At 56.6% G+C, this 45,931-nt stretch carries 53 protein-coding genes and 1 tRNA gene; 22 read left to right on the top strand and 32 right to left on the bottom strand.

Annotation, left to right across the window (positions count from 1 at the left end):
* Together AB7S84_RS06380 and AB7S84_RS06375 are read right to left on the bottom strand one after the other, a co-directional pair.
* The coding region (locus AB7S84_RS06380) for an NADH-quinone oxidoreductase subunit B (RefSeq protein WP_428153508.1) at positions 1 to 322 on the bottom strand (322 nt) is incomplete at its 3' end.
* Positions 301 to 705, bottom strand: coding sequence for an NADH-quinone oxidoreductase subunit A (locus AB7S84_RS06375; RefSeq protein WP_020876425.1), 405 nt, complete (start codon positions 703 to 705; stop codon positions 301 to 303). The genes AB7S84_RS06380 and AB7S84_RS06375, both read right to left, overlap by 22 nt.
* A 710-nt stretch (positions 706 to 1,415) precedes the next feature.
* Here AB7S84_RS06375 and AB7S84_RS06370 point away from each other — a divergent pair.
* The gene (locus tag AB7S84_RS06370; protein ID WP_020876426.1) at positions 1,416 to 1,787 is read left to right on the top strand and encodes a hypothetical protein; all 372 of its coding nucleotides are present in this window, start codon (positions 1,416 to 1,418) and stop codon (positions 1,785 to 1,787) included.
* A gap of 3 nt (positions 1,788 to 1,790) precedes the next feature.
* Entirely contained in the window at positions 1,791 to 2,033 is a 243-nt protein-coding gene (locus tag AB7S84_RS06365; protein WP_327078294.1) for a YwbE family protein, read from the top strand.
* Positions 2,034 to 2,076: 43 nt separating this feature from the next.
* Here AB7S84_RS06365 and AB7S84_RS06360 read toward each other — a convergent pair whose 3' ends face one another.
* Positions 2,077 to 3,810 (bottom strand): PAS domain-containing sensor histidine kinase, encoded by a 1,734-nt coding sequence (locus AB7S84_RS06360; RefSeq protein ID WP_159449701.1) that lies wholly within the window; start codon positions 3,808 to 3,810, stop codon positions 2,077 to 2,079.
* 63 nt (positions 3,811 to 3,873) lie between these two features.
* On the bottom strand, positions 3,874 to 4,326 hold the full coding sequence (locus tag AB7S84_RS06355) for a response regulator (RefSeq protein WP_428153504.1): 453 nt from the start codon (positions 4,324 to 4,326) through the stop codon (positions 3,874 to 3,876).
* A gap of 159 nt (positions 4,327 to 4,485) precedes the next feature.
* Between AB7S84_RS06355 and AB7S84_RS06350 the strand changes: the two genes are divergently transcribed.
* Positions 4,486 to 5,142 carry a response regulator gene (locus AB7S84_RS06350; RefSeq protein WP_020876430.1) on the top strand — a complete coding sequence of 219 codons (657 nt, stop codon included), beginning with the start codon at positions 4,486 to 4,488 and terminating at the stop codon, positions 5,140 to 5,142.
* A gap of 8 nt (positions 5,143 to 5,150) precedes the next feature.
* On the opposite strand, the gene AB7S84_RS06345 is transcribed toward AB7S84_RS06350, so the two are convergent.
* From AB7S84_RS06345 to AB7S84_RS06335, 3 genes are all read right to left on the bottom strand, one after another.
* The gene (locus tag AB7S84_RS06345; protein ID WP_144016408.1) at positions 5,151 to 5,444 is read right to left on the bottom strand and encodes a hypothetical protein; all 294 of its coding nucleotides are present in this window, start codon (positions 5,442 to 5,444) and stop codon (positions 5,151 to 5,153) included.
* A gap of 239 nt (positions 5,445 to 5,683) precedes the next feature.
* Entirely contained in the window at positions 5,684 to 6,520 is an 837-nt protein-coding gene (locus AB7S84_RS06340; RefSeq protein ID WP_428153501.1) for a universal stress protein, read from the bottom strand.
* Positions 6,520 to 8,970 (bottom strand): Lon protease family protein, encoded by a 2,451-nt coding sequence (locus AB7S84_RS06335; protein ID WP_428153499.1) that lies wholly within the window; start codon positions 8,968 to 8,970, stop codon positions 6,520 to 6,522. The genes AB7S84_RS06340 and AB7S84_RS06335 overlap by 1 nt, the downstream gene beginning before the upstream one ends.
* Before the next feature lie 439 nt (positions 8,971 to 9,409).
* On the opposite strand from AB7S84_RS06335, the gene AB7S84_RS06330 reads away from it, so the two are divergent.
* Positions 9,410 to 11,470, top strand: a complete 2,061-nt coding sequence (locus AB7S84_RS06330; protein ID WP_428153497.1) for an alpha amylase C-terminal domain-containing protein — start codon at positions 9,410 to 9,412, stop codon at positions 11,468 to 11,470.
* Between the two features lie 34 nt (positions 11,471 to 11,504).
* Here AB7S84_RS06330 and AB7S84_RS06325 read toward each other — a convergent pair whose 3' ends face one another.
* The 6 genes from AB7S84_RS06325 to AB7S84_RS06300 all read right to left on the bottom strand — a co-directional run bounded on the left by AB7S84_RS06325 (position 11,505) and on the right by AB7S84_RS06300 (position 14,945).
* Positions 11,505 to 11,828 (bottom strand): phasin family protein, encoded by a 324-nt coding sequence (locus AB7S84_RS06325; RefSeq protein WP_020876435.1) that lies wholly within the window; start codon positions 11,826 to 11,828, stop codon positions 11,505 to 11,507.
* A 28-nt stretch (positions 11,829 to 11,856) separates the two neighbouring features.
* Positions 11,857 to 12,474, bottom strand: a complete 618-nt coding sequence (locus AB7S84_RS06320; RefSeq protein ID WP_428153495.1) for a hypothetical protein — start codon at positions 12,472 to 12,474, stop codon at positions 11,857 to 11,859.
* Positions 12,461 to 13,003, bottom strand: a complete 543-nt coding sequence (locus AB7S84_RS06315; RefSeq protein ID WP_428153494.1) for a YeeE/YedE thiosulfate transporter family protein — start codon at positions 13,001 to 13,003, stop codon at positions 12,461 to 12,463. The genes AB7S84_RS06320 and AB7S84_RS06315 overlap by 14 nt, the downstream gene beginning before the upstream one ends.
* On the bottom strand, positions 13,003 to 13,530 hold the full coding sequence (locus AB7S84_RS06310) for a YeeE/YedE thiosulfate transporter family protein (RefSeq protein WP_020876438.1): 528 nt from the start codon (positions 13,528 to 13,530) through the stop codon (positions 13,003 to 13,005). The genes AB7S84_RS06315 and AB7S84_RS06310 overlap by 1 nt, the downstream gene beginning before the upstream one ends.
* 4 nt (positions 13,531 to 13,534) lie before the next feature.
* The gene (locus AB7S84_RS06305; protein ID WP_428153492.1) at positions 13,535 to 14,647 is read right to left on the bottom strand and encodes a sulfurtransferase; all 1,113 of its coding nucleotides are present in this window, start codon (positions 14,645 to 14,647) and stop codon (positions 13,535 to 13,537) included.
* A gap of 79 nt (positions 14,648 to 14,726) precedes the next feature.
* Complete coding sequence (locus AB7S84_RS06300; protein ID WP_020876440.1) at positions 14,727 to 14,945, bottom strand: hypothetical protein; 219 nt, start codon at positions 14,943 to 14,945, stop codon at positions 14,727 to 14,729.
* A gap of 501 nt (positions 14,946 to 15,446) precedes the next feature.
* On the opposite strand from AB7S84_RS06300, the gene AB7S84_RS06295 reads away from it, so the two are divergent.
* The 6 genes from AB7S84_RS06295 (at position 15,447) to AB7S84_RS06270 (ending at position 19,517) form a co-directional block, all read left to right on the top strand.
* On the top strand, positions 15,447 to 15,656 hold the full coding sequence (locus AB7S84_RS06295) for a hypothetical protein (protein ID WP_428153489.1): 210 nt from the start codon (positions 15,447 to 15,449) through the stop codon (positions 15,654 to 15,656).
* Between the two features lie 22 nt (positions 15,657 to 15,678).
* On the top strand, positions 15,679 to 16,419 hold the full coding sequence (locus AB7S84_RS06290) for an NYN domain-containing protein (RefSeq protein WP_020876442.1): 741 nt from the start codon (positions 15,679 to 15,681) through the stop codon (positions 16,417 to 16,419).
* Between the two features lie 72 nt (positions 16,420 to 16,491).
* On the top strand, positions 16,492 to 16,707 hold the full coding sequence (locus AB7S84_RS06285) for a 4Fe-4S dicluster domain-containing protein (RefSeq protein ID WP_020876443.1): 216 nt from the start codon (positions 16,492 to 16,494) through the stop codon (positions 16,705 to 16,707).
* Between the two features lie 132 nt (positions 16,708 to 16,839).
* On the top strand, positions 16,840 to 17,583 hold the full coding sequence (locus AB7S84_RS06280; protein ID WP_236610081.1) for a PaaI family thioesterase: 744 nt from the start codon (positions 16,840 to 16,842) through the stop codon (positions 17,581 to 17,583).
* 282 nt (positions 17,584 to 17,865) lie between these two features.
* Positions 17,866 to 18,522, top strand: coding sequence for a hypothetical protein (locus AB7S84_RS06275; RefSeq protein ID WP_428153484.1), 657 nt, complete (start codon positions 17,866 to 17,868; stop codon positions 18,520 to 18,522).
* A gap of 500 nt (positions 18,523 to 19,022) precedes the next feature.
* Positions 19,023 to 19,517, top strand: a complete 495-nt coding sequence (locus AB7S84_RS06270; RefSeq protein ID WP_428153482.1) for a hypothetical protein — start codon at positions 19,023 to 19,025, stop codon at positions 19,515 to 19,517.
* A 195-nt stretch (positions 19,518 to 19,712) separates the two neighbouring features.
* Here AB7S84_RS06270 and AB7S84_RS06265 read toward each other — a convergent pair.
* The 3 genes from AB7S84_RS06265 to AB7S84_RS06255 all read right to left on the bottom strand — a co-directional run bounded on the left by AB7S84_RS06265 (position 19,713) and on the right by AB7S84_RS06255 (position 20,976).
* Positions 19,713 to 19,788: transfer RNA gene (locus AB7S84_RS06265), tRNA-Glu, on the bottom strand.
* 70 nt (positions 19,789 to 19,858) lie between these two features.
* Positions 19,859 to 20,095 (bottom strand): PLD nuclease N-terminal domain-containing protein, encoded by a 237-nt coding sequence (locus AB7S84_RS06260; RefSeq protein ID WP_020875721.1) that lies wholly within the window; start codon positions 20,093 to 20,095, stop codon positions 19,859 to 19,861.
* 2 nt (positions 20,096 to 20,097) lie between these two features.
* On the bottom strand, positions 20,098 to 20,976 hold the full coding sequence (locus AB7S84_RS06255; protein ID WP_428153480.1) for a lytic murein transglycosylase: 879 nt from the start codon (positions 20,974 to 20,976) through the stop codon (positions 20,098 to 20,100).
* A gap of 280 nt (positions 20,977 to 21,256) precedes the next feature.
* Between AB7S84_RS06255 and radA the strand changes: the two genes are divergently transcribed.
* From radA to AB7S84_RS06240, 3 genes are read left to right on the top strand one after another with little or no spacing between them, the layout of a single operon-like run.
* On the top strand, positions 21,257 to 22,624 hold the full coding sequence (gene radA, locus AB7S84_RS06250) for a DNA repair protein RadA (protein ID WP_020875719.1): 1,368 nt from the start codon (positions 21,257 to 21,259) through the stop codon (positions 22,622 to 22,624).
* Positions 22,625 to 22,660: 36 nt separating this feature from the next.
* Entirely contained in the window at positions 22,661 to 23,269 is a 609-nt protein-coding gene (locus tag AB7S84_RS06245) for an RlmE family RNA methyltransferase (RefSeq protein ID WP_020875718.1), read from the top strand.
* Positions 23,270 to 23,280: 11 nt separating this feature from the next.
* Entirely contained in the window at positions 23,281 to 24,018 is a 738-nt protein-coding gene (locus tag AB7S84_RS06240) for a YebC/PmpR family DNA-binding transcriptional regulator (RefSeq protein ID WP_020875717.1), read from the top strand.
* Between the two features lie 124 nt (positions 24,019 to 24,142).
* Here the strand turns inward: AB7S84_RS06240 and AB7S84_RS06235 are convergent, their stop codons facing one another.
* The 3 genes from AB7S84_RS06235 to trxA form a co-directional block, all read right to left on the bottom strand.
* Positions 24,143 to 24,826 (bottom strand): LolA family protein, encoded by a 684-nt coding sequence (locus AB7S84_RS06235; RefSeq protein WP_020875716.1) that lies wholly within the window; start codon positions 24,824 to 24,826, stop codon positions 24,143 to 24,145.
* 101 nt (positions 24,827 to 24,927) lie between these two features.
* A complete protein-coding gene (locus AB7S84_RS06230; protein WP_428153475.1) occupies positions 24,928 to 25,809 on the bottom strand; it encodes a hypothetical protein in 882 nt (293 codons plus the stop codon).
* 46 nt (positions 25,810 to 25,855) lie between these two features.
* Positions 25,856 to 26,314, bottom strand: a complete 459-nt coding sequence (gene trxA, locus AB7S84_RS06225) for a thioredoxin (RefSeq protein ID WP_020875714.1) — start codon at positions 26,312 to 26,314, stop codon at positions 25,856 to 25,858.
* A 268-nt stretch (positions 26,315 to 26,582) separates the two neighbouring features.
* Here trxA and AB7S84_RS06220 point away from each other — a divergent pair, with 268 nt between their 5' ends.
* Positions 26,583 to 28,784, top strand: a complete 2,202-nt coding sequence (locus AB7S84_RS06220) for an acetate--CoA ligase family protein (protein ID WP_428153473.1) — start codon at positions 26,583 to 26,585, stop codon at positions 28,782 to 28,784.
* A gap of 160 nt (positions 28,785 to 28,944) precedes the next feature.
* Here the strand turns inward: AB7S84_RS06220 and AB7S84_RS06215 are convergent, their stop codons facing one another.
* Positions 28,945 to 29,343, bottom strand: coding sequence for a GatB/YqeY domain-containing protein (locus AB7S84_RS06215; protein ID WP_020875712.1), 399 nt, complete (start codon positions 29,341 to 29,343; stop codon positions 28,945 to 28,947).
* 493 nt (positions 29,344 to 29,836) lie between these two features.
* Between AB7S84_RS06215 and AB7S84_RS06210 the strand changes: the two genes are divergently transcribed.
* The 4 genes from AB7S84_RS06210 (at position 29,837) to AB7S84_RS06195 (ending at position 33,460) form a co-directional block, all read left to right on the top strand.
* Positions 29,837 to 30,841, top strand: a complete 1,005-nt coding sequence (locus tag AB7S84_RS06210; RefSeq protein WP_428153470.1) for a radical SAM protein — start codon at positions 29,837 to 29,839, stop codon at positions 30,839 to 30,841.
* Positions 30,842 to 30,918: 77 nt separating this feature from the next.
* Positions 30,919 to 31,869, top strand: a complete 951-nt coding sequence (locus AB7S84_RS06205) for an ABC transporter substrate-binding protein (protein WP_428153468.1) — start codon at positions 30,919 to 30,921, stop codon at positions 31,867 to 31,869.
* Positions 31,870 to 31,871: 2 nt separating this feature from the next.
* Positions 31,872 to 32,666, top strand: coding sequence for an ABC transporter permease (locus AB7S84_RS06200; RefSeq protein ID WP_428153466.1), 795 nt, complete (start codon positions 31,872 to 31,874; stop codon positions 32,664 to 32,666).
* The gene (locus AB7S84_RS06195) at positions 32,621 to 33,460 is read left to right on the top strand and encodes an ABC transporter ATP-binding protein (protein WP_428153464.1); all 840 of its coding nucleotides are present in this window, start codon (positions 32,621 to 32,623) and stop codon (positions 33,458 to 33,460) included. Before AB7S84_RS06200 ends, AB7S84_RS06195 begins: the two co-directional genes overlap by 46 nt.
* Positions 33,461 to 33,475: 15 nt before the next feature.
* Here the strand turns inward: AB7S84_RS06195 and fumC are convergent, their stop codons facing one another.
* Genes fumC through nudC form a run of 4 tightly spaced genes read right to left on the bottom strand, consistent with a single transcriptional unit; the run spans position 33,476 to position 36,834 of the window.
* Positions 33,476 to 34,876, bottom strand: a complete 1,401-nt coding sequence (gene fumC / locus AB7S84_RS06190) for a class II fumarate hydratase (RefSeq protein ID WP_428153460.1) — start codon at positions 34,874 to 34,876, stop codon at positions 33,476 to 33,478.
* Between the two features lie 52 nt (positions 34,877 to 34,928).
* Entirely contained in the window at positions 34,929 to 35,648 is a 720-nt protein-coding gene (locus tag AB7S84_RS06185) for a hypothetical protein (RefSeq protein ID WP_428153458.1), read from the bottom strand.
* Positions 35,648 to 35,935 carry an integration host factor subunit alpha gene (locus AB7S84_RS06180; protein ID WP_020875705.1) on the bottom strand — a complete coding sequence of 96 codons (288 nt, stop codon included), beginning with the start codon at positions 35,933 to 35,935 and terminating at the stop codon, positions 35,648 to 35,650. Before AB7S84_RS06180 ends, AB7S84_RS06185 begins: the two co-directional genes overlap by 1 nt.
* Positions 35,936 to 35,988: 53 nt before the next feature.
* The gene (nudC, locus tag AB7S84_RS06175) at positions 35,989 to 36,834 is read right to left on the bottom strand and encodes an NAD(+) diphosphatase (RefSeq protein WP_020875704.1); all 846 of its coding nucleotides are present in this window, start codon (positions 36,832 to 36,834) and stop codon (positions 35,989 to 35,991) included.
* Between the two features lie 260 nt (positions 36,835 to 37,094).
* On the opposite strand from nudC, the gene AB7S84_RS06170 reads away from it, so the two are divergent.
* Positions 37,095 to 37,376 (top strand): transcriptional regulator, encoded by a 282-nt coding sequence (locus tag AB7S84_RS06170; RefSeq protein ID WP_020875703.1) that lies wholly within the window; start codon positions 37,095 to 37,097, stop codon positions 37,374 to 37,376.
* A gap of 113 nt (positions 37,377 to 37,489) precedes the next feature.
* Here AB7S84_RS06170 and AB7S84_RS06165 read toward each other — a convergent pair whose 3' ends face one another.
* Positions 37,490 to 37,690, bottom strand: a complete 201-nt coding sequence (locus tag AB7S84_RS06165; protein WP_020875702.1) for an FmdB family zinc ribbon protein — start codon at positions 37,688 to 37,690, stop codon at positions 37,490 to 37,492.
* Between the two features lie 426 nt (positions 37,691 to 38,116).
* On the opposite strand from AB7S84_RS06165, the gene AB7S84_RS06160 reads away from it, so the two are divergent.
* Both AB7S84_RS06160 and AB7S84_RS06155 read left to right on the top strand, forming a co-directional pair.
* Positions 38,117 to 40,255: a M1 family aminopeptidase gene (locus AB7S84_RS06160; RefSeq protein WP_428153454.1), complete on the top strand. Its 2,139-nt coding sequence runs from the start codon at positions 38,117 to 38,119 to the stop codon at positions 40,253 to 40,255.
* 28 nt (positions 40,256 to 40,283) lie between these two features.
* Positions 40,284 to 41,129 carry a ChaN family lipoprotein gene (locus tag AB7S84_RS06155; RefSeq protein WP_020875700.1) on the top strand — a complete coding sequence of 282 codons (846 nt, stop codon included), beginning with the start codon at positions 40,284 to 40,286 and terminating at the stop codon, positions 41,127 to 41,129.
* A 24-nt stretch (positions 41,130 to 41,153) separates the two neighbouring features.
* Here AB7S84_RS06155 and AB7S84_RS06150 read toward each other — a convergent pair whose 3' ends face one another.
* On the bottom strand, positions 41,154 to 41,345 hold the full coding sequence (locus AB7S84_RS06150; protein ID WP_020875699.1) for a hypothetical protein: 192 nt from the start codon (positions 41,343 to 41,345) through the stop codon (positions 41,154 to 41,156).
* A 209-nt stretch (positions 41,346 to 41,554) separates the two neighbouring features.
* Between AB7S84_RS06150 and larB the strand changes: the two genes are divergently transcribed.
* A complete protein-coding gene (larB, locus tag AB7S84_RS06145) occupies positions 41,555 to 42,328 on the top strand; it encodes a nickel pincer cofactor biosynthesis protein LarB (protein ID WP_020875698.1) in 774 nt (257 codons plus the stop codon).
* A gap of 173 nt (positions 42,329 to 42,501) precedes the next feature.
* Here larB and AB7S84_RS06140 read toward each other — a convergent pair whose 3' ends face one another.
* The 6 genes from AB7S84_RS06140 to AB7S84_RS06115 all read right to left on the bottom strand — a co-directional run.
* Complete coding sequence (locus AB7S84_RS06140; protein WP_428153450.1) at positions 42,502 to 42,867, bottom strand: NifB/NifX family molybdenum-iron cluster-binding protein; 366 nt, start codon at positions 42,865 to 42,867, stop codon at positions 42,502 to 42,504.
* Between the two features lie 17 nt (positions 42,868 to 42,884).
* A complete protein-coding gene (locus AB7S84_RS06135) occupies positions 42,885 to 43,271 on the bottom strand; it encodes a NifB/NifX family molybdenum-iron cluster-binding protein (protein ID WP_020875696.1) in 387 nt (128 codons plus the stop codon).
* A 34-nt stretch (positions 43,272 to 43,305) separates the two neighbouring features.
* A complete protein-coding gene (locus AB7S84_RS06130; protein ID WP_020875695.1) occupies positions 43,306 to 44,196 on the bottom strand; it encodes an ATP-binding protein in 891 nt (296 codons plus the stop codon).
* Positions 44,193 to 45,044 carry an ATP-binding protein gene (locus AB7S84_RS06125; RefSeq protein WP_428153447.1) on the bottom strand — a complete coding sequence of 284 codons (852 nt, stop codon included), beginning with the start codon at positions 45,042 to 45,044 and terminating at the stop codon, positions 44,193 to 44,195. The genes AB7S84_RS06130 and AB7S84_RS06125 overlap by 4 nt, the downstream gene beginning before the upstream one ends.
* A gap of 3 nt (positions 45,045 to 45,047) precedes the next feature.
* Positions 45,048 to 45,434 carry a response regulator gene (locus AB7S84_RS06120; RefSeq protein WP_020875693.1) on the bottom strand — a complete coding sequence of 129 codons (387 nt, stop codon included), beginning with the start codon at positions 45,432 to 45,434 and terminating at the stop codon, positions 45,048 to 45,050.
* A gap of 119 nt (positions 45,435 to 45,553) precedes the next feature.
* The coding region (locus AB7S84_RS06115) for a helix-turn-helix domain-containing protein (RefSeq protein ID WP_428153444.1) at positions 45,554 to 45,931 on the bottom strand (378 nt) is incomplete at its 5' end.

Raw genomic sequence — 45,931 nt, 5'->3', positions numbered from 1 at the left:
CGGTGTTCGAACAGGATCCCATGGAGATGACCCATTTGGGCTCGGGCATCTGCTCATAGAGACGCAGCACCACGGGAGCGATCTTCTTGAAGACGGTGCCCGATACGATGAGAAGATCGGCCTGACGAGGCGAGGGGCGGAAGACCTCGGCGCCGAAACGGGCGATGTCGTAACGGGATGTGATGACCGTCGCCTCCTCTACGAAACAACAGGAAAGACCGAAAAACATGGGCCAGAGGCTTCTCGATCGCGCCCAGTTGATGACGGCATCCGCCGGTCGAAACAGCGGCTCCAGAGCGGCTAGTGTTTTTCCGGACCCCACTCCAGCCCTCCTTTCCGCCAGATATAGATCAGACCCAGCAGCAGAACGATGATGAAAAAGGACATCTGTATCCATCCCGCCCATCCGATGCTTTCACAGGCCGCCGCCCAGGAAAAGATGTAGGCACCCTCGACGTCGAAAATGAGAAAGAAGATCGCCACCAGAAAAAAGGGGACGGGATATCGCAGCCGTGCCGTACCCGTCGGAATGATCCCGCTTTCATAAGGTCTCAATTTTTCGGGGTTGGGACGTTTTTCGCCGAGCCAGGCGGAAATAAACAGCAGCACCGCCACCAGAACCAGAACAGCCGTGCTGAAACAGACAAGGCTGAAAACGCCCGGCGCCCAGGAAGACATCATATCGGAATCTAGAATGGGTTGCATGCGTCCTCCAATAGCCGCCGGACCGGCCGATGATCTTCAGCCGATCCCAAATCAACGAGGGATGGTGGTGCCATGCACGGCATGTATCGTGCGCCATCGCGGGGGACCGCTTCCGGCGACGGTTTTCAATCGGGAAACTTTCCTTAATGAGGTTAAACTTATAAACTGAGGGTCTGCCGATGTCAACCCCTTCTTTTTTCGGCTCAAGCCCCGTTTTCCAAGGCATTATAAGGCTTCAACTTTCGGAAGGCTGAAGAATAGGCTGAAGGCTGAAGGCTGAAGCGGTAAGCCTATGCCGAACTGGACGCTTATCCCCCCTTCAGCCTTCAGCCTACAAAAGCCGATGGGATGAACCTGTGCCGAACGACGCCCTTGTGCCCCTTCAGCCTTCAGTCTTCAGCCTTCAGCCTATATGTTGAATCTTAAATTTCAGGAAGTTGGGTGATATTCGAAAGTCGAGGCCAAAAATAGGTATGGCCAGTCGGCGGATTTGTGTGTATGATCCTTTCAGGCCTTACAGGATCCGGCCGGCGGCGACATCAGGATCCACGGCATCTGAAACGGACCGCTCCGACATCGCCCCCGTTGTCAAAAAACCGGGGACGGGCGTAGGGGTTCGTTGTTTTTTCGCCTCACTTGCGGCAAACCCGGTCATCCCCATGGACGCCGGACGCCGCTATATTTTTTGAAGAAGCACTGGAGATATTACAATGAGCACAACAGAAGCACACGGTATTGATTTTACGGTGGACACCCGGAACCTTTATCGGGAAGAGGCCATCACCGATTTCAAGGTGGCATCCATCCGGAGGCTGGTCCCCATTCACGCGGACGGCACTGAAGATCCCAGCCGCTCCCCAATCTTCATCGGGCATACGGAGCTGATGTCCCCTGAGGGGCCGGTCCCGCTTCAGGCCCGCCTTGAAGCCGACACCTTCAAACAGGCCATGGACGTTTTTCCGGATGCCATGAACCAGGCCCTGGCCGATATGGTCGAACACGTCAAACAGATGCAGCGAGAGCAAATGAACGAAAAGCGGGAAAATCGCATCATCGTTCCCGGCTTTTCGGACGGTCGATAGCGCATGCCGTCACGATCCCCGATGGTTGACGGACATCAGGCGTCCAACCCCGTGGACGGCACCCGCCGCGCCGATATCGCTCCGGGCCGATCGGTCCTGATCGTCCTGAAAAAGGATCAGCGATCCGGAAAACTGACCCGCGGCATCGTGAAGGCGATCCTGACACGATCGGCGACACACCCCCACGGCATCAAGGTGCGCCTCGAAAGCGGCGACGTCGGCAGGGTCAAGGAAATCCTGGATTGACACCATTCCCTAATGATTTTCGCGATATTCTCCCGTAATGACGTTATGGATCTCCTGAAGCTTCGGGCGGATCCAGAGTCCAGGCCGCCCGAATCCGGGTGCCGACACCGGGGGCGGACGACACCTCGAACATTCCCCCGGCATGCTCCGTTCGCTCTTTCATGCTTTCCAGCCCGAGCCCGCCGATGCCCAGATTCCGTTTCTGAATCTCCTGAAGATCAAACCCCCGACCGTTGTCCCGGACGACCAGATCAAGGGTGTTGTCATTCTGCCTCAGCTCAAGACGAACATGGTCGGCACCGCCGTGCTTGACGGCGTTGTTCAGGGACTCCTGAACGATTCGGTAGATCAGGAGTTTCAGGTAGCCGGGTACCGCAGATTCATCCATGTCGACAATCTGGTCGAGGGCGATATTTCTATAAAGCTTTTGAAACTGACGTCCATAGGCCCGTAAGGCCGCCTTGATGCCGAGATCTTCCAGGACCGACGGATGAAGATTTTTGGATATTCTGCGGACTTCGTCTGCGATGGTGTGGATCATCAGAAGGATATCCTCGAGGCAGGTTTTCTTTTCGCAGGGACGTCCATCCATCTCGCCGACTTTTCTCTCCATGGCAAACTGAACGGCGGTAAGAGCGGATCCAACACTGTCGTGAAGCTCCTTGGAGATTCGCTTCCGTTCAGATTCTCCGGCTTCCATCAGCTTAACGGAAAGCGCCCGGAGCTTTCGTTCCGACAGTCTCAGCTCCTCCTCGATTTTTTTCCGCGGCGTAATATCGAAGACCGATCCCAGGATACCATAACGCTTTCCGTGATAATCCTTCATTTTTATCCGGGAGGTCAATCCCCATAGCCGTTCGCCGTTTTTTTTCCGGTATTCCCGAATGACATTTTCGGAAACATCATCCCTTTCGATAAAATTCTTCAGTTCTTCCATCCGGGACAGCATATCGTCTTCCGGCCAGAAGGGATACGGCGGATAGATGTTGATGAGCTCATCCCGGGAGAAGCCCAGCATATCACACAGATGGCTGTTGGCGTGGATCAGACGACCGTTGGTATCGAAAACGCAGATTCCCACAGGTATGCTCTCTTCGATGATGGTGCGGAAATTGAGTTCCGAATCGAGCCGCTCCTCGGTCTGCTTGCGCCACTCGATCTCCTGTTCCAGTTGCATGTTCAGGGCGTTCAACTCCCGTGTGCGCCCGTCAATGCGATCCTCCATTTCCGCTTCGAAGCGCTTCCGGTAGGAGATGTCGATGACGAGGGTCTGGCATTGCGATTCACCCCCGCTGTCGTAACGCAGGCTGATAATCTGCCCGAAAAAGACGGTGCCGTCGGTCTTTCTCATCTCCAGTTCGCAGATCCGACGCCCGCCACCCCCAAATACCCGTTCCAGATGCAGGCGAAAGCGGCGACGATCCCCCGGTCGGATAAAGCGCTCAAACCGCCCCCCGGAAAGGGATCCCTTTTCAGCCTGCAGCAGATCGGCCGCAGCGTGGTTGGCTTCTATGAGTTCACCGTCGGCGGTGAGTGTCATTGCGGCGACGGGTGCATAATCAAACAGGGCGTGATAATGATCTTGAAGCCTTTCGAGCGTCTGATGACGCGCTGTAAGCTCGCTATTCCGGAGTTCCAACTCAATCTGACAAAGCAGGAGTTCACGCTGCACGGCGTCGGAATCCGTCCCTGAATTCCGGGAGGACCATGACAATCGGTCATTCAGGAGTTCTTCGGCGCGTGCTCTGAGCTGATGGGATCGGCTTTTTGAGGTCATCGGCATTTCGCTTCGGCGTGATACATTGGCGTTCTGGTACCTTAACCGACGTCGGCTGAATTATCAATCCAAAAATTCGCCGATAAGCCGGCAGAGTCGATTCAGTTGAATTTTCCCCTTGACAAGAAAAAGATCGGCGCCCAATGCTTCGGCGGCCTCCCGATATTCGGGCAGGGTGTATTGCGTGTGGATGATCACCGGAAGACAAGGATATTGCGCCTTGACTTTCTCCGTCAAAACGAGGCCGCTCTTCCCGGGCAGGTGAATGTCGGTAATAATGACATCCGGGACCGACCTGAAAATACGCGCTACAGCCTCTTCGCAACTCGACGCCGCCACGACGGCGACCCCCGACAGGTTTTCCGCCAGCACCTCGCAGAGCGTTTTTCGAAGCTGATCGTTATCCTCAACGACCAGGATGCATGAAACACCGCTTTCACGTGAAGTCGAACCGGACATCATTGCGCAGCCGCCCTTATGGGTTTTCTGGAATATCTGACTACAGTCTCTTTCCATCCGGCATCTTCAAAACCGAAATTCAACTTTCGACTTTCATGACGATGACCGGAAAGATACGGCCTCTGAAAGTCGAAAGTTGCGTTTTACTTTGCTCGCCGGATTTGCTAAAGCCTCTATATCGTTTTTCTCATTCAAACCGACCACGACGGACTCGAAATGGAAAAAAAGCGCATCATTATCGCTGAAGACAACACGCTTCTCAGAGAAGGCATTCGGCTCATGATTGAGTCCGACGACGCCCTGGAAATCGCCGGAGAGGCCGAAGACGGGCTCTCCGCCGTACGGTGTGTGTCCAAGTGCAGTCATGATCTTGTCCTGCTCGATCTGTCCATGCCGAAAATGAACGGCATCGCCGCCCTCAAAGAGATCAAGCGCCTTTCGCCGAAGACCAAGATACTGGCACTCACCATTCACGACTCGGAAGAATATATCCTCGAGGTCTTTCGCTCGGGGGCGGAAGGGTATTGTCTCAAGGATTCCACCCAGGAGGAACTCCTCAGGGCCATACACGTCGTGCTCTCAGGCAAAAATTTCATCAGCCCGGGTATCGCCGGCAAGGTCCTGGAAGGATACATCGAAAGTCGAAAAACACTCAAGTCCGAAACGCCGTGGGACACGCTGACCCAGCGGGAGCGGGAGGTTCTCAAGCTCGTGGGGGAGGGTTACACGAGCAAGGAGATTGCCCGGTTTCTCTTCATCAGCCCGAAAACGGTTGAAAAGCATCGATCGAACATCATGCAAAAGCTCAATATCCACAACGCGTCGGCCTTGACCGCCTACGCCATCGAAAAAGGGCTGGTGGCCAGGAATTGATGCGGCCCTCATTCCAGCTGCTCCAGCAGAAGCTCGAAAAGCTTTTCGTGGATTTTGTCCCATCCGCCGCTGTCGGCCACCGGAATCGACCCCTCTCCCATGTCGTCAATCTCGCGACAATATGTCATCAGTTCCGGATTGCGGCGGACCAGATCATCCCACAAAGGGCCCGCAGCCGTCGCTTCGGCATTGTCGATCAACCCCTCGGCGACGACGGCGATGGCATCGATTACAAAAACCCGTCCGTCATCGGTGAAGCGAACGGGCGTGTCATCAAGGTAGACCGCGATCGCTTTCATCATTTCCTCCATTTTCAGTCTGCGCCAAAGGCTTCATCCGAATCATGAGGTCGACGACCGGTCTATCTACGCCTCAAGGCATTCAGCGCACCGATCGTCGGAATCCCTTCTCTCAGATACGATTTCATATTAGCGCAGATCTGAAGAGGCTTTCCATGGGGGAATGGATGTATACGATGCGGCTCAGGCTATGTATGAATGCCCCAAACGTCCCTACTCCGCCCGATGTCCCCGTCTCCGACTCATTTCACCACCAGAACCGGCCCATCGAGAGCCTTCACCAGTTCGATCAATTCTTCCGCTTTCGTGCGCCAGCGTTCTCCCGGAAGCAGCAGCGGGCCGCTGCTTTCAAGATTGGCGAAATGGGCAATCACCGCCGGATCTGAGCTGATCAGGAGTCGAAACTTTACCCGGCGCCCCGCAGGCCCCATGGCATCGTCAACCGCCTTTCGGTATTTTTGGGCCTGTTCCTTGGTGTCGGCCAGGAGAAAGACACATACTTCCATCTCGTCGTCCGTCAAAAAAACGGTGACGGCATCCAGGGCTTTCAGGGCGGACGGCGTGCCGTCGTAAATCACCATCGGATGATCGGGCTTGGCCGTCTTCTGGTGAAGAATGAGGGTCAAGCCGCTCCTCCGGGTGATCACTTCTTTCACGGTGGAGCCCAACCGCTTGGATCCCAGAAGCGAGCGCCCTGATCGCCCCATGATAATGAGGTCCGCATCGGTACCCAGTGACAGCAATTCCCGGGCCACGGACCCGCGGATGATGGTAAAGTTCCAGTTCAACTGCCGTTGGGTGGCGATGGCCTCGAGAATTTTCCGCATCCGACCCGCCTGGGCCCGAAGCTGTTCTTCCAACTGATGGGGTTCAACACGGCGAACCTCGGCCCCGAAATATCCGCACTCGCGGGTAAACGGAAACTCCACGGCCCGGATCAGATCGATGTCCTCGATAAACACTCCTGCCAGTTCCGCACCCAGACGCGCGGCCATTTCTGCGGCGATTTTAAGCCCTTCGACGCAGGACGAAGAGGCATCCAACGCCACCAGAATCCGTCGAATGGAAACCTCTTTCATTACGCATCCTCCTTCTTCTCCCCTTGCATTTTTCGTCCAAAAGCGATTCGTTTTTCAGCCATCTCCTTCAACCGCGCATGGACCTTGCCGTTTACACTTTCGGCAGGATAGTTGCCCTCGGCGTCGGCGGTGCCGGCAGAAATGCCCGTCAGGATTTCGATGCCCTGGTCTATGGTTTTCACGGCATAGATCCGGAATTTCCCATCCGCCGCAGCATCGATCACATCCCGCCGCAGCATGAGGTGATCCACGTTGGATGACGGGATCAGAACACCCTGGTCTCCCGTGAGCCCCCTCGATCGGCAGACGTCGAAAAAGCCTTCGATCTTCTCGTTGACGCCCCCGATGGGTTGAATGATCCCGTGTTGATTCACGGAGCCCGTCACCGCCAGGGATTGCTTGATGGGCACGTCGGCGATGGCCGACAGGAGCGCATACAACTCCGCCGACGACGCGCTGTCCCCTTCCACACCACTGTAGGACTGTTCGAAAACGAGGCTTGCGGAAAGGGAAAGGGGGTGATCCACGGCGAAGCGACCGTTGAGAAAACCCGCCAGAATCAGGACCCCCTTGGAATGGATGGGACCGCCCATAGCCACTTCCCTTTCGATATCCACGACGTCGCCCTTGCCCAGGTGTATCCGGGCGGTGATCCGGCTGGGCCGTCCAAAAGCGAAATCCCCCAGTTGGATCACCGACAGTCCGTTGACTTGCCCCACCTTGTCTCCCGTGCTGTCGATGAGAACGATATCCCGCTGGATCTGCTCATGCACCATCTCCCGGAGGCGATCCGAACGATGGATGGCCGTATCGACGGCCTTCTGGACTTCGGCGGCGCCGACCGTCCCGCTGCCGTTCTTGCCGGCCCAATAATCCGCCTCTTTCAACAGATCGCAGATCACGCGCATCAGAACGGAAAGCTTCCGACCGTCCTCCACCATTCGAGATCCCTGCTCGATGATCCGGGCCACGCCGGTCCGATCGAAGGGGCGCAGCCTGTGCTTTCGGGCCATGGTGGCGATCAGGCGTGTGTAGGATTGCTCGTTTTCAGGCGTCCGATCCATACGATAATCGAAATCGGCGGCCACCTTGAAGAGTTCTCCGAATTCCGGATCATAATGGCGTATCAGGTAATAGAGCATGGGGCTGCCCAGAAGGACCACCTTGACATTCAGCGGCAGGGGTTGGGGCTCGAGGGATACGGTGGAAATAAATCCGTACATCTGACCGAGGGATTCGATTCGGATTTCACGGGTTTTCAAGGCTTGTTTGAGCCCTTCCCATGCAAAGGGCTGCTGAAGCAGCTTCAAGCCGTCGAGAATCAGATAGCCGCCGCTGGCTTTGTGCAGCGCCCCGGGTCGGATCATATTGAAATCGGTCACCAGCGCACCCATGTGGGCCATGTGCTCCACGCGTCCCACGAGATTCTGATAGGACGGGTTCTGCTCGAAAACGACGGGGGCACCCTCCGATCCGCTGTTTTCCACCAGAATGTTCAATTTGTAACGCCTCAGCGCCGGGTTTTCTCCCCGTCCGTCCGGGCCGACCGTGCCGGACGACGGCACCGGCATCGATGCCTCCTCCTTCTGCTGTCCCGCATCGGGCTGAAAAAAGTTCCGCACGTTTCGAATGATGTCCTTTTCAACAGCATCCAGATAACTCAGAACATCCGCGATATCCTCGTATTTCCGACGAAGTTCGTCGATGACCGGCCCGACGGTGAATCCCGTGATCTCCCGGTTGAGGTTGCGCCGTTTTTCCCGCATCTTCCGCTCCCACTGAGGGATCTTCTGAAAGATCTTCATGGCCTCCTGCTGAAGTTCCTCGGCCTTTTCCTCGATCTTTTTCCGCTCGGCATCGGGTAACTTCTTGAACTCGTCCGGCGGCATCACTTCTCCGTCGCGAACCGGAGCGAAGACAAGACCCGCAGGGGTTCTCAGCGGGGCGAGATTGTAAGCTTCACCTTTTTTCTGCAGCTCACCGAAAGCCTTCTCCTGCTGTTCCTGAAGCTCCTGACTGATGCTCTGCTGGCGGTTCTGATACTCTTCGCTTTCAAAGGCGGCGCGAAGGGCGTTTCGAACCTCCTCCACCAGCTGCTCCATGTCCCGGGCAAGGCTCTTGCCTTTTCCCGGCGGAATGACCAGATGTCTGGGCTTGTGGGCTTCATCAAAATTGTAGACATAACAGATGTCCGGAGGCACATCCTCTTTAGAAGCCCGAAGCCGCAGCAATTCGCGGATAAGGGATAATTTTCCGGTTGCCGGATCGCCCAGGGCGAAAACATTGTAGCCGTCATGTCGAATATCGACGCCGAAATGGATAGCGTCAACGGCTCGTGACTGGCCAATGAACTCGCTGAGGTTCTCCAGTTCGTCCGTCGTTTTGAAAGCAAATTGTTCGGGATCACAGCGATGGTAGAGTTTTTCCAACGCAACGGGTTCTATGCTCATTACATCTCCCTTTCTCCGCTCAAACGGGTTTCAATCAGAGGTTCAGAATAGAGGCGACCGGCCCGTCGGTATGCACATGAAAAGCGGCGTTCCCATCCCCCTCCTGTCTTCAGGCCCTTTACATCGATATCACGAAAGTCGACGGTTGAGGTACTATATTATATTCTGGATCCTGTCGGACGCTATACAGCGATACCGGTATCCAGAGTACGTCGATACTGTATTTGAACGGGATGTCGTCCCTGCCGGGATATGTGACTTTTTCGAGACAGGAGGGTTTTCCCGGTTGATGAGACGGACTTGAGCCTGTAAGATATGGCATTGTGTTCTCAGCCTTCGGCCATCGTGATGTTGACCGGGAAGAGACTGACGTCTGAAAGGGGGACAAGCGCCCCGAAACGGTTCGTGAAAATCGAAGTATGACCGGATTGGAGAAAACATGACGAAAAACGATATCGATCATTCGCACCCGGAGATCATCGACGGGATGCTCCGCCGCCGACTTTCGGCAGACCCGCTTCTGACCCCATACCGGGACGTCATTCGCCGACGCATCGTGCGGACCGATGAAATGGAGCTACGATTGACCTCGGGAAAAATAACGCTCGCCGATTTTGCCTCGGGCCACGAATATTTCGGTATGCACTTCAAAGACGGCCGGTGGGTGTTCCGGGAATGGGCCCCGAATGCCCGGGAAATTTATTTGAAAGGCTCTTTTTCGGACTGGAAGGTCATGGATCGCTTCGCACTTACGCGTATAAGCGACACGGGTGTCTGGGAAATCACGCTGGATGCCGGGGATCTCGCCCACGGGGATCTCTATCGCCTCGAGATGCGATGGCCGGGCGGACGCGGCGACCGGATTCCCGCCTGGATCCGTCGCGTGGTTCAAAACCCCGACAACGGCAGTTTCAACGCTCAGATCTGGCGTCCGGACGCTCCCCATCAGTGGCGACATCCAAGACCCCGGAAGCAGCGCGGCCCCCTCCTCGTGTATGAAACCCACATCGGCATGGCCCAGGACGCCGAAAAAATCGGCTCTTACGCCGAGTTCCGTAGAAACGTCCTCCCACGCATCCGCCGGGCAGGCTACAACACCCTCCAGATCATGGCGGTCGCCGAGCATCCGTATTATGCCTCTTTCGGCTACCAGGTATCCAATTTTTTCGCGTGCTCTTCAAGGTTCGGAACGCCGGAGGATTTAAAGGCATTGGTGGACGAAGCACACGGCATGGGATTTCTGGTGCTCATGGATCTCGTTCATTCCCATGCGGTGAAAAACGAGGTCGAAGGGCTTTCCCGATTCGACGGAACACCCTTCCAGTATTTCCACGAGGGCGACCGGGGCGATCATCCGGCGTGGGATTCCCGCTGCTTCGATTACGACAACGTCCACATCCTTCATTTCCTGTTGTCAAACTGTCGTTTCTGGATGGACGAATACCGGTTCGACGGGTTTCGTTTCGACGGCGTCACCAGCATGATCTATACCCACCACGGACTGGGCAAGGCTTTTACCGTCTATGACGATTATTTCGACGAATCGGTGGATGAGGCGGCGTTGACCTACCTGACCCTGGCCAACCGCGTCGTGCACACGCTTTCGGATACCGCCGTCACCATCGCCGAGGATGTTTCCGGCATGCCGGGGCTGGCGGCCCCTCTCGAAGACGGGGGCGTGGGGTTCGATTACCGCTTCGCCATGGGCATCCCCGACTACTGGATCCGATTGACCAAGGACACTCCCGATGAATTCTGGTCCATGGGGCACCTCTGGCACGAGTTGACCAATCGACGCGCCGACGAACAAACCATCAGCTATGCCGAATCCCACGATCAGGCCCTGGTGGGGGACCAGACGCTTATCTTTCGCCTCATGGGAAGCCGCATCTACAGTCATATGTCCGTGCTGACCGAGGATATCGCGGTGGCAAGGGGGATTGCCCTCCACAAGCTGATTCGCCTGGCGACCCTGGCCACCGCGGGACATGGTTACCTCAATTTCATGGGAAACGAATTCGGTCACCCCGAATGGATCGATTTTCCCCGCGAGGGCAATCAATGGTCATATCGATACGCCCGACGTCAATGGCATCTGATGGACGATCCCCTGCTGCGCTATCATCATCTCGCGACCTTTGACAGGGACTTGACGGCATTCTCGACCGAATATCAGATACCGTTCGGCCAGGAAATCTTCCTCCTTCACCTGGATGAAGGCAGCCGGGTGCTTGCTTTTCTGAGAGCGGGAAAGGTGTTTGCATTCAATTTTCATCCCACCCGCTCCCACACCGACTACTGGATACCGGCGGCGCCGGGCGCCTATCGGGTCGCCCTCGACACCGACCGCGAAGGTTACGGCGGTCTTGCGCGCCAGGATCCCGGCATGATCCACTATACGTTGACCGACCGGATTCACCGGCATTTTCTCAGCCTCTACCTGCCGTCCCGGACAGCGCTGGTCCTGGCGCCGACCACCGACGATCGGGAAACAGGCTGATTCTCTCCGATCGCACCGGCTATCCCAGGGGAATTTACGCGCCTTCACCCTCCCGGCCTTCCAGAACCGAAAGACGAACCTCGAGCGCATCGATCCGGCGCTTGAGGTCGACGATCTCGTCCTTTCGTGCGACGTTCATGCCGCTCAATGTCTTTTTGAAGAAATCGCTGACATCCGTTTCCACTTTTTTAGCCTGCTTCTGGCCGGTCCCCGCCAGTTCCTCGATCAGCTTCCGGGCATCCTCTTCCTTGATTTTGGACTCTTTGACCAGTTTGTCGACGCTCTCCTCTATTTTTTCCTTGGTCAACAGAACCGCACCCAGCCCCGTCATCAATCCCTTCTTGATATCCTCGAGCATGTAGAAACCTCCATCGTTGATTGTTGTTTTAGGAAGGGCCGCGGTCGAATTCCACAATCCGGCCGAACCCGAGATCCGGGCCTCTGGAAACCCGATGGTAGAGGGGGCTCCCGGCGCCGACCCGTCCCCCCATGTCATAGGTGAATTCAGCCGCGCCGACGTGCCGAAGCCAATATCCCGTGAGCACCGCACCCCGGGCATCGTAACCGGAATGGAAATGGACCCATTCCTCGGCGGGTTCAGGCCGGGTATCCAGCCAGGCCCTGGGCGCCTCCGGGAAAAATATCGGCGATATCCGGCCCGTGGAAGGGATGTCGCCCCCTGTATCGGGCAACGTGGTCAGGCGGGCCTCGCCGGTGAAGAGCAACGCATTTTCCACCAGATCCCGGGTATAGAAACGCCTTTCGTTGAAGCAGACGAACCGCAGGCGGCTGAGGTCCTGCGGGTCGTCGGGAGCGAAATAGTATCCGACAAACGGTCCGAATGTCACCACCCTTCCGTCCAGCCGAATCTCAAGGCGGTCGACATATCCCCGGGGAACCCTGAGACGGTTGCCCGGGGAGGGTCCATCGGCATCGCACCCCAGGGTTGCGAGGGCAACAATCAGAACCCAACCCCTGAAAGCCGACCCTTTACCGAAAGGCATCGCGACGCCCCCACAACCGATCGACGGCCCAGACGGCGCCGGTAAACACCGCCACGAGAAGGAAGACGGCAACCGGCCTCACCGGTATGCCGTCCACCAGGGTGATACGGCCGAAGTTGGTGGGATCATAAAGCACCGGCACGAGGTATTCGTGAAAGTGTGCAAAGACCGCGGCACCGGCAAGTCCTCCCAGGAAGGCGAACACGGCATCGATCCGGCCTTCGCCCACCGCGGCCCAGGCCGTTCCGGGGCAGTACCCGCACAGGCCCCAGCCGATACCGAATATCACGGCTGCAAGCCCGGTGGCCACGAGACTGGTGGGCAGGATGAGGGTCCTTCCGACACCCGCCGTTTGGAGGCCATACAATCCGACAGCGGAAATAATGACCGCTGTCAGCATGAATTTCGGGATGTCGGATTCCATCATCAGGTGTGCCCTGGCCATCTTGTCCGCACTGGTGGCACCGACCCGCTGGATTACGAAACCAAAAGCGATTCCTGAAAACAGCCCCAGCAGAATCTTGGTCATTACGTGCCCTCCTTTCCCGTATTTCCGTAAACAAGACGCGCGGTGAGCATGGCAACGGCAAAGATCAGCACGCCAAAGTAGAGTCCGCTGACGGCAAGCTGCGTAGACCCCGAGATAAAGAGCCCCAATGTACAGCCGCCGGCCATGCGGGAAGCGAAAAGAATCAGGAATCCGCCGATAAACGTTGCGGCGTAGCGCTTGATCCGGCTGGGGCCGAAACGCCGTTCCCAGATCTCGGGTACATCCCGGACGGGAATGTCCAGGGTTCGGCCGGCAATGAAACCGCCGATCGCCATGCCCAGAACGAAGGCGAATACCCAGGAGTCGGGGCCCGGCAACATTTGATAGTGGGCCTTGGTCCCGACATATCCCGGAGCGACCGATTGCAGAATCCCCTTTAGCAGGCTGACGAAGCCACTGGAGGAGGCCGGCGGACCAAACGTGGCGAAAATGAAAACGATGATACCGGCAAGCGCGAAGGAGGCCGGCAGCCAATTCCAGTAATCCGTTTTATCGTGCTTTTCCATATCCTCATCCTCCGCAGGAAACATAACCGCCCTTGGGCGAGCCGGAAGCGGGAAGACGGGAATCGGCATCCCCGGATCCGGCCTCCGAACGGACTCGGCGTCCTTCACCCACGGCCGTTTCCGAGGCGCCGGGAAGCGTATCGCTCCCAAACCGACGTTCGACCAGTTCCACCGGATAGAAGCGGTCCGGGACCCCCCATTCCTTCCATGAGGCTTCATAGGACATCACCGGCTGAATACCCATAACCCGCATGACAAAATAACCGAACGAGCCTCGGCGACCCGAATCGCAATAAACAATGACGGCACGATTCGAATCGAGACCTCGGTAAAGCTTCCGGAGGTCGGCATACGGCTTCAGCTTTTTGTGCTCTTCATCCACCCAGTTTAAACGGTAGTCCACGTTGACCGCGGTGGGAATGTGGCCGAGCTTGAGCGGTTCTCCCCTGAGATCCAGGGATCCCTTTTCTCCAATGTACTCCTCCCGGGAACGGACATCGATGATCTGGTACATGGGGTCCCCGAGCCGCCGATATACGAACTCGCCGTCGGCCAGGACCCACGGCTTCATCTCACCCGACGGCGCCTGGTAAAGCACGGGATCCCGTCGAATCGGCGCCTTGGCCGTTTCGAAACCGGCTGCCCGCCACCCGTCGATACCGCCGTCCAGGAGCATCATCCGTTCGTGCCCCAACAGATCCAGAACCCAGAAGATGTAGGAGGCGGTGGCACCCCCGTCCCGTTCGACCGAATCATAAAGGAGGACCGTGTCTGACCGCGTGATGCCGTATTTTCCCAGAACCTGTTGGGCTTTGTCCGGGCCTGCAAATTTTTCACCCAGATTTTCATCGATGTCGTCGTAGCGGAATTCCGACCAGGGAAGCCGAACGGCACCGGGAATCACGGTGCCGTCGAAATATTTGTCTCCCCGAACGTCCACGACCACGAGCCCCTCATCCGCCAGGTGCTGTTTCAGCCAGTCGGCCGAAACGATGAACCGGGCGTTCGGATATGCCTCTCCCGACCCGCTCCCCAAGGCCTGAGACAATGACCAGACCAAAGCCGACAGAAGAATGATCGGGATGATGATATGCCTTGCGCTGTTTTTACGGTTCATTCCTGTATCCTCTTATTTTTGGGGTCTCCCGAAAAGAACTACCGGCACATGAAAGGGTTGCTTTCGAACGGCCTGTCGTCTAACATTTTTTCATGGATTCGATGTCATTGAACTCGGCCTCCATCATGCCTTTTCGGGCCGGCGGCTCCTGTACCTGAAACACGAATTTGTCATCCGTCTCACGGGAAGGAATTGGAATCCCTTTGAATTTTGTAGGGTTCCCTTTGAAGACGATTTCGTAGCAGTCTCCAATTCTGGCATTGGTGGCGATAATTTCGTAAAAATGGGTGGTATCCATAAACCCTCCAATCTCGGCGGTTCCACAAAAGCCCGATCTCTGGGTTCAGCGCATTCATCGCCTTCCAATCAACATCGTGAAAGCCGGATGTGGATTGGATACCCGGCATCCCCGCTCGCAAGCCCTGATCGCCACTGCTTTGCGAAACCGTCCAACAATTAATGGTTACACATGCATCACGCTTTAGGGTCTGGTTTGATGCCCTTCGGCACCTTCGACCCGACTCGCTCCGGTATCGGAAGCGTTCTATCGACCGTCAACCGGACGACGGCTCTTTTACCGGATACCCCGGAAAATTTCGTCGTCCGCAATTTGCTTTTTTGCATTTTCCCATGTAGATTGGACATGATCGCCACGGTATCGAAGCGTTGACGATAAACATATCACATCCCTTCACCGGAGCGCATGCAAAAAAGACGCGATGTTCATATTTGCATATTTTCACTTATGGCTCTACGTAAATATATGCATCAACTTTCGGCTTTCATTATGGTGACCGCCATGTTTTCATCCAAAAAGATGCTTTGTCCCATCGATTTCAGCGAGTTTTCCATGAAGGCCGTTGAAGCCGCCGAGACCCCGGCACGGACATTTCATGCCAAGCTGATGGTAATCCAGATGGTCATGCCCGTCAATCGAATGCCGTATCATGCCGTATCCACCCTCTCAAGATGGGGATTTCGACGGATGTTTGCCTTGTCGCAGACCTGAACCCAACACCTCAAGGAGCATCATGACCGACGACAAAACCGAAAAACTGGCTGTCCTGATCGACGCGGAGAATGCCCAGCCCGCCATCATTGAAGAACTTCTCATCGAAATCGCCAAATACGGCACCGCGAACGTCAAAAGGATCTACGGCGACTGGACGAGCCCGGATCTCAAAGGATGGAAAGAAGTACTGCTGAGATATTCCATTCAGCCGATCCAGCAGTTCCGATATACTTCCGGGAAAAACGCCACTGACAGCGCCATGATCATCGATGCCATGGACCTGTTGTATACCAGCCGCTTCGACGGATTCTGCATCGTGTCGAGCGACAGCGATTTCACAAAGCTGGCCTCGCGGATCCGGGAGGCCGGATTGATCGTCTTCGGGTTCGGTGAAAAAAAAACCCCCGAAGCTTTTGTAGCGGCATGCGACAAGTTCATTTTCACGGAAGTGCTCAGAGCCAAGGACGACGATGCCGAAACCATCCAGCGCAAGACCACCGGCGAACTCAAGCAGGACACCAAGCTTGTCACGCTGCTGAGAAACGCGGTGGAGGCGTCTTCGGACGAAAACGGATGGGCTCATCTGGCCGCTGTCGGGAGTAATATTGCAAAACAAGCCTCCGAGTTCGATCCCCGAAACTACGGATACAAAAAACTGGGTGAGCTCGTTGCCGCAACAAGACTTTTCCAGATCGAAGAGCGGGATGTCGGCAACGGACACGCCACCGCTGTTTACATCAGGGACCGTCGAAAAAAATAGGCGTCCCGGCGGACGGCCTGCCGTTCCGGCTGCCGGTGCGTCGCAAAGAGCAGTGAAAGGAGATCATAACAGATGACGACATTTACATGGCAGGGTTCGGACGTCACCATTCATGTGGACTACGACGCGTGCAAAGGCGACGGACAATGTATGGAATCCTGCCCTTCGGACGTTTATGAACTGAAGGACGGCAAGAGTCTTCCAGCCGACATCGATAACTGTATTGGATGCTGTACGTGCGTTGAGGTCTGCCCCGAAAACGCCATCGTTCACAGCGTCTGCAATTGAGGAGTTATGAGCGATTCGAATCAGGAACTATGTCCTCAAAAAAATCGGTTTGAACCGATCCGATCGACCGGCCCTCATGAGATCAGACTGAACCAATGGATCTCGTGCGCGCCCTTCGAGAGATTCCTGAACATGAACATCACCAGCGCCGCCTGGGGGAAAGCGATTCTGTCCATGCCTTTCGGCTTCGATCTCGCCCAGGGCGGAGGATTCATGCACGGCGGCGCCCTGGTGAGCCTTGCGGACACGGCAGTGGTCATGGCCTTGAAGAGTATCGTCCCGCCGGAAACACCTTTTGTGACCGCATCCCTTGAAACAAAATTTCTTCGCCCGGTTGAAAAGGGCACCGTCACGGCAAAAGCGGAGATTCATCAGATAGACGGCCGAAAATTCCGGGGAGAAGCCCTCGTTATTGACGACGAAAAACAGCCGGTCCTGGCGTTCTCATCCATTTTTAAAATCATGAAACGGCCAGATGTCGATCCGGTATTCATTCCGGAGCTTACACCCGAAAATGTCAGCCAACGGCTCTCTATGGGCGAGACCTTCGTTCTGAACATTGTCGCCGCATGGTGCTCCGACTGCACGGAACGACAGCGACCGCGCCTGCCGGCCTTTATCCGGCGGCTTGCTACGGAACGCATGCCGCTCTTTCAAATGACGGTGCAGCAGGAAAAAATGCGGTTCATCTCGACTGAACACGAAAAAATGACCGAATATTTCGGCGGCCACGGATACCCACGCACCGTTCTGATCCTCAACGGCGAGGTTCGCTCCGCGGATAATGTGGAAATCGTAGACGAGGAAGAGCTCATTCGCCTCGCAGATGCCTTTATTGCGGAAGCCGCGTCCGCAGGACAACGCCTGAATCCATAAACACGCCAGGCTTCGCCTCCGGCAAAGTCGGCACGTCCGATATCGAATCATTTTTGATGCAATGCAACCATATCCGAAATAAATAACGACATTTGTTTTGTATTTATCAAGCCGTTGTCTGTTTTGTGCGTTGCAATATTTTCCTTGTTTGGCGATGGAAGCTGTGTCATACTTCAGCGACTCAACCTTCGGCCGCTTCCCGGTCGACATCACGAGCTGCGTTCGCAAATTGAAACACGCGGCCCGAAATATTGTGGATTTTGAAGAAAACAGGAGAATATGATGTTCGCAAAGATAACAGACCTGGCTATCGAGGAAACGGCGGCGTGGTATAACACTGGAAAAACCTTGATGGATTATGTTGAAAAGCAGTTTCAGGCCGTTATCCGATTGGCCCCTTGGCTGACGGATACCGTCCATCCATGCGATGATGGAAAAGATCCGATACGATCCTTGATGGCGACGTTGGGCATGGTCCCCCATTCGGACCACCGCGCTCTCCAAAAAGAGGCCTCGAACCTGGCACAACGGATCGAGGCCTTGACTGCCGAGGTCTCCTCACAAAGATGCATTTCCGAGGAGCATTGGAAAACCGTCGCCGAGCAGTCGGTGCGTCTCGACGGCCTTAAACAGCTGAACGATGCCGACAAAGACCGGATTGCGGCGCTGAGCCGTACACTCGCGGAAAGGACGGCATGTATTGCAGATCAGAAAAAGAAGATAACGGAAGCGACAAAAGCGCTCGAGGAGAGCCGTAACCGCCTCGCCGCCCGGGACAAGACCCTCTCGGAAACCGTCAAAGCGCTCGAGGAGTGCCGCACCGCCTTCTCCCTCAAGGAAGAGGAACTCAAGAAGCACGAACAAACATCAGCGCAGATGGAAAAGGAGATTGCCGAACTGAAATCCCACATCACGGATCTTCGAAAGTCGCCCGCCTGAATGTCCGCCACAACCCCTCAGTTTTTCATATCCGCCCGACGCAACCTTCGGTGAAGGGCCCCCAGGGGCCCGGTTCGGCATGGGCACCCCTTCGGCCGCCAGCCTTTCGAGACTGAAGACCGAAGACCGAAGGGACATTTCAGATGCGTTCCCAACACGAAAATAGGCTTGTTTTGCCGGATTATCTGATATATGAGATTTCAAATGAGAGGAAACTGAACCTGATATTTTAATGGACTCAACTTTCGACTTTCATGACGTGACCGGAAAGCGGTGCCGGGAGGATACGGTCCGGGCCCCTACAGCGGTGAGTTTTAGTGCCGCTTAAGCGCCGCGGCGGATCAGCGGCCCGGACTGTTTGAGCGCAAGCGAGTTTCCGGGCCGCCCGGAGCAAGCTTTAGCGGCACTTGAACGAAATCGCGTCGGGGGCGGGCCGTATCCTCCCGGCACCGGCCTATGAGAGTCGAAAGTTGAGTTAATGGATTGAAAAAGGATATTCAATGAAAGAATTTGAGGAATTCACCAAGGCTGTCTCCCTGAGCATGAAGGCGCTGGCCAAGGTCATCGAGGCTGCTGCGGATCAGTTGGAAGAACATGTGCGCAGGCAATACACGTCGGATAAAGAAAATGAAAAACCGACCGCCGGCAGGCAAAAGACGGCGGCTCAAAGTGAACCGACGAAAGATGAGGCCGAGGCGTCGAAAACGGCTGAAGCGCCGAGTGAGGCTGTTGTACCGGGAGGCGACCTCCAAAAGGAGGCGAGAAGGCGGCCCCGAAAATCCAAACCGTCGAAACCCGGTCAACCGAAAACCAGACAACAGTCGGCCACCCAAACGGTCTATTTGCATATGCAGGCCGTCGGAGACGTCGTCTCTCTCGACGATCTTCAAAAGGATACCGGCTTCCAGAGGGAAAAACTCTACAACATCGTCTACCGCCTCAAAAAATCCGGAAAGATCAAGGCCGTCGGTGAAGGATTATACACAGCCGTCTGATATTCATCCGACACAACCCCATGCCCTGACCCCGGTGCTGTTGTTTGAATCCATTGCGTCGGAAACACCGGAATTTTCCGGTTGAAAAACCTATTCATCTTCGGCGCCTTCCGCTCAACATCACGAAAGTCGATATAGGCTCTCACCCGATAAAAATGGCCTTGCTGAAAATCAGCAAGGCCATTGATTTCGTTCTGGTGACCCCAACGGGACTCGAACCCGTGTTTCTGGCGTGAGAGGCCAGCGTCCTAGACCGCTAGACGATGGGGCCGTCATTGATTAAGCGCATCGACAAATCGCTCTCAAAGACCTTGGCCTTGTAGCGAATCGGCGATAGTTTGTCAAACATTATTTTCCACTGGATCGTTTTTTTTTGACGACTTTTTCCGCCGCATTCCCTTTTTAGCCCCGAAGGCAAAATAGATCAGCCACCCGATAAACGGAATAAAGGCTGTAAATCCCCAGGCGGCCTTTACGGGCAACGACGAAAAATCCTTCAGAGCGATATCGATGATGGCCCAGCAGGTCAGCATGTAGAAAAGAACGCCGACAACGACGACAAAGGTTACGGTATCCATTGTTATCCTTCGAGTTTTTTGGTAATTTTCAACACGGTGTTGACATAATACCGACTGTGATTGTAAGTGTAGACGACATCGGCGGCTTTTTGATCCGAAAGACCCGGCCGCCAGCCGTGGTGTTTCAGGTAACTGGCGACGCTGGCGATTGCGTCGGCATGGTCAAACAGGTCCAGGTGGCCGTCACGGTTGCCGTCCCGCCCCAGCTTGAGAATATTGCTCGGTAAAAACTGGCAGTAACCCAAGGCACCGGCATAAGAGCCCTTGACGCTGAGCGGATCGATGTTGTACCGCCGTGTGTAGCGTAGAAATGACTTCAATTCGTCATAGGCCCATGATGATTTCCGAAGGGCCTTGGCTTCGAAGGCATCCCTGGAAAGCGCGGTATTTCCGGATATGGCATTCCAGAGCGCGTCTCTTACGGCGCTGTCCGACAGCGCCGCCATGGTGGAAAAGGTGTTGATGACGCGCCGGTTCCCCACATAGGTACCCAACCGGGTCTCCACCAGCAGGATGGCCGTGATGACGCCTGGGTCGACCCCGAAGTCCCGCTCCGCCGTCTCCAGAGTTTCCCGGTGGAGCGTCATGTAGCGTCTGGCTTTCCGAATCATCGCCGGATCGAGAAACTGATCATAGTTGAGCCGGCCTTCGCTGTGGACAAAGTACATGGATATGCCCCGAACCTCGAACGCCGCCTTGGGATCACGGTAAAGGGCATTGACACGAGCCGCGTCAAAGCCGTCCGTCACCAGTCGCTGCCGCACAGAACCGAAATAATCAATGGATGCCCCGAAGTCGTTCGTCTCCAGACATCCCAACAACACCACCAGAAAAACCCCGAACGCCATCGTTCGTCGCCCATGAAGGCCGTATCGCTTCAAATGACCGCTCCTTATGGTTTATGTATGACCGCCTTTCCAAAGTACGCCGGTCCCCCCGAACCCGGGACGCACGGGTTGAAATCCCGCGGACGCTTCTTGATAGGGGTTAAATGGCATGTTATGCTTTATCCTGTCAACCCAATGTCGACGGGCCGATTCTTTGGAGAATGTGAAACCGGATGCCGCCTGAGCCGCTGCAACCACAACTGTTTTCCCTTATCGCGTTACACCGGTCGAAGGCCTTGCAAAACCCTTGCGATCACAGGAATGGAACTGAATCATGAAAAAACGGGGAAAGCTGGTCTTTGTCTGCCGAACCTGCGGCTTTCAGAGCCCCAAATGGCTCGGAAAATGTCCGGACTGCGGCAATTGGGATACCCTTGCGGAGGAGGTTCAATACAATGCCGCTTCTGCCGGGACTAAGCGCCGGGCAATCCCGGGCGACACCGGGCCGGTATCCATCGATGCGGTAATTCTGGAGGACGAATGTCGCATCCAAACCGGTATCGGGGAGTTCGACAGGGTGTTGGGCGGCGGCCTGGTGCCCGGATCTCTCGTCTTGATCGGCGGCGATCCCGGCATCGGAAAATCGACCCTGATGCTCCAGGCGCTCTACGGTCTGGCCCGACAGGATGCCAAGGTCCTCTATGTCTCCGGAGAAGAGTCCGTCAAACAGATCCGGTTGAGAAGCAAACGTCTGAAGACGATATCGAACCGGCTGTTCGTCGTCTCCGAGGTCGACCTCGATACCATCCTGCAGATGGTCTCGAGCGAAAAGCCCGATGTTCTGGTCATCGATTCCATCCAGACCATGTTCAACAGCGACCTCCCCTCAGCGCCGGGAAGCGTCGCCCAGGTCCGGGAATCGGCCATGCGCATCATGATCATGGCCAAAAAGAGCGGCATTCCGACATTCATCGTGGGCCATGTGACGAAAGAAGGTGCCATCGCCGGCCCCCGGCTTCTGGAACATATGGTCGATACGGTTCTCTACTTTGAAGGGGATCGGAGCCATGTCTTCCGGGTGTTGCGGGCCGTGAAGAATCGATTCGGATCAACCAATGAGATCGGCGTGTTCGAAATGAAGGAGCAGGGGCTCGAAGAGGTCGCCAACCCTTCGGCAGTCTTCCTTTCCGAGCGCCCCGAGCAGGCCCCGGGGTCGGTGGTTACGGCCTGTATGGAAGGAACGCGCCCCATTCTGGTTGAACTCCAGGCCCTGGCCAGCAGCACCAGTTTCGGAACGCCCCGGCGGACCATACTGGGCCTCGACCAGAACCGTGTTGCCCTGCTGGTGGCGGTCATGGAAAAAAAACTGGGGATGCATCTCATGGGGCATGACATTTTCATGAACGTGGCCGGCGGCGTCAGGGTCGACGAGCCGGCCGTCGACATGGGCATCATCGCAGCCATTGCTTCCAGTTTTCTGGATCGCCCTGTTCCGGAGGGTCATATCGTCATGGGAGAGGTTGGACTGACCGGCGAGGTTCGGGCCATCAGCCAGGTGGAGACCCGGGTGTCTGAAATCCGGAAAATGGGGTTCTCACGCTGTCTGGTGCCTGAAAGCAACCTTCGCCGCATGACGGCCGTCACCGGCATCGATCTGGTCGGCATCCAGACGGTGACACAGGCCGTCGAGGCATTATTTTAATCAAGGATATTCTTGACTTGAGACAAGGTAAGGTATATGAAACGGCGGGTTTCGACATCCGATAAAAATCGCTGGGCCGATCACTACACTCAAAAAGCCAGAAAAGAAAACTATCCAGCCCGGTCGGTTTACAAACTTCAGGAGATTCAGCAGAAAACCCGGTTGATCCGAAAGGGAAACCGGGTGTTGGACCTGGGATGCGCTCCGGGTTCATGGTTGATCTATGCGGCCCGGTTGATCGGGGAAAGCGGTCAGGCGGTGGGGATCGACCTCAAGCCGGTCACGACGAAGCTCCCATCCAATGCTTCAGCCCACATCGGCGACCTGATGAACCTGTCGGAGACCTTGCACGACATGCCTGGCGCCCCGTTCGACGTGGTGTTAAGCGATATGGCGCCCGACACGACCGGCAACAAGACTCTCGACGCGATCCGGTCCGCCGGTCTGGCCGAGTCGGCCCTTTCCATCGCCTGCAAGCACCTGGTAAAAGGGGGAATGTTCGCCTGCAAGATCTTTCAGGGATCGGATTTTGACCCATTTGTCGAAAACGTCAGGAGAGAATTTGACACCGTCAGGATTTTCAAACCCAAAAGCAGCCGGAAAGCGAGCAAAGAAATCTTTGTCATCGGTCTGGGGAAAACATAGGAGGTTCGATCATGTCAGGACACAGCAAATGGTCTACGATAAAACATAAAAAAGGGGCTGCCGACGCCAAGCGTGGAAAACTTTTCACCAAGCTGATCAAGGAAATCACCGTCGCGGCAAGGATGGGGGGAGGCGATATCAACGCCAATCCCAGATTGCGAACGGCCATAGCGGCGGCCAAAGCCGAAAACATGCCCAAAGACAACATGGAGCGGGCCATCAAGAAAGGCACCGGCGAGCTGGAAGGCGTCAGCTACGAAGAGACGATATACGAAGGGTATGGTCCCGGCGGTGCGGCGGTGCTTGTGGAATCTCTCACGGACAACAAAAATCGGGCCGTAGCCGATATACGGCACATCTTCGCCAAACGCGGCGGGAACCTGGGTGAAAACGGATGCGTCGCATGGATGTTCGACAAGAAGGGATACATCAACATTGAAAAGGCGGTCACCGACGAGGAAACCCTGATGGAGGTCGCTCTGGATGCCGGTGCCGAGGATGTTCGCGAAGATGGGGACTGTTTCGAGATTATTACGGCCCCTGAGGACTTTGAAGCGGTAAAAGCGGCCATTGAAAACGCTGAGATCCCCTACCTGGAAGCCGAGGTGACCATGCTGCCCCAGACCACCGCAACGCTTCAGGGCAAGGAAGCCGAACAAATGATCCTCATGATGGAGGCCCTCGACGACTGCGACGATGTGCAGAAGGTCTACACCAACGCGGACATCCCCGACGATATGGTGGGGTGAATCACTCCGCAAAAGCCTTCGGGTGGATGTGTGGTCGCATCGACGGCATACCGGGGCTGAAGACGACGCGGTCCCGAGGTTCTCCGATCGTCATTTTCAGCCCCTGGTTCCGGCTGCAGCGTTCTTATTCTTCCAACCGGATCACATCCGCCCCCTCGGGGATGTCGAACACAAAATCGTCATCAGCCGGCGTCAGATTGAACCGGTATCGATCGAACCGGATATAGGTCTGATCGCCGTAACTGTTGGTGGTCGTCACATCCGTCACCTCAAAGGATGTTGCGGATATGGTCATGAGAATGGAGACGACATCCAGTTTCCCATCCTTGGGTACGAGTTTGAGGGTATAGCGGTCCCCTTCCTTAACGTCCTCCAGAAACACGTCGAAATGCTTTCGGATCCGTCGGATGTCCGATAGGAAACCGGCGCCTTTCCCGCCCCTGAAAAACTCCGGAGCACTGCCGAGCATGACCTGAAGATCGTCGGGCCTGTAGATCCACAACGTATCGTCATTCGTGATAACCAACTGTCTTTCCGGGGTTTCATATTCCCACCGCATTTTGTCCGGGCGTTTGATGAGCAGTCGGCCTTCGGCGGTGTCCGTGATATCCATGGCTTTCAGCGTCGAGGTCTGATGAAATCGCGCCTCGAATCCGTCGCCGGCATATTTTTTCTCGACGCCGGACATAATCCGGTCCACGCCCGGGGATGCAGCAGTCGGATTGGATGTCGACGCGGCCCAGAGCGCATCTCCACCGGGTATCCCCGACAACACAACGGCCAGAAATATCCATCGAAATATCATCATGATTTCTCCATACCTTCTGAGGGGCTTTAAAAACGCGGCATCCGGATCTTCTCCCGGGTGCCGTCCAGGGTTTTCCGGAACCGCCTCCGGGTGTTGGGAGGTTACGACAGCGACCGGATCATGTCTTCGATATCAAAGGAATCGTCGGAAATTCGTACCAGTTCCACCGGATCGTCACCGAGCGGTTCAATCCTGCCGAAAACGGTTTGGGAGATCCTGTCGATGGCGGCCATTTTCCAGCGCACCTGGTCCTTGTCGATGTGGGGTGGACGCGCGCCCTGAAGCATGAGCGTTTCGATATTATGCCGCTCAAGCTGCTTTTCAAACCGCCGCGCTTCCTCCAGGCGCCGGAAAAGCATTCTTTTGCGATGGGACAAGGCTTTGTAAATATTCATCCCATCCTCGATTTCATCCAGAAACGCCGTCAAATAGTCAACCACAGCCAAAAAATCATCCCACAGACCTGCACTTTCCTTGAAAAAATGACATAAAAACCGGACGTTTTTGTCGGTCTGGGCGAACCGTGCGTTTCTCAGCCCGACACGGATCCCGAGCCGCAAGGTATCCGGAACGAAACGGTCTATGGCTTCCGTCAATCGGGCATCGACAGGTTTGCCGATGTGGAGCCGCGCCAGAAAAGCTGCTGTTGCCCATTCCGGGACCCGTATCGCCAGAAAATCAGGCTCTCCGGGAACAATGAGACGGGCTTCCAAGGGGGGTCGGGTCAGTTGTGACAAAACACGCGCCTCGTCTCCGTCGGCAAAACCGCCCTCCGAAATCTCGTCCTCCAATGCAGCCTGCTGCGCGATGTCGGGAAAGAAGATGAGTTCGAACAGGGGTTCCCGTTCGGGATTGTTTTCGTCGGACAACAGGTTTTCGAGCGCCTTCATCGACGGATGGCAAAACGTGGAGTTGATGAAATGCCAAGCCGCTCCGTTGAGCCGAATGCCCTCCCGAAAAAGTCTTCTGACGCTTTCGGCCAACTTTTGTTCCGGAAAACCGGATCGGTCACATGGGTTCATCATGGTCTCACGATCTCAAATAAGGCGACATGGCCTGCACGATGCCGTGTTTGGGAAGCGCTCCGGCAAGGGTGTTCCTGAGCTGTCCGCCGTCGAACACCAGAAGCGTCGGGATACTCTGGATGTGAAACCGGTTGGATGTTCTCGGGTTCTCATCCACATTCATCTTGCACACCCGTATCCGCCCTTTCCATTCCGCAGCCAGCTCGTTCATGAAAGGTTCCATCATTTGACAGGGGCCGCACCACGGCGCCCAACAGTCCAGCAGAACCGGGAGCGGGGACAGGATGACCCGATCGTGAAAATTCGCGTCCGTCACGACGACAGGGTGTCCTATGGTCAGTACCCGGGTGTTGACGGCAGCACCGCACCGGCCGCACCTGGCCGTTTCTCCCACGCGGTTTCCGGGAATCCGGTTCCGGGTTCCGCACGATCCACACCGAATGATATAGGATTGCTGGGGCATGTTCGCCTCTTTTCCTTGTGGTTTTTCCCGCAGTCGACAAAGTCTCGCGACAGTGAGGATTGATCAAATAGCCATTTTCAGGGAACATAGCGATGCGGATCATCAAAATCAATCCTAAAATCACAAATGCACTTAAAGGCTTGACCCCCGTCCGCCGATAGTGCTATTCTTCGTTTCTGCATGTCGCTCCAGGCATCAATCAGGGTTGGCGCATCGTACGACAGTTGTGGATTTCGATCAACGGGAATGGATGGAGAGGAGAAAAAAGATGGATATGGCGAAGCTGCCGGATGCGATTGAGCGGTCCGAATCAGGGGCATTGAACGAGTATCAGTCGAAACTGCTTCTCAAGGCTTACGGGGTTCCGGTCGTTGACGAAGTCGCCGCCGCCGATGTTGCGGAAGCGGTCGACGCCGCCCGAAAAACCGGGTTTCCGGTGGTTCTCAAGGGGCTCGGCCAGACCCTCCTGCATAAAACGGAGAAACATCTCGTCCATCTGAACCTCAACACGCCGGAGACGGTTGCTGCCGCGGCTCGGGCGATCGCAGCAGAAGCGGGAGCGGCGCTGGAAGGCTTTCTGGTACAGCCCCAGATGCAGGGCCGTCGCGAGTTGGTCGCCGGCCTGTTCAGAGACGAACTTTTCGGCCCCGTCATCATGTTCGGCATCGGCGGCGTTTTTGCCGAAGCCTTCAGGGATATCACTTTCCGCCTCGCGCCGTTGACCGAAACCGACATCGATCAAATGATCGGCGAGATTCGGGCCCGGAAGATTCTTGGAAGCTTCCGGGGAGAAAAAGCGATCAACCGGCGACAACTGGCCCGAACGCTCCTGGGGCTTTCCCGAATCGCTCTGGACCACCCCAATATTTCGGAGATCGACATCAACCCGCTTATCGTCACGGACACCGGGGAGATTCGCGCCGTCGACGCGCTCGTGGCGTTCGGCCCGAGGGCCGCCGCTTCGAAGGCAAAGCCGTCGGTCGATCCGATGCTTCTGGGCAGATACTTTCATCCCCGTTCCATCGCTTTTGTCGGCGCTTCCGCCCGTTTCGGCAAATGGGGCCACAATCTGCCCAGCACCACCATCGCCAACGGGTACGGGGGGGACATCTATTTTGTCAATCCCCGGGGAGGGCGAATCGCGGGACGCGAGGTCTATCCGTCGGTCCTGGACATCCCCGGCCCCGTCGACCTGGCCGTTGTCACGATTCCGGCGGCGGCAGTCATGTCCCTCATCCCTCAGCTCCAGGATAAGGGGATCCCCAACATGCTGCTCATCACCTCGGGTTTTTCAGAGATGGGCGAGGACGGACGGCGCCTCGAGGAAGCCGTTACAGCCGCGGCCCGGGCGGCCGGCATTCTCGTCATCGGCCCCAACACCATGGGTATCTCCAATCCCCATATCCGCCTCTACTGTACGGGAAGTCACGTGTGGCCCGATGCCGGGGATACGGCGGTCGTTGCCCAGTCCGGAAACATGGGAACCCAGCTTCTGGCCTTTGCCGAAAACCAGGGCATCGGCATCCGCTGTTTTTCGGGCTCCGGCAACGAAGCCATGGTCACCGTCGAGGACTATCTGGATGCCTTTGAAATCGATACGGCCACCCGAAACATCATGCTCTATATCGAAAGCGTCAAGAACGGCCGGCGCTTCTTCGAGAGCACCCGTCGAATCGGGCTTAAAAAGCCGATTATCCTGATGAAAGGCGGCCGAACGGAGGTGGGCGGCCGTGCCGCCGCAAGCCATACGGGGGCACTGTCGTCGGACAACCGCATCTTCGAGGCGGTCTGCAGACAGACAGGGATCGTCACGGCGGATTTCCCCATGGACCTACTGGACCTTGCCGCGGCCTTTTCCTCCCTGCCCCTGCCCCGGGGACGCCGTGCGGCGATCATGACCTTCGGCGGCGGATGGGGGGTTGTGACATCGGATCTATGTGCGGAATTCGATCTCGAGGTGCCGTTTCTGTCGGATGAAATCATTGGTAAATTCGACGACATTCTCCCCGATTACTGGAGCCGATCCAACCCCGTCGATATCGTGGGAGAGTACGACCCGAACGTGGCCATGACGGTCCTGACGGAATTGATGAAGTGGGACGGCTGCGACGCCGTCATCAATCTAGGCCTCATCGGCCGGAAAATCCTTTTCAGCCGGATCGTCCAGTCGGTCAAGAAATCGGATCCCGCCTATGATCGGGCGGTTCTCGACAGTCTGGAGCAGAACATCGTCAACTTCGAGAAAACGTACATCAACAGCATCGCCGAACTCATGGGCGTATACAGAAAGCCGGTCTTTGGCGTAAGCTTCGCTTTTGACCAGGAAGAACGGACCGTCTATCCGGTGGCGGGTCAACCTTACAAAAGCGTGGTCTATCCGACACCGGAAAAGGCCGTCAAAGCCTTTGCCAAAATGGCCCGTTATCGCGAATTTCTGGACCTGAACCGAACGGATGCTTCCGGCGGTTAACCTTAGCGGTCCATTCGGATGACAGCCCGCCGCTCAGATCCTGCCATACCGGAACGACAACGGCTGATTGCCGCGCTGGCACGGGGAAGCCTCACCGCCGTCTGTCTCAGGACCGGCGGCGACCCCCATCATGAACGGACGGCCGTTTCGATGCCGCGCCTCAAAGGGATTCTATAATCCTTCGAACCAGATTGCCGTCGGCATTCCCTCCAAAATGCCCCATGATATCGCGCATCGCCTGCATCTTGTTCCCGTATTTCGAGAAATCGATATTCACCAAAATCCAATCCCGGATCTCGGTTTCGGAAGCCGTGGCGGGAAGATACGCCTCGATGACCCGGATGAAAGCGGAATCCATAGCGCCGCCCGCCATCGTCAACGTTTCCGACTCGGATTTTACCAGATGCTTCAAAATCTTCACCACATCATCATCGGAGAGTATTTTTTTGTCCGACCGTCCGAATTCACCGATCACGACGCGGAGAGCCGCCTTTTTTTCATCGTCCTTCTCCTTCATCGCCGTCATCAAATCCTTCTTGATCTGTTCTTGCAGCAGCATATGGCATCCTTTCATGACTGTTCAGGTTTGAGCGTGGTCGAGACACCGATGTACACGACTCGCCCCGGATCATCAATGGGAAATATAGCGATGCCGGAACCAGAGGATCATTATTCGACTTTCGGTATTCATGAGCCGGTGCCGCCTCCTGGACCCATATCCATGGACACGATTGACAGGCGGTCAATTTAAGGGTAGATTTCAATTTTCGACTTTCATGACGATGACCGAAAAGATACGGCCTGTGAAAGTCGAAAGTTGAGGGTAGATATTTTTGACGGACGAAACAACGGCTGCAACCCTTTCAAGGCTGTTCCGTCGCACAGCCGGCAGCACACACCCTTGTCAAGACCGGCCCGATGGCTGTCATCGGCGCCTGAAAGGCCGCAGGGCAAAGCACCACGGCCTTGCAGAACCGCACCGGTGACTCTCCCCCGCCAGGGATGACCGTCGCCGGCACCTTCGGATCACTTCAACAGAACCCGGGAAAATCATGAGCTGGAAAATCTCACCACATGTCGCCGATATTTTGAAAAAAGGGGCCGACTTCATCGGGATTCGACGAGAAGAGGCCCTGGTACTGATGAACCTGGGCCTTCACACCCGTGAAACCTATGCACTGATGCAGACCGCCGACGAGATGTCCCGGAAACGGTTCAACGGCAAGGGAGAAAACCATCTTCACATCGGCGTCAACATCGAACCCTGTCCCTTTGACTGCCAATTCTGTTCCCTCACACGCCGGGCGGGCATCTTCACCCATACCGTCACGTTCAGCGAAACGGAAATCCTGACCTGGGCCAGGGATGCCGAGACCCAGGGGGCCGACGCCCTCAACGTCATGACCACCGGCACATTTTCCTTCGATCGACTTCTGGACATTGGACGACTGATCAAAAAGGTCGTCGCCACGCCCCTTGTGGCCAACACCCGGGACGTCAACCACCGGGAAGCCGAGGCCCTTCTCGCGGCAGGGTTCGAGGGAGCCTATCACGCCGTGCGTCTGGGTGAGGGACGCGACACCCCCTTTTCGCCGGAAAAGCGGATCCGCACCATCAGCGTTTTCAAGGATGTCGGCCTCAAGTGGATGAACTGCGTGGAACCGGTCGGCCCCGAGCACAACCCTGAGGAAATCGTCGACCTGATGTTCCTGGCCCGGGATTACGGGGCCGTATACAGCGGCATCATGCGCCGGATCAATTTCCCGGGATCGCCCATGACGAAACACGGCATGATCACTGAACAGGAGATGGCGCGGATGGTGGCGGTAAGCCGACTTGTCATGGCAAACGTCCCCCGGGCCCACTGCACCCATGAACCCCACACGGCATCACTTGCGGCCGGGGCCAATCTTTTCTTCCCCGAGGTGGGATCGAGCCCCAGAGACGCCAAGGCCGACACCGGAAAGGGCAGAGGGCGGGACATCGCGGACTGCCGAAAGATGCAGGTGGAAATGGGCTGGAACCCGGACCTGGCCTCCAACTGTTTCGGCGGTTGAGAAGAAAAGGACAGAGACCGAAGGCTGGGACGGGCCGCCCCCCGTTGGCCTTCACCCCGAAAAAAGGCGTATCCTTCATGAAAAGAATTCGATTTCGCCGCTCCCTGGCCGCCCTGCTCATCCTCACAGGGCTTCTCCCCGCTGCGACGTCGGCCCGGACGCTCCGGGTCGGGACATGGAAAACCGCCCAGACCATTCAGCCGTTTTTTTACGCGGAATTCATGGAGGGGGGCGACAAGGTGGCGGTCTTCCCCTTCACCAATCCGGCCGACCAGAAGACGGCGCTGCTGGCCGGCAGCCTCGACATGTGCGGCACCACCATCGTCCACGCCATCCACGCCTCGACCCTGGGTCAGCCCGTGGTCCTCGTGGCGGCCCTCTGCAACAAAAGTTCGGCTTTAGTGGTGAAAAAACACGGCGCCGTCCAATCGGTTCAGGATCTCAGGGGACAAAGAATCGGCTACGTGCCCGGAACCATGCATGAGATCCTTCTGCGGGAAACGCTGACCCGGCACCGGCTCTCGCCGGAAAAGGATGTGACCCTGCTCCGGATCGACTTTTTCGACATGGGAACGGCCCTGGCCCGGGGCGACATCGACGCCTTCCTTTCCGGTGAACCCTTCCCGACCCTGGCCGTCCGGAAAGGTTACGGCCGGATTCTCGCCTATCCGTATTACGGGGAATCCATCGGCACCATCAACGCAGGCATGCTGGTGACCCGGGAGATGATCCGGCAGAAACCGGATACCGTATACCGGCTCGTCAAAACCCACGCCCGTGCCACTCGCTACCTGACGGGGAATCGCGAGGCATGGCTTGCAAAGGCCGCGACGTTTGGCACCGACATCGACACCTTGAGGGCGGCGGCCGACAATATGGCGTTGACCTGGGACATGGACAAGGCCTTTGTCGCAAGGGTCAAGGCCCTGGCCCGGCGGATGACGGCGCTGGGCATCATCGAGCAGGAGCCGGATTACGATCGTCTCATCGATCTCACCTTTGTCGGACGGGTCCGGACGGAGCCATAGGCATGGAAAAATCCAACGCCGGAGGACGGCGGCTGATCCCATGGATCATTCCCGCCGCCTGCATCACCGGATGGTTTTTCATCAGCGAAACCGACAGGATCCCCGCCTACCTCCTTCCCCATCCGAAGGACATTGCCCGATCCGCATACGCTTACATTCTGGGCACAGCCGGCAGCACCCCCTATGCCGGACGCTTCCTGACCGACACGGCGGCCAGCCTCGGGCGGGTCGCCCTGGGGTTTCTCATCGCCGCTCTGGCGGGAGTGCCTCTGGGCATCCTCTCGGGCAGAGTGGCCGTCTTCCGACAGCTGCTCAGCGGGTCCGTCAACGCCGTCCGGGCGGTCCCCGGCATCAGCTGGCTGCCCCTGGCGCTCGTCTGGTTCGGCATCGGGATGAAAACCACGATATTCCTGGTGGCGCTCGCCGCGTTTTTCCCCATCTACCTCAACGCCGCGACGGGCGCTCGCCAGGTCGACATCCTGCTTCTCCAGGCCGGCGCCATGATGGGCACAGGCCGGATCCGGGGCGTCTTCGCCATTCTGATTCCAGCCGCCATGCCCCACATCGTCACCGGTCTCCGGCTGGGTTTGGGCGTCTCCTGGGCGTATCTGGTTCTGGGGGAGTTGACGGGGGTGCCCAACGGCCTGGGAGCCGTCATCATGGACGCGCGGATGCTGGGCCGTATCGATATCGTCATCGTCGGCATTATCGTCATCGCCGTGATGGGCCAGGCCAGCGACAGGATGCTCGATTGTCTGCTGAAGCTCTCATTCAAAAGCGCCCGGCGGTCAGGATGAAAGCCTCGCTCAGGCTCATCCCGGGCTCGTCGTCCGAATCGCCGCCACCTGCGGCCCTGAAAATTCTCCGGCTGGAAAAGTCTTTCTCCGTCAACGACAAGGTATTGACCGTCTTGAAGGACATCAGCTTTACGGCGGCCACCGGGGAGATGATCTGCATACTGGGCCCCAGCGGATGCGGCAAATCGACCCTGCTCAAGATCCTGTCGGGCTTTCTTCCACCCGACGCCGGTTCGGTGATTCTGAACGGGAAGCCCGTCACGAAACCCGGACCCGACCGATGCGTGGTGTTTCAGGAGGAGGCGCTTTTCCCCTGGTTGACCGTGGCGGAAAACATCGCTTTCGGGCTGAAGGGAGGGTTTCGGGGAAGAAAGCGCGCCCGGGAAGAGGTGGACCGTTTCCTTGAACTGGTAGGGCTCGCACCGTTTCGGGACTACCGCCCATCCGCCATATCCGGCGGCATGAAACAGCGGGTCGCCCTGGCGCGGGTTCTCATCCTGAAACCCAAGGTGCTTTTAATGGACGAACCCTTTGCCGCTCTTGACGCCCAGGCCCGCGAGGAGATGCAGCGCCTGCTGCTGGATCTCTGGAAAACCTTTTCCCACACCATTCTCTTTGTCACCCACGACGTGAGTGAGGCCGTCACCCTGGCCGACCGGATCCTCGTCATGGGCAAAACCCCGGGCTGCATCCAGGCGGAGATCCGGGTCAACCTGTCCCGCCCCCGGCGACGCGAGGACAGCGATTTTCACCACTTCTGCCGACGGCTCTACGAACGCCTCCGTAGACCATAACGCGGCTCTTTTCCTTCAATCTCCAGGCTTCAACCCTCCCACCATCGCCTCCGGTACCACCCACCGGTCAAATTCTTCCGCCGTCACCACACCCATGGCCACCGCCGTCTCTTTCAAGGTCTTTCCGGAACGATGAGCCTCGTGGGCCACCGCCGCAGCCCGATCGTATCCGATATGGGGGCTCAAAGCCGTTACCAGCATCAGGGACCGTTGCATCAGCATGTCGATGCGCGCTTTGTTGGGGCGGATGCCCTGGACCAGGCGATCCGTGAAGCTCATCACCGCATCCGAAATGAGGCGGATGGACTGAAGCAGACTGTAGATCATGACCGGCTTGAAGACATTCAGTTCGAAGTTCCCCTGGGAACCGGCAAATCCGACGGTGACATCGTTTCCCATAACCCGGACCGCCGTCATGGTGAGGGCCTCGCATTGGGTTGGATTGATCTTGCCCGGCATGATGGAACTTCCCGGTTCGTTGGCGGGAATGAAGATCTCGCCGATACCGCACCGGGGGCCGCTGGCCAGCCAACGGATGTCGTTGGCGATCTTCATGAGACTGCCGGCCAGGATCCTCGTGACCCCGCTGGCCTCCACCACGGCGTCATGGGCTGCCATGCCCTCGAACTTGTTTTCGGCGGCGGAAAACGGCAGGCCGGTGATTGCCGCGATATGCCCGGCCGCGGCGAGATCGAAACCGGGCGGCGCATTCAGTCCCGTGCCCACGGCGGTACCCCCGACGGCAAGGGGATAAAGACGATCGAGGCATCCCCGGGCACGATGGATGCCCAGTTCGATCTGACGGGCATAACCGGAGAATTCCTGACCCAGGGTGAGGGGCGTTGCATCCTGGAGATGGGTCCTGCCGATCTTGATGATATCGCGGAACGCCCGTACTTTCTCATCCAGGGCTTGGTGGAGATGGGACAAGGCCGGAATGAGGCGGCGGGTGATGGCCTCGACGGCCGCGATATGCATGACGGCGGGAAAGGTATCGTTGGAAGACTGGGACCTGTTCACGTGGTCGTTGGGGTGAACCGGGTGTTTGTCCCCTCGTCGTCCTCCGGCCGTTTCATTGGCTCGGTTGGCAATGACCTCGTTGGCATTCATGTTGGACTGGGTGCCGCTGCCGGTCTGCCACACCACCAGGGGAAAGTGATCGTCCAGATTCCCCCCGGCGACCTCGTCCGCCGCCTGAACGATGAGTCGCCCGATTTCAGGATCCAGCACCCCCAGATCCATATTGGCCTGGGCACAAGCCTTTTTCAAAACCCCCATGGCACGGATCACCTCACGAGGCATGCGTTCGTCGCCAATGGGAAAATTTTCCAGGGACCGCTGGGTCTGAGCCCCCCAATACCGATCCGACGGCACCTGAACGGACCCCATGGAATCCCTTTCGGTCCTCCACTCCATGACAACCTCCTTAAGGCAGGGTGATAGATTTTCCGGGTCTTCCGCAAACCCGCTATCGAATCTCTCTTGAACGGCGAAAATATTGCCGACCGAGCCATGCGATCACGGCAACGGATACCAGCACCAGGGCTGGAAAAAGGAAGACGTAAACAAACAGGCAGGCGGCGCCGACGGCAAGAACCGCCGCAAGACAGAGCAGGATGAACGTCCTCAGTGACGCGGCCATGCTGAGGGCGTACCGGCTGGAATACTGAATGGAGAGCTCAACCGTGTGATCGGATGGTCTGGGCGCCTTTCGAGCCGTGAAGTCGATGCGCCGCCCGGGACGCACGGAATCCGCCAACTTCCGAACCATACGAAAGGCCGCCTTTGGCACCTCGGGTCGGACCTCCCCCGCGATCTTCCGCCGAAGCGCCGGATAGTCCCGGAGTGCCTGTGCCAGAGTGTATCGGTCGGCTCCGGTTTTCTGGGTCAGATCGTAGGCCTGGGCTTCGGAAAGCGGCTTTGCGGCCGGAGACAGTGTATAGACCCAGGCGTTGCCGGCCTTGTGCTTTTGAATGAAATTTCCCAGATCACTTCGGGACGGATCGCTGATTCGGGAGAGAATACCCGAAATTCCGGCCGGGGTCACATCCCTGCCCGTGGATCGGGAAATCGAAGCCGCGACATCCCGCGCCTTCAGGGCCACGCCGGTCATGAGAGCGGCCACCACCATTCGGGTGGTAGAGGATTGCGTATCTTCAGGTGAAATCATCGGTCCAGTCGTTTCCATCACGTTCCGTTGTTAATTTTTTCTCTCAGCTTGCCTGAACATTTAAAGGTGACCACCTGTCTCGGCGAGAGCAGCATATCGTCACCCGTAGCGGGATTTCGCCCTCGCCGCTGCTTTTTTTCCTTCACGCAAAATTTACCGAAACCGCTGATGAGAAGGTCTTCACCGTCGGCCAGGGTTCGCTTCATAATTTCCAAAAGCGTTTCGACGAGTTCCGTCGTCTCCTTTTTGGAGAACCGCAATTGGTTCTGAATTTCCTCAATGATGGATGCCTTGGTTAGCGTCATTCTCTCCTGATTCCTCCTCCTATTGATAACGGCTCCCATGTGTCGCGGCTTGATTATCCGTATGTGTGTTTGAACCAATCGATCAACCGGGCGGCGACACTACCCAAACCGGGTGTCATCGGAAGTTCCCGGGGACCATACCATCCCGCCTCGAGAATCTCTTCACCGTCGACGGAGATCTCCCCCGATGCCCATTCAGCGGTAAACGCCGCCATGAGCGCCCCTGAATAAGGCCACGGCTGGCTGCCGAAATACCTCAGATTCCGGATTCGGATGCCAACCTCCTCCATGACCTCGCGATGGACGCAAGCCTCCAGCGTCTCTCCCACCTCGACATATCCGGCCAGAACGCTGAAAAAATTCGGTTTTGGAAAACGGCCGGAACGCCCGAGCAGAATCTTACCCGAACGGATCACCGCTACGATTACCGCAGGAGAGATCCTGGGGTGGTTGATCAGCTCGCACGCCGGACAAATTCTGGCGCGTTCGCTCGTCATCAGAAGGGTTTCGGTCCCGCACCGACCGCAATACCGGTGTCCTCGATCCCAGTTGACGAGCTGAAGCGCTGTTCCGGCAAGGCCGTAAACCCTGTCGTCGAGCCGGCCGAAAAGACCCCGGAGGGCCACACAGGCCATGCCGTCCGGAACGGGATCGGCATCGACAAGTTCACCTGTATAGCACGCCGTTTGCGATAACGTCCCGAGGCATCGCAGCTGATGGGCGTTGATATTCAGCGCCGCCGGTGTGACGGCCCGCGGAACGGTCACGCGGCCGTTTCGTTCATCCACCAGAATATTGTCCTGTCGGAAAAGAAACCAGGCCGCAGAGGCTTCCGTCAAATTGTCCACGACAAAGGATTTTGAAGGTGTAAAAAGCGACAAGCTGGAAATATCCCCCATCAACATGATCCCGGAAAACAGTGCAGCGTTCGGGTATCGCTCTCATCAGGATACCGTAACGTTATTTTATACTCAAATTTCTATGGGTTGTAAAGAGAAGTTGCGGCAGGAAGCGGATTTTGTTATCCAGATATTAAATCGGATCCACATCGATCCACAGGGGGCGGCGTTGCCATGAACGCATCGGGCCGTTTGTCCGTCCCGGCTTCATCCATGGCAATACCGCCCCCCGCCACCCTGAAACCGTCACAGGAGGGGATATGCCGACCATCCGTGAACAAATGATCGATGTATTGTCAGAAGGTGAACATGACGTCTATGAGATTTCGCAACGCCTCGGCATTCAGGAAAAGGCAGTCTACCAACATTTATCTCACATCACGAAATCCCTGACACACCGGAAACATCGACTGAAAATCGTTCCGGCCGCCTGCATCTCATGCGGATTTACATTCAAGGAGCGGAGCCGCTTCAAAAAACCGGGGCGATGCCCCCTGTGCCGCAGCGAACGCATTCGGCAGCCAAGATACGCCATCATCTGATTCTCAGGCGCATCATTGTCCCCTGCCGTGTGCAACAGAGACATTCATGCGTCGGGACTGAAAAAAACACCCGGTCGATCGGTCTCCCATCTCCATTCGGGTTCTAATGAAATTTATGCCTTGGGCGCCCCTGTTTTGGATGACCCATAACCATCAGCATACCACCCGCCGCCTTTCAGCGAGAAGGTGCAGCGGGACATGATTTTTTTAGCGGCCCTGCCGCACCGGGAGCAGGGGATTTCCTCTGTTCCCACTTTCACCAGCTCCTCGGTGAGTTTTCCACACGACGGACATTCGAATTCATAGTACGGCATTTTTCCTCCCGTGAATCAGAGACGCAACTTTTGCCATACAGCGACCGCTGCCGACAGGGAGCCGCTTTCGCGGTCGATATCGTAAAAGGCGAAAGTTGAATCATCCATGAAAAAGAGTATCTTTTACCAAATCGGAACACTCCTGACAAGTTCTTTTTCGAGGCTGAAGGTTGAAGACTGAAGGCTGAAGGGGCATGGACGCTCCATTCGATGCAGACACTCCGCTTCAGACTATAGAGACTGACGACCGAAAGCCGAACAGACTGAAGGGGGATGAATGCTCCGTTCGTCAAAAACACACCCCTTCAGCCTTCAGCCTTCCTAACCACATGAGTATCCGATCCAAATTGACAGGATGGGTTTTCGGATTATCTTCCGGCATATTGGCTGATGAATCTGATATCGACCTGTGTGAGGACCGTCACGATGCCGAATCGATTATCGCTGTTCATTGGGTTCCGGACTGTCTTGCTGATCGTGCCTCTGGGCCTGCTCTTATTCTTCTCCTGCGACGATGCAGGATCGCAGTCGTCCCGGCACGGCCCGCGAATGGTCCTTCACGACCTCAAAATCCGCTTGTTTCCAGCTGAACACCGACTTTCCGGGTCTGATCTCATCACCATCCCCACCATGGAATCGGATGCGTTGATATTGGAGCTCTCAGAAAAAGTACGGGTTGAGGCGGTGCTGATCAACGGAACGCCGGTCTCGGTCAAGCGACCTTCGGGTCGGCTCATCATCCCCATTCCTTCAAAATTCCGTTCAGCCGAAGCACCTGATGATCCTCTGGCAGTAACCATCCGGTATGAGGGGTTTTTCGATGATCCGGCGCCGATGCTGCCCGTCAACACCGACAACCCCGGGTACGGTGTCACGGGCACCATATCCCAAAACGGCGTCTTTCTGCTTGGCGGAGCCGGGTGGTATCCTGTGACGGTGGACGCGCCGGCATCCATACGGCTGGAAGTCTCGGGGCCGGCAGGCATGGTCGCCGTCACCGCCGGTAAATCCATGGGTGTCCGGACTGAAAACGGAATGACCCTGTCCGGTTGGGAGATCCAGCGAGCCGTTGAGCCCATCGCCCTCTCTGCAGGACCCTATGAAGTCCGCGAGGCCGCTGTCGGGGATGTCACCGCAGCCACTTATCTCTTTCCCCAAAGCCGGCACCTTTCAGATGGATATCTGGCGGCCATAACTCGATTCATCCGCTTTTACGAAGGGCTGTTCGGTCCTTATCCGTTCGAAAAATTCGCTGTGGTGGAAAATTTCTTTCCAACCGGATACGGTTTCCCTTCCTACACACTGATGGGAACCCAGGTGCTTCACCTCCCGTTTATCAAGGAAACCAGCCTGGGGCATGAGATTGCGCATTGCTGGTGGGGCAACGGCGTCGGGGTCGACGCCTCCCGCGGAAACTGGTGCGAAGGACTGACCACTTACGTATCCGATTACCTCTATCATGAACACGCCTCGGCCGAGGAAGGGGCTGCCTACCGACGACAGCTTCTCCGGAATTATGCCGCCGTCGCCGGACCCGACCGAGACTTCCCCCTGAGCGCGTTCATAAGCCGCGTCGACCCGACCACCAAGGTCGTCGGCTACGACAAAGGCGCCATGGTTTTCCATATGCTCCGTCAAGAGGTTGGAGACGGCGCATTCTGGGAGGCACTCAGAACACTTTACCAGAACTATCTCTTCAAACCCGTCTCCTGGCAGGAGATCGAAACCGTCTTCGAAGAGGTCCACGGCCGTTCCCTTAAACCGTTCTTCACCCAGTGGCTCGATCGACCGGGTGCCGTGCAGCTCGTTCTGAAAGACGTGACATCCCGCCGGGAGAACGGCATCTACCGCGTCGGCGGAACCCTTCGCCAAACAGGCCCTGTTTACCGCGTACGGGTGCCGGTCACGATTTTCTCTTCCAAGGGAGAGATCCGGACCGCCGTCGACATGGACGGGGAAACCGCGCGCTTCGCCATCGATGTTCCCGCAGAATCCGGCACGCCGGCAAGACTCGCCATCGATCCGGACGCCGACATTTTCCGGAGGCTCCACCCGGCTGAACTCACCCCGTCGGTCAACAGCCTCAGAGGATCGAAGGCTGCGCTGGTGGTGGTTCCGGAACCGTCGGTTGAAGGGAACACCCGGGCACGTCTCCTCATTGCGGCCTTAGGCATCGATTCGGCAGAAATCATCGAAGAATCCAGGGTCACACCCGATGTCATTCGGGAAAAGGACATCATTTTCATGGGGGTGCCCCGAAATCCCGACCTGATGCGTGACCTGCCGGCATCGGTGGTCCGAGAGGATAAATTCGTCCGCATCGGCGGCACCGCCTATCCGACAAAAGGCCACGCCTTCTTCATGGTGTTCCGCCATCCCTTTTCCGAAAAGCACGTCTCTGCGCTATTCACTGTGTTCGACGACGGATCGGCGGGCACGATCGAAGCGATATTACGAAAGATCCCCCACTACGGGAAATACGGTTATCTGGTTTTCAAAGCCGCCCAGAACCGGGACAAAGGGGTCTGGCCGGTGACGGCATCCCCCCTGGTTCACCACTTTTAGATCACCCCTTTTCGCACCGGAGGGTTCCATGAAAACGAACCGGATTCTTACAGGCCTCCTTTCCGTTGCACTCCTGTTGTTCGGCAATATCGTATCCGCTTCCGAAATCCGCCTTACCGATCTCGTCAGACAACGGGAGATGCCGCTTTCCGACGTCGTACCCGATCTGATTCGAAACCGCATCCTGTTCATCGGAGAAATTCACGATCAAAAGAGACACCACGATGTCCAGCTCGCGGTTATAAAGGCGCTTCATGGTTCCGGGGCAAAGGTCGCAATCGGTATGGAAATGTTCCGAAAGGACGATCAGGCCGCACTCGATCGCTGGGTCGCCGGTGAGTCGTCCTCCGCTGATTTCAAGGCCGTCTATTATGACAACTGGAATTTTTCCTGGTCGCTTTACAGCGATATTCTGAATTATGCCAGGGATGAAAAGATTCCGGTGGTGGGACTCAATGTATCAAAAGACATTACACGTCAGGTGGCCAAAGGCGGCTTCCAGTCCCTCGATCCGAAGCAACGGAAAGCCCTGCCGATGGTCACCTGCCACGTGGACAAAAATTACATGACGTTTATTAAAAAATCTCATGGGATGCAGGGTCATGGTCAACTCAATCTCACCTATTTTTGTGAAGCCCAGCTGGTATGGGACAAAGTCATGGCGATTCATGCGCTCGACTATCTCTACAGCCGCCCCGACATGCTGATGATCGTCATTGCCGGGAGGGGGCATGCCTGGAAGATGGGGATCCCCGCACAAATCCGGAAACGAAGCACCCTGCCGCAGGCGGTGATGCTGCCGCGAGTGTCCGACGGTCTGATCAGCGGAGCCGATGACGAAGCGGATGCCGATTATCTCTTCCATTCGCCTTGAAACTTGCCGCTCTGAACCGGGTCATCAGTTTTTTTTGAAAAGATTCATGGTATCTTCAATGACAAGGGATCTCAGGCTGTCGTCCCCTGAGAACTTAACCGTGTTGGTTTCAGCGTTATAGATAACGCTGCACTCGTATTTGGCACAAGCATTGTGCATCAACTTGGATATCACGGCCAAGCTGTTGTTTTTGACTTTTATGTTCAAACCATCCATAATGGCACCTCCTTTTTTGACGTCATTTCTCATCTGAAATGCTAAATAATAAACTAATCCGAAATTTTTCCCAGTAAAGAGCCTCAGTCGAATTTCTATTTCGGGTAGGGGGAAATATCGCATACGCTACAGCCTGTAACCCATTCCGGATGATGGCGGCGCCTGGTCAACGCAGAAAATCGGGAAAGGAAAACCAGAAAGAAGAAACAATGGAAGAGAAAGAACTGAAGCAAGTTCTGGAGGCCGTCGGGAACGGATCTCTCAGCGTCGGGCGCGCTCTCGACATCATGAAGCAACTGCCGCTTTCAGACCTGGGCTATGCGCAGGTGGATACGCACCGGTGCCTCAGGACAGGCGTCCCCGAAGTCATATACGCCGAAGGGAAAACGGTGGAACAGATCGTCGGAATCGGTCTCCGGCTGATCCAATGTCACGACAATATTATGGCGACGCGGGTTCGTCCCGAAGTTTTCACGGAAATTCGGAAAGCCATCCCCGACGCCGTCTTTTATCCAACGGCGAGGATCATCGTCATGCATCCCCGTCCGGTTGCCGCTGTGGGAAATATCGCCGTGGTCTGTGCAGGAACGTCCGATATTCCGGTAGCTGAAGAGGCCGCGGTCACCGCTGAAATTCTCGGCAATCGGGTGACCCGGATCTTCGATGTCGGAGTAGCCGGCATCCACCGGCTTCTGGCGGCCCGAAAGGACCTCTTCCGGGCCAATGTAGCCGTGGTGGCGGCCGGAATGGAGGGAGCCCTTCCCAGCGTTGTGGGGGGGATGGTGCCATACCCGGTCATTGCCGTTCCGACGAGCGTCGGCTATGGAGCGAGTTTCGGCGGCATTGCCGCCCTCCTGGGCATGCTCAATACCTGTGCCGCCGGGGTGTCGGTCGTCAATATCGACAACGGTTTCGGTGCAGGCTTTCAGGCGGGTCTGATCAACAGGCTCGCGACGGCGGCCGCGTCAGGCGCTCCCGATTGACGAGCGTTATCCAACTTGCCATCGGGTACGCCCAGCCGCTTCAGGTTAGGGTCTCAGGAACCTCAAGCCTGCGCAACACAAAAACCATGGGACGGGTAGGGTGTGCCTTCAAGCGGCCGACGGAGGGGCGAGTCGATTCGATTCCCTCCGCCGGCTGCTATTCAACCTGGTGTTTACCAGTGGCCGTCCACGTTGGCGTCTTTCAGGAACGCAAGGCGGCCTTCGTTGAAAGCCTTTACGGCCGATTCAACGGTACCGCAGTTATTGGCGTCGTTGGCCACCTTGATGCCGGCGGCCTGAAGGGTTCTGAAGGCGTTGGGGCCACAATAGCCCGTCAGGAGAACATCAACCTGTTTTTCGCCGAGAGTCGCCGCCGCCTGAATACCGGCGCCCTTGAAAGCGTCCACGTTTTTCTGGTTATCGATAACTTCAAGATTTTCCAATTCCGAATCGACGATCAGGATGTAGGCCGCGCGTCCGAACCTCGGGTCCACCGCCGATTGGATATCGGTGCCCTTGGATGTAACTGCTATCTTCATAATATTCTCCGTTTCCATCAAATACGACCGCCCCCGCCGCCGCAAACCTGGGTTTCATCGATCATCGGCAGGGTGCCGGCGATAAGATCCGCCACCACCGGCTGAATATCGATACGCTCGGCGTCATAGTAGACATCGATCCCCATTTGGCGGAATCCCATCAGGGGCCGCATGCCAATGCCGCCGACAATGAGGGCGTTGACCTTGTTCCTGGCCAGCAGATTGACCGGTACCATACACCCCCCCTGGACATGCTCTTCGTTAGGGATGGTCGAAACCGATTGAATTTTGCCGTCGACCACATCGATCAAGGTGAAAACGTCACAGTGCCCGAAATGTCCCGCTCTTTTCCCGTCGATCCCGCCGTTGTTCAGCGACGGAATCGCAATTCTACCTTCTCTCATAACCAGTCAATCTCCTTCGGAAATTCGTTTTTTATCAAACATCGTCCATCATTGCCGAAGACGTGGCAATCTGCTCCCAAATCTTTTTCAATATCATGGACACCTCGCTGTCGGGGGCATACTCAACAATGGTACGACCCGCCACCATGGCATGAGTGAACGCCGGATCGAACGGGATCCGGCCCACCACGCCCATACCGTTGCGCTCGGCATAACGCTCTATCTCGGCGGCTTTTTCCGGGTTAAGATCATACTTGTTCACGCAGATCATGGCCGGAATCTTGAAATGCATCGCCAATTCCGCTGCCCTGGCCATGTCGTGGATCCCTGAAACGGTTGGCTCGGTCACGATCAGAACAGTCGCCGCACCGCCGATGGCGGCGATGACCGGGCACCCTACCCCCGGGGGGCCGTCGGTGATGATCAGCCCCAGATGATGCTTTTCGGCGAAGGACCGGGCCTCCTGGCGGATCAAGGTGACCAGTTTTCCGGAATTTTCTTCGGCCAGACCCAGACGGGCGTGAATCATGGGACCGATCCGTGTATCGGAAACGAACCATTGTCCGCACGTATTTTCCGGGAAATCAATGGCCTTTTCCGGGCAGAAATCAACGCAGACCCCGCAACCCTCACAGTCGATGGAATCGATCCTGAATTTCCCCTGAACATCCTCACTCACGGCCTCGAATCGACAGAGCGTCATACAAGTACCGCATCCAGTGCATCGTTCGGATGCAATGACGGCGGTGTTTCCGCCTTTAAAATCGGTCTCCTTTCGGATATCGGGCTGCAAAAGAAGGTGAAGGTCCGCAGCATCCACGTCCGCATCACAAACCACCATGTTTTTTGCAATCACAGCCAGGGACGCCGTAATGCTGGTCTTACCCGTGCCGCCCTTGCCGCTGATCACCACCAACTCTTTCATCGTTCGCACCCCCGCCTCACGCAGTCCGCGATGTCTCTGTACAATGTCTCGAAGCGCTCCTTCCATTCGGGCAATGCATCGATCATAAGAATCCCCCGTGAATACGCGCCGGCGATTTTCCGATCGAAAGGAATCTCCATCAGCACCGGAATGTCGGCATCGGCGGCATATTCCCGGACGCGATCGTTGCCGATGTCGGACCGATTGATCACCAGACCGCACGGGATACCGAGTATCCGGACAGCTCCAACAGCCAGTTTCAGGTCATGAAGGCCGAACGGTGTCGGCTCGGTGACCATGAGGACAAAATCCGTCTTCTTGACGGCGGCCACGGCCGGACATGAGGTTCCCGGCGGGGCGTCGATTATGGTGGTTTTCCGGGGGTCGCGACATGCCCGAACCTTCCGGATCAGGGGCGGCGACATGGCTTCCCCCACCCGCATACGTCCATGGACGAAATCGATCTCACCGGCCCGGCCTTTTTCAATCTCACCGATGCGGCGGCCGGTTTCCGTAACGGCGGATTCCGGGCATACAACAACACATCCGCCACAGCTGTGACACATCTCGGGGAAGGTCAGCACCGTCTCGCCGATGACGGCAATCGCCTTGAAACGACAGATCTCAGCGCATTTTTTACAATGGGTGCATTTGGTTTCATCGATCTCGGGGACCGGAACAAAGATCGGTTCGGTCTCGTAAATCGATGGATTCAGGAACAGATGGGCGTTGGGCGCCTCTACGTCACAGTCCAACAACTGAACGCTTTCGGGTGCCGAAGCAGCCATATTGACCGCAATGGTGGTCTTTCCGGTTCCGCCTTTACCGCTGGCAACGCTGATGATCATCCCTCACCCTCCCACACGCTCGGTCATCCGGACGACACGCGCAAATTTTTCGAGAAGAACCCGGGCGTCCGATCGCCTGGGATGAGGCGGCAACTGGGCGAGAAGCCCCAACCCTTCAGTGGTCTCATGAAAGGCCTCTTCGGAAAGCGGGCTGACCAGCGCAACCGCGGCCAACGGATTTTTGACGGCGACCTGTCGAGCAAGGTCAAGCCCGGACATGTCTTTCAAAGTCTCATCGACGATAACGAGATCCACCTGTTTTTCCAAAAGCATATCCAAAGCCGCACCCCCTGAATCGACGCTTACCGCTTTCGCGGCATCCCTGGCGCCGATCTCGTCGCTGAACTCGCCGGAGGATACGGCGGCTCCCACCGTCATAATGGTGACCATGATTTTCCTCCTGTATGATGGCCGGAGGCTCTCCCCTGTCAGCACGATTATCGACCGGGGAAACGCCGCCCGTATGATGAACATACAATTTAATGCAAACAATGTGCCGACATAGTGCGTCAGCAATCATCGGGTTGCAGGGGTATATGCCATTTCTTCATATATTTCCAAACGGACGTCCGGCTGACGCCGATGCGTCGAGCCGCCTCGGCCTTGTTCCAGGCGCACTCATCGAGCAGCGCAATGAGCCGTTCGCGCGTCGGCGGTTCTCTCCGGTCTTCCGATTTCATGGATTGCGACGGTTCCATGGAGGGCAACGGTCGATATTCACACTGCCGGATTTCAACGGGCAGATCGAACACGTCTATGTCGGCATCGGCGCAAAGAACGAAGGCGTGCTCCACGGCATTCTCGAGTTCCCGAACATTGCCGGGCCAGCTGTAGTCCATAAGGATACGCATGGCCTCGGCGGATACGCCCCGGATCGCCTTGCCGGT

This window comes from Desulfococcus sp. (genome assembly GCF_050178255.1).
In the GTDB taxonomy this organism is placed as follows: Bacteria; Desulfobacterota; Desulfobacteria; order Desulfobacterales; family Desulfococcaceae; genus Desulfococcus; species Desulfococcus multivorans.
Note: the sequence above shows the minus strand (reverse complement) of the source record. Positions and strands in the feature narration are given on the sequence as shown.

Excerpts from the sequence above, each read along its gene's own strand:
- AB7S84_RS06270 (WP_428153482.1), top strand. The coding sequence starts at position 19,023 with ATGAAAGAATTTGAGGAATTCACCAAGGCTGTCTCCCTGAGCATGAAG.
- AB7S84_RS06300 (WP_020876440.1), bottom strand. The coding sequence starts at position 14,945 with ATGGATACCACCCATTTTTACGAAATTATCGCCACCAATGCCAGAATT.
- AB7S84_RS06340 (WP_428153501.1), bottom strand. The coding sequence starts at position 6,520 with ATGAAAGAGGTTTCCATTCGACGGATTCTGGTGGCGTTGGATGCCTCT.
- radA (WP_020875719.1), top strand. The coding sequence starts at position 21,257 with ATGAAAAAACGGGGAAAGCTGGTCTTTGTCTGCCGAACCTGCGGCTTT.
- AB7S84_RS06365 (WP_327078294.1), top strand. The coding sequence starts at position 1,791 with ATGCCGTCACGATCCCCGATGGTTGACGGACATCAGGCGTCCAACCCC.
- AB7S84_RS06150 (WP_020875699.1), bottom strand. The coding sequence starts at position 41,345 with ATGGATGGTTTGAACATAAAAGTCAAAAACAACAGCTTGGCCGTGATA.
- fumC (WP_428153460.1), bottom strand. The coding sequence starts at position 34,876 with ATGGAGTGGAGGACCGAAAGGGATTCCATGGGGTCCGTTCAGGTGCCG.
- AB7S84_RS06210 (WP_428153470.1), top strand. The coding sequence starts at position 29,837 with ATGAGCTGGAAAATCTCACCACATGTCGCCGATATTTTGAAAAAAGGG.
- AB7S84_RS06305 (WP_428153492.1), bottom strand. The coding sequence starts at position 14,647 with ATGAACCGTAAAAACAGCGCAAGGCATATCATCATCCCGATCATTCTT.
- AB7S84_RS06335 (WP_428153499.1), bottom strand. The coding sequence starts at position 8,970 with ATGAGCATAGAACCCGTTGCGTTGGAAAAACTCTACCATCGCTGTGAT.
- AB7S84_RS06260 (WP_020875721.1), bottom strand. The coding sequence starts at position 20,095 with ATGGATACCGTAACCTTTGTCGTCGTTGTCGGCGTTCTTTTCTACATG.
- AB7S84_RS06320 (WP_428153495.1), bottom strand. The coding sequence starts at position 12,474 with ATGCCTTTCGGTAAAGGGTCGGCTTTCAGGGGTTGGGTTCTGATTGTT.
- nudC (WP_020875704.1), bottom strand. The coding sequence starts at position 36,834 with ATGGGGGATATTTCCAGCTTGTCGCTTTTTACACCTTCAAAATCCTTT.
- AB7S84_RS06160 (WP_428153454.1), top strand. The coding sequence starts at position 38,117 with ATGCCGAATCGATTATCGCTGTTCATTGGGTTCCGGACTGTCTTGCTG.
- AB7S84_RS06245 (WP_020875718.1), top strand. The coding sequence starts at position 22,661 with ATGAAACGGCGGGTTTCGACATCCGATAAAAATCGCTGGGCCGATCAC.
- AB7S84_RS06170 (WP_020875703.1), top strand. The coding sequence starts at position 37,095 with ATGCCGACCATCCGTGAACAAATGATCGATGTATTGTCAGAAGGTGAA.
- trxA (WP_020875714.1), bottom strand. The coding sequence starts at position 26,314 with ATGCCCCAGCAATCCTATATCATTCGGTGTGGATCGTGCGGAACCCGG.
- AB7S84_RS06220 (WP_428153473.1), top strand. The coding sequence starts at position 26,583 with ATGGATATGGCGAAGCTGCCGGATGCGATTGAGCGGTCCGAATCAGGG.
- AB7S84_RS06325 (WP_020876435.1), bottom strand. The coding sequence starts at position 11,828 with ATGCTCGAGGATATCAAGAAGGGATTGATGACGGGGCTGGGTGCGGTT.
- AB7S84_RS06235 (WP_020875716.1), bottom strand. The coding sequence starts at position 24,826 with ATGATGATATTTCGATGGATATTTCTGGCCGTTGTGTTGTCGGGGATA.
- AB7S84_RS06345 (WP_144016408.1), bottom strand. The coding sequence starts at position 5,444 with ATGATGAAAGCGATCGCGGTCTACCTTGATGACACGCCCGTTCGCTTC.
- AB7S84_RS06205 (WP_428153468.1), top strand. The coding sequence starts at position 30,919 with ATGAAAAGAATTCGATTTCGCCGCTCCCTGGCCGCCCTGCTCATCCTC.
- AB7S84_RS06130 (WP_020875695.1), bottom strand. The coding sequence starts at position 44,196 with ATGAAAGAGTTGGTGGTGATCAGCGGCAAGGGCGGCACGGGTAAGACC.
- AB7S84_RS06200 (WP_428153466.1), top strand. The coding sequence starts at position 31,872 with ATGGAAAAATCCAACGCCGGAGGACGGCGGCTGATCCCATGGATCATT.
- AB7S84_RS06370 (WP_020876426.1), top strand. The coding sequence starts at position 1,416 with ATGAGCACAACAGAAGCACACGGTATTGATTTTACGGTGGACACCCGG.
- AB7S84_RS06330 (WP_428153497.1), top strand. The coding sequence starts at position 9,410 with ATGACGAAAAACGATATCGATCATTCGCACCCGGAGATCATCGACGGG.
- AB7S84_RS06290 (WP_020876442.1), top strand. The coding sequence starts at position 15,679 with ATGACCGACGACAAAACCGAAAAACTGGCTGTCCTGATCGACGCGGAG.
- AB7S84_RS06360 (WP_159449701.1), bottom strand. The coding sequence starts at position 3,810 with ATGACCTCAAAAAGCCGATCCCATCAGCTCAGAGCACGCGCCGAAGAA.
- AB7S84_RS06180 (WP_020875705.1), bottom strand. The coding sequence starts at position 35,935 with ATGACGCTAACCAAGGCATCCATCATTGAGGAAATTCAGAACCAATTG.
- AB7S84_RS06240 (WP_020875717.1), top strand. The coding sequence starts at position 23,281 with ATGTCAGGACACAGCAAATGGTCTACGATAAAACATAAAAAAGGGGCT.
- AB7S84_RS06280 (WP_236610081.1), top strand. The coding sequence starts at position 16,840 with ATGAACATCACCAGCGCCGCCTGGGGGAAAGCGATTCTGTCCATGCCT.
- AB7S84_RS06155 (WP_020875700.1), top strand. The coding sequence starts at position 40,284 with ATGAAAACGAACCGGATTCTTACAGGCCTCCTTTCCGTTGCACTCCTG.
- AB7S84_RS06185 (WP_428153458.1), bottom strand. The coding sequence starts at position 35,648 with ATGGAAACGACTGGACCGATGATTTCACCTGAAGATACGCAATCCTCT.
- AB7S84_RS06140 (WP_428153450.1), bottom strand. The coding sequence starts at position 42,867 with ATGAAGATAGCAGTTACATCCAAGGGCACCGATATCCAATCGGCGGTG.
- AB7S84_RS06355 (WP_428153504.1), bottom strand. The coding sequence starts at position 4,326 with ATGGAAAGAGACTGTAGTCAGATATTCCAGAAAACCCATAAGGGCGGC.
- AB7S84_RS06310 (WP_020876438.1), bottom strand. The coding sequence starts at position 13,530 with ATGGAAAAGCACGATAAAACGGATTACTGGAATTGGCTGCCGGCCTCC.
- AB7S84_RS06285 (WP_020876443.1), top strand. The coding sequence starts at position 16,492 with ATGACGACATTTACATGGCAGGGTTCGGACGTCACCATTCATGTGGAC.
- AB7S84_RS06295 (WP_428153489.1), top strand. The coding sequence starts at position 15,447 with ATGTTTTCATCCAAAAAGATGCTTTGTCCCATCGATTTCAGCGAGTTT.
- AB7S84_RS06315 (WP_428153494.1), bottom strand. The coding sequence starts at position 13,003 with ATGACCAAGATTCTGCTGGGGCTGTTTTCAGGAATCGCTTTTGGTTTC.
- AB7S84_RS06215 (WP_020875712.1), bottom strand. The coding sequence starts at position 29,343 with ATGCTGCTGCAAGAACAGATCAAGAAGGATTTGATGACGGCGATGAAG.
- AB7S84_RS06125 (WP_428153447.1), bottom strand. The coding sequence starts at position 45,044 with ATGATCATCAGCGTTGCCAGCGGTAAAGGCGGAACCGGAAAGACCACC.
- larB (WP_020875698.1), top strand. The coding sequence starts at position 41,555 with ATGGAAGAGAAAGAACTGAAGCAAGTTCTGGAGGCCGTCGGGAACGGA.
- AB7S84_RS06350 (WP_020876430.1), top strand. The coding sequence starts at position 4,486 with ATGGAAAAAAAGCGCATCATTATCGCTGAAGACAACACGCTTCTCAGA.
- AB7S84_RS06275 (WP_428153484.1), top strand. The coding sequence starts at position 17,866 with ATGTTCGCAAAGATAACAGACCTGGCTATCGAGGAAACGGCGGCGTGG.
- AB7S84_RS06165 (WP_020875702.1), bottom strand. The coding sequence starts at position 37,690 with ATGCCGTACTATGAATTCGAATGTCCGTCGTGTGGAAAACTCACCGAG.
- AB7S84_RS06120 (WP_020875693.1), bottom strand. The coding sequence starts at position 45,434 with ATGGTCACCATTATGACGGTGGGAGCCGCCGTATCCTCCGGCGAGTTC.
- AB7S84_RS06135 (WP_020875696.1), bottom strand. The coding sequence starts at position 43,271 with ATGAGAGAAGGTAGAATTGCGATTCCGTCGCTGAACAACGGCGGGATC.
- AB7S84_RS06375 (WP_020876425.1), bottom strand. The coding sequence starts at position 705 with ATGCAACCCATTCTAGATTCCGATATGATGTCTTCCTGGGCGCCGGGC.